The following is a 56918-nucleotide window of genomic DNA, read 5'->3' as shown; positions in this document are numbered from 1 at the left end:
ATGCAGCAGCACGAAGTCCTGCTCATGACTGGCGATGGCATGATGCACATCGGCACAGTCGGTTTCGACACTCAGGCGACGCAGAAAATGGGTAACGGCTTCCTGCGGCTCGGCAGCCGGAAATTCAGTAACATAGCTCATGATCCTTCCTCATCTTTGGCGTTTGTGTTAACACTACTCTATCCACAAATTCAGCCCATGAATGCGCTTGCTTATGCCAGAAAACAGCAAAAAGATGACAAACTTAAGACAGGTTTCCCGCCCTCAGGTGGTGGTGCTGGCGTATGACGGCCTCTGTACCTTTGAGTTTGGCGTGGCGGTTGAGATTTTTGGCCTGCCACGTCCTGAGCTGGGCGACGCCTGGTATCGCTTTGCTGTGGCAGGTGTGGATAGCGGAGAATTGCGGGCGACGGGCGGGATCCGCATGGTGACTGATGGTGATTTGAGCCTGCTTGAGTCTGCGGATCTGATCGTGGTTCCCGGCTGGCGGGGACTGGACGCGCCGGTTCCCAGGGCCCTGTGCGACGCATTGCGCCAGGCCAGCGCTCGTGGATGCCAGCTGCTGTCCATCTGCTCGGGTGTGTTTGTGCTGGCCGCAACGGGACTGTTGAACGGGCGCAAAGCCACAACCCACTGGCGCTACATTGAGGCGCTTAAAGCCCGCTACCCTGACATCGACGTGGTTGAAGACGTACTCTATCAGGACGAGGGGGATATTCTGACTTCTGCTGGTAGCGCGGCGGGCATCGATCTCTGTCTGCACGTCGTCCGCCGGGATTATGGCATGGAAACCGCCAACAGCGTGGCGCGTCGGCTGGTTATTCCTCCCCACCGGGATGGTTCGCAGCCGCAACAGCTGAGCCGCCCGGTGGCACAGCTACGGGAGAGCCAGCGTCTGGGACAGCTGTTTGATTTCCTGCACAACCATCTCGTTGAACCGCACAGCGTCGACTCGCTGGCGCGTCGGGTGGGCATGAGCCAGCGTACCTTCCTTCGTCGCTTCGAGGCGGCAACGGGAACGACACCGTCGCGCTGGCTGATCAATGAGCGTCTGTTGAGAGCAAAAGATTACCTGGAAAGCAGTCGGTTGAGCATCGACAGCATCGCTGAACAGACCGGTTTTGGACAGGCGGCGACGTTGCGCCACCACTTTCGTCAGCAATTTGCCCTTTCGCCGGCCCAGTACCGCAAGCAATTTTCGCGTCCAGGTCCTGCCCGCTGAGGGATCCCCACAACATAATACCGACACAGACGCCCCTCTCCCTGAGGGAGAGGGCTGGGATGAGGGGCACATACGCGAAATGGCAAAAAAAAACCGCCATTATCTGGCGGTAAATGCTTGCATGGATAGATTTGTATTTTGGTCTCTACGTCCCCGACGCTCCATGGTCGGGCTGCGGATCCCTTACAAACTAACACTGATTAACTTAACGAAAGCTAAACAGCTCTATTAACTCGCCTTCGTGTTGATTTGCAAATAACGCATCAGACCCTGTTCGGCGCTCTGTTTTGCTTCATCATTAATCGCTTCGAGATAAAACGAACGCGAAACACCATAGGGGGCTTTTTCAGAAGGATACACCGCAAACTGGAATACTTTTCCTCTTGCCTGATGCAGGCAATCTAATTCCCAGCGTTGATCGTCTACTTTTTTGCTATTGCAGGCTACACGCCCGTAATCGCTGGTTAAATATGAACCAACACGGGTTTCTGCGGACTGAATATATTCTGGTTCGTCATTCCCGATATAGCGAACCCCTGCCGTAGCACCCACGGCAGCCACGAGGAGCGCAAACGCGATTATTTTTTTCATTTATTAAGACTCATTCCTTAGCCAGAGAATCCCTATTATATAGGATTATCCCTAATTCAAACGCCTGTTTATGGTCCAGAAGTGGTAGTTGACAGTGCTTTAGGCGCATTTAGGATATTTCTTAAAAACAATTCTGAGCCAACACTATTTGACATTTTCTTTGCCGTACTTTGAATTATTGAATAATAACACTAAGAAATAATCGCCATGATTATCCCCGCAACGTCACTCAGCGGTGAAACCATGATTAAAAAAGGGTTATCTCTCGTCATGCTTATTTGTGCGCTGTTTTCAGGGCAGCTTATGGCCGGGCACAAAGGGCATGAATATGTATGGGTAAAGAATGTGGGGCATCAGCTGCGGCACGAGGCCGACAGCGATGAATTACGCAGCGCAGCGGAAGAGTCAGCGGAGGGTTTGCGCGAACACCACCTGTGGCAGAAATCGCGCAAACCGGAGACGCACGTAAGGTAGTTAGCTCCCCTTACGTTTTGGCAGGGTTTTCATCAGATCGTCAGGACTGACGGAAGCGACAATGCTGCCCGGCTGCGGCATTTTGAAAATATGGTTTTTCATCTTGCCAATAACATGCATTTCGCAGGGACGGCAGTCAAACTTCAGGGTAAGGACTTCATCACCGTTGACCAGCTGCATGGGCGTCGCTTTCCAGCTCTTAATATTGCCTTTTGCCTGTTTCGGGCACAGATTGAAGGCGAAGCGGAGACAGTGCTTGGTGATCATCACCGGCACGTCACCCTTCTCTTCATGCGCTTCATAGGCCGCGTCGATCAGCTGCACACCGTGGCGATGATAGAATTCACGCGCCTTATGGTTGTAGACGTTCGCCAGGAAAGATAAATGCGTGTCCGGGTATACCGGGGCCGGAACAACTTCCGCTTTACGGCTACCGCGTGGATACTGGGCCAGACGCGCTTCATCCAGCAGCTCTGCCGTTTCACGGCGGAACTGGTTAAGCAGGCTGTTCGGCACAAACAGCGCGTCCGGCAGGTTAACCTCGATAGCGCGCGCGTAGTAAATCGTCTGCCCCAGCTTCGCCACGCCATCCTTCAGGCTGTTAAGCGCTTTTTCCGCGTTGTTTGCCACCTCGAACAGGCCATCCAGCGTATGCGTCACGCTGATACCGTCTTCACAGGTCATGGTCAGAATCAGCTGTTCTTCCCAGCCGCCAAGCTCGATATCCACCGCGATACGACGCTCGCTGGAGGTTTTCAGCAGCGCCTGCTGCCAGTTATGATCGAGGTTACGGTTAAGTGGCGCGTTCGGACGCGCCTTGTAGAGATCGGCAGGCATTTCATTCGGCCATACGCGATAGCGATTTTCACCGGTTTTTTCCACCGTATTAGCCCTGAAGCCCACCACTTCACGCTTAATCATCACGTTCAGGCCATCGCCATTCGCCAACGGCTCCGTCACTTCAACATCAAGATGATCTTTCGCCACCTTCAGCACTTCACCGACCGGTAAACCGATGAACTTCGGTGAGTCGAACGCGCCGATATCGCCTTTACGGGCGTTCACGAAATAGTCCGTGCTGCCGCGGTGGAAGGTTTTGTCCGTCGACGGAATAAAGAAATGCTCGGTACGACCTGCCGACGCGCGCGCCAGATCGCCGCGGTCTTCGATGATGGCGTCCAGCATCTGACGGTAGTGCGCGGTGATATTCTTCACGTAGCTCATGTCTTTATAACGCCCTTCAATCTTGAAGGAACGGACGCCCGCATCAATCAGCGCGCCCAGGTTGGCGGTCTGATCGTTATCCTTCATGGAGAGGAGGTGTTTTTCGAACGCCACTACGCGGCCCTGATCGTCTTTCAGGGTATATGGCAGACGGCAGGCCTGCGAACAGTCGCCACGGTTGGCGCTACGGCCCGTCTGGGCGTGGGAAATGTTGCACTGACCGGAATAGGCCACGCACAGCGCGCCGTGGATAAAGAACTCGATCGTCGCGTCTGTCGCCTGGTGGATATCACGGATCTGATTCAGGTTCAGCTCACGGGCCAGAACGATCTGCGAAAAGCCGACGTCGGAGAGGAACTTCGCCTTCTCCACCGTGCGGATATCACACTGGGTACTGGCGTGCAGTTCAATGGGCGGAATATCCAGCTCCAGAACCCCCATATCCTGAACAATCAGGGCATCGACGCCGGTCTGATAGAGATCGGCGATCAGTCGTTGCGCAGGCTCCAGCTCATCATCATGAAGAATGGTGTTCAGGGTCACGAACACTTTCGCCCCGAAACGGTGGGCGAACGGCACCAGGTCGGCAATATCGCGCAGGCTGTTGCTGGCGTTATGGCGGGCACCAAAGCCAGGGCCGCCAATATAGACGGCGTCCGCGCCGTGAAGGATCGCTTCACGGGCAATGGCGGCGTCACGGGCCGGGCTTAAAAGTTCAAGATGATGGGATTGCAGGCGCATACTTCGTCGTTATCCGTTATGGTCAAAATGGCGGCTATTGTAGTCAGAAGTCTACGACAGCGAAACAGTTTTGCGTAGCCTCAGCGGGGATAATGGATCAGAGAGTGAAAATGCACCGGCCGGTCGCTGCTGTTGCGGTAGGCATGCGGTTTATCACCGGCAAAACGGACGCCCGAGTCGGCATAAACCGTCTGCCATTCGCCGTCGATTTTCATCTCCAGCTCTCCGCTAATGACCACCACATGTTCAATCACGCCCGCCTCATGGGGCGTGGATTCGCTCAGGGCACCCGCCGCCAGCGTAATAGAGAAATGATCGAACCTCAGGGTCTCATCCCACGGAAAGAGCGGTTTGACGACCATCGCCTGCTGCTGGGGATCAAACACAGCCTGCCTGTCTGCCTCTGGCGTGATGAACGCGGAAAACGGAACGTTCAGCCCGGTGGCGATTTTCCACAGGGTCGATACCGTCGGGCTGGATTCATTGCGCTCAATTTGGCCGAGCATCGCTTTCGACACGCCGGCCTCGTCCGCCAGCTTTGACAGGCTCCAGCCACGTGCCTGACGCAGTGTTTTCAGTGTTGCTGCAAGATGTTGTGTGATGTCCATGTTCCCTCCTGGTGCCGATGATCATACCACTTGTACGCTATAACGCACAGTGCTACCGTAATACGGACGTTATAACGCACAACGGAGTTGCCATGCGCCCTTCCTCTCATCTTATTCCAGTCACACTGGCTGGATTTGTCGCCGTCCTGGTGGGTTATGCCAGTTCGGCCGCCATTATCTGGCAAGCCGCCGCCGCGGCAGGTGCCAGCGCGCAGCAAATCGCGGGCTGGATGACCGCGCTGGGGATTGGGATGGGGGTCAGCACGCTGGCGCTCTCCTGGTGGTTTAAAGCGCCGGTACTGACGGCCTGGTCAACCCCCGGGGCCGCCCTGCTCGCCACCAGCCTGCAAGGGGTGACGCTGTCTGAAACTATCGGTGTATTTATCTTCGCTAACGCGCTTATTTTACTCTGCGGCATTACGGGGCTTTTCGCTCGTCTGATGACGCTGATCCCCCATTCGCTCGCGGCCGCCATGCTGGCAGGCGTGCTTCTGCAGTTTGGCCTGCACGCGTTTGCGCATCTTGACGGCCACTTTCTGCTGTGCGGCAGCATGATTGCCGCGTGGCTGCTGGCAAAAGCGCTGGCGCCGCGCTATGCCATCGTGGTTACGCTGCTGGCAGGTGGTCTCGTGGCATGGATAAGTGGTGACGTTGCCACCGATAAAGTCAGCCTCTCCGTTGTGATGCCTGAGTTTATTGCCCCCGACTTTACTTTTACCAGCCTGGTGAGTATCGGTTTGCCCTTCTTCCTGGTGACCATGGCCTCACAGAATGCGCCGGGCTTCGCCACGATGAAAGCCTCCGGCTACTCGCTGGCGGTCTCACCGCTCATCATCGTTACCGGTGGCCTGGCGCTGCTGCTTTCCCCCTTTGGCGTCTTCTCCATCTGCATCGCGGCCATTACCGCCGCCATCTGTCAAAGCGCTGATGCCCACCCGGATACGACTAAACGCTGGCTGGCGGCCATTGCAGCCGGTGGGTTTTATCTGCTGGCTGGAGTTTTCGGCGGGTCTATTACCGGGATCATGGCTGCACTGCCGCTGAGCTGGATCCAGACCCTGGCGGGGCTGGCGTTGCTTGGAACCCTCAGCGGGAGTTTATTTCAGGCCCTGAATCATGAAGCCGAACGTGACGCAGCCATCGTCACGTTTCTGATGACCGCGAGCGGCGTCACCCTTCTGGGCATCGGTTCGGCATTCTGGGGGCTGGTGCTGGGCGGGATATGCTATGCCCTGTTTTCACGCGCTCGCCGCGCGCAGCTGGGACGGCGTCATACCCATCACGCTGCGGAAACGGTTACTGAAGTGGCTGGCGGAGTTAAATCCGCAGGCCAGCGCGATGTCCGTTAGTGGCATTGCGCTATGCTGCACCAGGTTTTTTGCTTTTTCCATGCGTCGCTGCATCACGTACTGATGCGGTGCCAGTCCCGTCGACTGGCGGAACATGCGGGCAAAATGGTATTCGCTGAGGGCTGCCTGCGCCGCCAGCTCGGCCAGGGTTAACGGCTGGCCAAGATGCTCTTCTATGAAGGCCAGCACGTTGCGCAGAACGAAAGGCGATAACCCGCCGGTGACGATCGGCAGCTTCCACTGAACGTTGGAGTAGTTTTGCAGCAGATGGGTCATCAGCAACGTGGATGCTGTACTCAGGGTGAGCTGATTGGCCTGCTGCTGCCAGTCGCAGCCAAGTAAAAACTGGCGATACAGCGCGGTGATCTTCGGGTCACTGCCAAAAATGCGTTCGTCCAGCGTCAGCGACAGCGGCCGCTTATCCCAGATTTTTTCGCTCACGTCGCGCAGGTGTTCATCGGTGCAGTAGAGATGGACAAACGACAGGTCATCACGGATATCCCACGTCGATTCACTCTCTTTCGGCATCAGGCAGAAACGGTCCGGTCCCCCGCCGTTCTTCCAGCCGCCCGGCGTTTTTTGATAGCTCTCATAACCGTCGGCCACGTACAGGCTCAGGGTGTGATGATTGCTTTTAACCGTTATCGTATCGTGCTTGTTGTACCACGCCGCCAGTTGAATACCCGAGTTCAGCGAGACCGTCTCCCGCAGGACGGCATTCTGCTGACTAAGCGTTTCAAAGGTATCGTAAGCGTGAGACATAACCGTTAGCGCGTGAGTGATCGAACTGTCAGTCTAAGAATTGTTGTTCCCCGTTGCCAGTCCCCCGGAGAGAAAAAAGCGCAAGATTTTGCAAGTCTGCCGCAAGCCGGTGAAAGCCCACGGCGCTTTTCAGCGCCATACTGCGGGCTTTCGTGGTTTGAGAAGAGAAATGATATGAACGCATTATTATACGGACTGGTCGTGGTCATCTGGGGAACCACCTGGATTGCCATTTTCCTGCAGCAAGGTCCCGTGGCGGCCCCGGTGTCGATTTTCTGGCGTTTCGCCGTGGCCAGCGCCACGATGATGGTGGTGTTACTTGCCCTGCGTCGACTGCGTAAGCTGGCGCTACGGGATCACCTTTTTTGCATGCTTCAGGGATGCTGCGTTTTCTGCTTTAACTTCTGGTGCTTTTATACCGCGGCCGCGCACATCAATACCGGGCTGGAATCCGTCATCTTCTCCATGGCGGTGCTCTATAACGCCATTAATAGCTTTATTTTCTTTGGGCAGCGCCCGCCCGCGCGTTTCTGGACGGCGGCGGCATTGGGTCTGGTCGGGATTATTACCCTTTTCTGGGACGATCTACTTGCCAGCGGCTGGAGCGTATCGCTTCTGACGGGCATTGGCCTTTCTGCGCTCGGAACCTATGGTTTCTCGCTGGGCAACATGATCAGCATGCGCCATCAGCGCAGAGGCCTGGAAACCATGACCACCAACGCCTGGGCGATGCTTTACGGTACGCTGGTGATGGGCTGCATTGCCCTCTTCAGAGGGGACAGCTTTACCCCGGAATGGACGGTGAGCTACATCGGCGCACTGCTCTATCTGGCTCTGTTTGGTTCGGTGATTGCTTTCGGCGCTTACTTCACGCTGGTCGGGCGTATTGGCCCCGGGAAAGCGGCGTACAGCACGCTACTCTTCCCGCTGGTAGCGCTCTCCATCTCAACGGTGTATGAAGGCTACGTCTGGCATCTCAACGGGATCGTCGGTTTACTGCTGATTCTGGGTGGGAATATGGTGATGTTCACTAAACCCGAAACCTGGTTCAGGCGTTTACGGACGGCGTAAAAAAACGGCCTGCAATCTGCAGGCCGTGCATGATTTATTTTGCTGTTTTATGCACATCAAACATGGTGGCATCTGTCGCCATATCATCCACAACCTGCTTCAGCGTCGCAAAGGTCATTGGCGTACTTTCGTTGCTCAGCTCTTTACCTTCGCCCTTACGAACCACCTTCATCACCGGTTTGTTGGTGGCTGCGTCGATCAGCTCACCTTCAAAGAAGAGATGGGTATCCATGGTGCGATGGCCGGTTGCCATCTGCGTCCCCGCCACCACCAGCGCGACAGGCACCACTTCGTAGAACTGCAGGCCTTCTTTCTGCGAACTCACCCCTGTAATGGCACCCCGGAAAATCAGGCTATGTTTACCTGGTGTCGCCACTATAGGCTTACGAGTACCAATAGCCGTTTTCATTTTGGTATTGGTGTAGTTCAACAGCTCATCAAGGGTTTTCTGCCCAATCTGAGTGGTCGGTTTAGGCGTAGGGTAATAGGTAATCGGCGTCCAGATAATACTGTCGTAATTCGCTTCGTTATAATTAGGATCGACCCAGCGCAGCGTCGGTTTGCCCGTCGCAGATGTCGTCTGTTGCAAGCCGGAGTAATCTTTTAAAAAGCCTGAATATTGTTCGGGGGCGGCGACTTTTGAAGAACAGCCTGCCAGGGCCAATAAACCAGTAAGCACTGCAACTTTAAAAAAAGTTTGAGTACGCATGATAGTTTTCCATGTTATCTGCAAGTATGCATTTGAAGTTATAGCAAAAGTCAGGCGGGTTTGTTGTGACAAAAAATGATGTAAGTAGCACAAATTGCAAAAAGAAGGCCCGGCTTCATACCGGGCAGCGAAAAATTACGGATTGATATCCACCTGCCAGAAGATATGTTTGCCAAACGGATCGATTTCGTAGCCTTTCACCTCCTTGCGCACCGGCTCGAAAATCGTTGAGTGGGCAATCATGACCGCCGGCATCTGGTCATGCATCATCTGCTGGGCCTCTTGATACAGCGCCACACGTTTATCGTGATCGGTTATCGATTTTGCTTCGGCGATGAGGTTATCAAACGGTTTATAGCACCATTTCGCCGAATTGGAGCCGCCATTTGCCGACGTACAGGTAAACAGCGGACCAAAGAAGTTGTCAGGATCGCCCGTTGCGGTCGTCCAGCCCATCAGCGCAGCCTGATGCTCCCCGCCCTTCACCCGCTTGAGGTATTCTCCCCATTCGTAAGTGACAATGTGGGTTTGTACGCCGATTTTCGCCCAGTCAGCCTGAATCATCTCGGCCATACGTTTCGCATTCGGGTTATAGGGCCGCTGCACCGGCATCGCCCACAGGTCAATGCTCACGCCGTTAGCAAGACCCGCCTCTTTCAGCAACGCTTTTGCTTTTTCAGGATCGTACGCGTAATCCTTTAGCTCGCTGTTGGCGCTCCAGACGCCGGGCGGCAACAGATTTTTCGCGACGGTTCCGGTGCCGTGGAACACCGCGTCGATAATGGCGGGCTTATTGATGGCCATCGCCAGCGCCCGGCGGACGTTCACATTATCCAGCGGCGGTTTTTGCGTATTAAACGCCAGGAAACCGGTATTCAACCCGGCTTTGCTCATCAGGTTAATATTTTTATTGGCTTTCATGCGCGGCAGGTCCGCCGGGTTCGGGAACGGCATTACCTGACACTCGTTCTTTTCAATTTTGGCAGAACGTACGGAGGCATCCGGCGTGATGGTAAACACCAGCCGGTCCAGCTTTGATTTGCCCTGCCAGTAGTCGGCAAACGCCGTGAACAGGATGCGGGAATCTTTTTGATACTGCGCCAGCTTAAACGGCCCGGTGCCGATCGGCTCCATATCCACCTTCTCCGGCGTGCCTGCTTTCAGCATCGCATCGGCATACTCGGCAGAGAGAATCGAGGCAAAATACCAGGCCAGATCGGCGACAAACGGCGCTTCCGGGTGTGCCAGGGTAAAGCGCACGGTGTGGTCATCGACTTTATCAATGGCGGTTATCAGGCTGCCAAACTCCAGGCTTTCAAAGTTGGAGTAGCTGCCGTTAGAGACGTTGTGATAAGGATGATTGACGTCTTTCTGGCGCATAAACGAGAAGATCACGTCATCGGCGTTAAAGTCCCGGGTCGGCGTGAAGGATTTATTGCTCTGAAATTTCACGCCCTGGCGCAGATGGAAGGTGTAAACCTTACCGTCATCGCTCACCTCCCAGCGCTCTGCCAGGCTCGGCACCAGTTCTGTGGTGCCGGGTTTGAAATCGACCAGCCGGTTATAGACCGGTACGGCGCTGGCATCCACGCTGGTGCCTGAGGTATATAACTGAGGATTAAAGTTTTCCGGTGACCCTTCGGAGCAATACACCAGCGTTTTCGCGGCAACGGAGGAACTGACCGTAAGCGCAGCAAGTGCCAGCATTAATGTTGTGCGTTTGCTTGTCATCATTTATTCCTGTCTTTTTAATTCGACGGCTAATTAATTCTTTTGCCATTTCATAAATAACATTAAAGTGATGTGGCAAACACCCGAAAAATAAATAAGGAAGAAAACGCTATGGGCACGCCGCTTTCCAGACAATTAACACATCGCTTTTTCCGCTATCTCGCCATTACCAGTCAGAGCGATCCCAGCGTCAAAACCTTACCCTCAACACCGGGGCAGCACGAGATGGCACGAGAGCTGGCGCAGGAGCTGGCACAGCTGGGTTTAGACGACATTGTGATCGACGAGTTCGCCACGGTAACGGCGGTTAAAAAAGGTAATGTACCTGGTGCACCGCGCATTGGATTTATTACTCACATTGATACCGTGGACGTGGGATTATCGCCGGATATTCATCCACAAATATTAACGTTTACCGGTGAAGATCTCTGTCTGAATAAAGAGAAAGGGATCTGGCTACGGGTAAGTGAGCATCCGGAAATTCTGTCTTACCCGAATGAAGAGATTATTTTCAGCGACGGTACCAGCGTATTAGGCGCAGATAATAAAGCAGCGGTGACCGTGGTCATGACCGTGCTGGAAAACCTGACCGCTGAGCATAAACATGGCGACATTGTGGTCGCGTTTGTACCCGACGAAGAGACTGGCCTTAAGGGGGCAAAAGCGTTAGATCTGAAACGCTTCGACGTCGACTTTGCCTGGACCATTGACTGCTGCGAGCTGGGGGAGATTGTCTATGAGAATTTTAATGCGGCAGCCGCTGAGATCCGCTTTACCGGCGTAACGGCGCACCCGATGTCTGCTAAAGGGGTGCTGGTAAACCCGTTATTAATGGCGACCGACTTTATCAGCCAGTTTGACCGCCAGCAAACGCCAGAGTGCACGGAGGGCCGTGAAGGCTACATCTGGTTTAACGGCATTCAGGCCGGGCAGAACGAGGCCGTTCTGAAGGCCAATATTCGGGACTTTGACAAGGACAACTTTGCTTCCCGCAAGCAGCAGATTGCTGATGTCACCGCACGGATCGCCGCCCGGTATCCGACGGCAAAAGTGGACTATCGCATTGAAGATACTTACAGCAATATCAGCAATGCGATTGGCGAAGACAGGCGTGCCATCGATCTGATGTTTGCGGCGATGGAATCACTGGGTATCACCCCAAAACCGACGCCGATGCGCGGCGGTACAGACGGCGCAGCGCTCTCGGCAAAAGGGTTGCTCACCCCGAACTTCTTCACCGGCGCGCATAACTTCCATTCGAAGTTTGAATTCTTGCCGCTGTCGTCGTTCGAGGCGTCTTACCACACTGCCCTGCAACTCTGCCTGCTGGCCGCGCGTTAAGCAGGCTTGCGCGCCAGCATCGTAGCAAAGCGCAGCTTGATGCGGTTGCCGTGTTCATCGGTGCGGTGCAGTTCGCCAACCTCTTCGTTGTATTTGAGCAACTCCCAGCCTTCATAGTAGTTGCTCAGTTCACCGCTTTTAAACGCAAACGGGAAGCCGACGGTGCACGGATAATCCGCCGTGTCCATCGCGGCAACGATCAGGTTATAACCGCCAGGTTTGGTGCAACGCTGCATATTGGCGATAAGACCCGGGATGGTTTTTGCCTCAAGGAACATCAGCACCACGGTAGACAGAATAAAGTCATACTCGCCGTCAATGCTCAGGTTGTTGAGATCCTTGATGGCCGAGTGAAGATTCTCAATGCCTTCTGCCGCTTTGATGCGCTCGATATTATCGATGCTCATCGGATTTTTATCCCAGGCAGTGACCTCGTACCCGTTGGCCGCCAGATAAAGGCTGTTACGGCCATTGCCACAGCCCAGATCCAGGGTTTTACTCGGTTTCACGATCCCCGCGCTGTACACCACCTCTGAGTGTGTACGGGTTAAACCATATTTCTCTGTGAAGTAATTTTCATCGACGGACATTATTTTTCCTTAGATTGCATAAGCAGTGCTTTTTCAGTGCGCAGCAGAAGTTTGCCCTGAAGCAGCAGAATAAAAGTACGGACCAACAGGATCCCAATGATGACGTTGGTGAAGATAAAAAGCGGTACGGCAATCACGTGGAAAAAGCCCGACGGGCTGCTGTGCCCCAGATGCAGCCCGGTGGTTGCCAGTGCGGATATACCAAAGGAGAAACTCCAGAAAGAAGCATTAAACGGCTGGGATACGTACCAGGGCAACAGACGCAGCATAAACAGCAGTTGCAACAGGCCATAACCGAACAACATTTTGGCAAAGGTGTCGGCTTCACCACCGTTAACGCTAAACCAGGCGCTACAGGCCACCAGCGCGGGCGCAAGCTGAATCCCCAAAGAGGTGCGCTGCGCGGTCGGAAGTTCTCCGGCACTGCGAAGGCGCTGAAGAATAACCGGCTCCAGGCTGAGCCAGGAGAAGACACCCGCCCCCAGGAACACTAAACCGGCGTCGTTAAACCCCAGGGCGCCGCACGCCATGGCGCTAATAAAATTATTCGCCACGGTTGGCAGATATAAACCCGGCGTCGTGGCTTCTTGCGGATGGTTGCCGCGCCAGAGTCCCGCGCTTTGCCAGGCGGAATAAGACAGCTGTGTCACCACCCCCACGCCAAAAAGCACGACTGAAATCGGGCGGCACCAGGGCACAAAACCGATGGCGACCAGCATCGTCGTCGCCGGAAAAAGACTGACAAAGCTACTCATCACCGGATGCCTCATCTCTGCCAGCACGCTGCGCGGGAAACGGATCGCGCGGATGATAAAGGCCACCGTCAGCAAAAACCAGCACGTAACGGCAAGGGCCACCAGCGCATCACCCGGCCACCGTGTCACCGGCCAGAGCGTGCTGGCGTATCGCCAGGCGAAACCCATGCCAATGATGCCAAGCACCATGCCAAAATACCCAGCGGGCAAGTTAAGCACTTTCTGTGGGGGATTGAGTTTATCCATTAATTTTAATTTTTAAAATGTATTTTAAATGCCATTTTAAGGGGTTTCCGCAACGGATGCCAGCACAACGAAAAACCAAAAGTTTGCTACGTTTAGTGAAGACGCTTATCAGGGATCACACGATGAAAAAGTATCGGCTCAGCGATGAAACCCGCCTCTGGCAATGGAAAAGCGGCGAAACAACCCACACGACAACCTTACGGCAGATCATCGCCACGGCAGATTTTAACGATGTCACGGCCGGTACGAAAGGTGGCTGGATTGATGACGCGCGCGCCCTGTCACAGAATGGGGATTGCTGGATCTATGACGAGAACAGCGTGGTGTTCGCCGGTGCTACCGTGTCGGATCACGCGCGCCTGACCCTGCCCTGTACCGTCAGCCATGACGCCCGCATCAGCGGTCACTGCTGGCTGGACAGCGCCGAAGTCAGTCACGGCGCGCGGATAAGTGACAACGTCACAATTCAGCACTCCTGCGTGCGGGGCGAGTGCCACATCTTCGGCGACGCGCGCATCCTGCATAACAGCGTCATCATCGCCGCCAAAGGACTGACGCCGGACCACGACCAGATCCTGCAAATCTATGACAAAGCGACGGTAAGCCGGTCGCGCGTTGTGCATCAGGCACAGATCTACGGCGAAGCGATGGTGAACAATGCGTTTATTGAACACCGCGCTGAGGTATTCGACAGTGCGATCCTCGAAGGGAACGATCTCAATAACGTCTGGGTGTGCGACTGCGCAAAGGTATACGGTAACGCCCGTCTGATTGCCGGTTTCGACGACGACGCCATCCCCACCGTGCGCTACAGTTCGCAGGTGGCGGAAAATGCAGTCGTGGAAGGCAACTGCGTCATTAAGCACCACGTTCTGATCGGCGGTCAGGCATGGCTGCGCGGGGGGCCGATCATGCTTGACGATAAAGTGGTGATTCAGGGACGCGCCCGGATCAGCGGCGATGTGTTGATCGAGCATCGGGTTGAAATCACCGACGATGCAGTCATTGAAGCCTTTTCGGGTGAGAGCATTCACCTGCGTGGCGAAAAGGTGATTAACGGCGACCAGCGCATCACCCGCACACCGCTGCTGGGGGCGCTATAGGGTAAAAATCTTCCCGTAGATGTTCACATCTTCAAAGCGGCCATTCAGGTATTCCGCTTCCCGCAGGCACCCTTCCAGCGTAAAACCGTTGCGCCGGGCAACGTTGTTGCTGCTCTGATTCGCCACCCGGCACTTAATCACAAAACGGCGGATCTCGCCGCGCTCAGCGTAATAGCGCATAAACGCCTGCAATGACTGAGAGAGGATCCCCTTCCCCTGATGCGCCTCGTCCAGCCAGTAACCGATATAACCCGCTTTGTTGGCAGGCTCTATCGAATTAAACGACAGCACGCCGACCAGCGCATCATCCCGCCAGATCAAAAACATTTTGGCGTAGCCGCGCTGGTGCAGCATCTGGTTACTTAGCACATTGCGGCGGGTATCCTCTTCCGCGCCCACGTGCTGCGCCCAGTCAAAGGCGGTTTGCAGCCAGGTTTTGTTTTTGACGACGAGGAGATGGAGATCGGCGGTATAGCGCTCTTCGACGGCGCGAAGCTCGATATTCTGGGTAACTGGGATAATTTCTGCAGACATGGTGCCCCTCAATTGCCGGGTGGCGGCTGCGCCTTACCCGGCCTACTCTGGACGCATTTGTAAGCCGGGTAAGCGTTAGCGCCACCCGGCACAATCCCACAAGGATTAACGCATTATCCGGTCATCAACGTAGTGACGTTTATCCGGCGCTGGCGGGAAATACTGATACAGCCAGGTTTCACTGATGGCATCCCCCTGACAGCGCAGGAACAGGCGCATATCTACCGGCTCGGTCGAATCCGAGGTTGGGTACCAGTCAAACAGAATGCGATAACCGTCAAACGGTTCTACGTACAGGATCTCAACCTGCTTCGCCTCACCGCTGGAGAGAGTAATCACCGGCTCGATGCCTTTTGGCGCAGCGGCCTTCAGGTCGCCACCGACAAAGTCGATAGCAAAGCGGCGCGCCCACACTTTCGGGTAATTTTCACCTGGCGCCCAGCCTTCCGGGAAACCGCCCATGCCGGTGCTGGTGGCGAAAACATTAGCCAGCGGGGAACGCACCGGCGGCATTGCGCTCCAGTACAGGCGATATTTAAAGTCCAGCTCGTCGCCCGCTTTCACCGTTTTCTCCGGCTGCCAGAAGCAGACCACGTTATCCAGCGTTTCACCGGTGGTCGGGATCTCCATCAGACCAACCGAGCCTTTACCCCAGTCGTTGCGCGGTTCTACCCACAGGCTTGGACGCTTGTTATACCAGCCCATCACGTCCTGATAGTGCGAGAAATCACGATCCAGCTGCAGCAGACCAAACCCTTTTGGGTTTTTGTCCATATAGGCGTTGAACTGCAGCTTCTGCGGGTTGTTCAGCGGACGGCAGATCCACTCTCCGTTGCCGCGCCACATCGCCAGACGGTCTGAGTCATGGATTTGCGGGTGAATGGTGTCGCACATGCGTCGTTCGTTATTGCCGCAGCTGAACATACTGGTCATCGGCGCGATGCCGAGCTGTTTAATGTCTTTACGCGCATAGAGGTGGTTTTCCACCTCCATGATCACCTGGCTCTTCTCGCAGTGGATCACGAACTTATAGGCACCGGTAATGCTCGGGCTGTCCAGCAGCGTATAGACGGTAAACGTGGTGTCACCTGGCTTAACGGTTTCAAACCAGAAGGAGGTGAAGTCCGGGAACTCTTCCGGCGTGTCAGTAAAGGTGTCTACTGCCAGACCGCGCGCGGAAAGGCCGTACTGGTAGGTATCGTCAACCGCACGGAAATAGCTTGCGCCGAGGAAAGAGACGATATCGCGACGCGCCAGTTCCGGCGCCTTAAAGGCGCGGAAGCCTGCAAAGCCAAGATCGCTTTGCCCTTCCAGCTGTTTGGTATCCACACCGGTTTCACCGTAGCTGAACAACTCCGGTCGGAAGTGGATTTCACGCGCCATAGAGGTCGACTGGTCCAGCGAGAACATCCGCACGCGGCGGCGGAACCCCATTCCCATATGGAAGAACTGCACGTCCAGCTGACGCCCTTCAATGTTGTTCCACAGAGACTGCTTCTCATCGTAGCGGATGGCGTTGTACGCCTGCGGCGTCATGGTGGCCAGCGTGTCCGGCAGCGGACGTGGCGCACCACCCCACGGGGTTTTCGCCAGGTCATGCGCCATGGATTGCAGTACGGAGAAGTCAAAACGACGGCTCTGACCGTCAGCGATGTCAGAGTCAGCAGCGTATGCCGCTTTGGAAAACAGGGAAGCAAGGCCAGAGGTGCCGCTCAGGGCTGCCACTGCCAGCGAGCCTTTTAGAAAACGTCTGCGATTCATGCCTGGAAAAACGTCCTTATGGTCGTGTGAATGTGTTTCGCGCTCGGCGAAATGACGGCAAGAAAGAACGCACAGCCTAAACAAAAATGGTTAAGAATCCAATTGTTGGCCGGTGATTATATGAACAAAGTGAGAAATATTTTCTGTCGACCAGAACGGCCCGAAAGTGGTGTAAAGAAAGCCTGGAAAATGTGTAGAAAAATGCCCCGACGCGACATCGATCGCCGGGGCAAATGAGGCGGTTATTTTACGCTGACATCGATACCCGGAAAGTACTTATCAGCGAGTTTAGCGATCGTGCCGTCGGCACGCACTTTATCAATCGCGGCATCAAGCTGCTTTTTGGTGGCCTCGTCACCTTTACGCAACCCAAAACCGATCCCACTCCCGAGGATAGTGTCGTCAGACACCGGTTTGCCGATGAAGCCAAACCCTTTCCCCTGCGGCTTGCTGAGGAAACCTGCCTGCCCGGCCGCGGACATCACCAGCGAGGCGTCGATACGGCCATTAAGCAGGTCGCCCCAGGCCATATTCTGATCTTTATAAGACACCACGGTGACACCCTGCTTTTCCCAGTGCTCTTTCGCATAGGTTTCCTGAATTGAGCCCTGCAGCACGCCAATGGTTTTCCCCTTCAGCCCTTCTGGGGTCGCTTCTACCGCCGTACCAGCCTTGCCGACCAGCTGCGACGGAATGCGGTAAATCGGCTGGGTAAAATCAATGCTCTTGCGGCGCTGCTCGGTGATATTCATCGCCGAATTAATGGCGTCGAATTTCTTCGCCACCAGGCCCGGGATCAGCGCGTCAAACGAGGTTTCCACCCAGCTGCACTTCAGCGCTGCCGCTTTGCAAATGGCATTCCCCAGCTCAACGTCAAACCCTTCCAGTTCGCCTGAGGCATTACGGCTTTCAAACGGCGGATATTCCGCTTCCAGACCATAACGCAGCTCGGTCGCCGCGAAGGACGAAAAGGTACACAGCAATCCCATGCCGACGACTAACGCGCGTAATTTCATCTTATACTCCTCAGCGTGATTTAACCCGACACAGGGCCTGGGCACCTGCCCGTAACGTCGCCTCATCTTTCGCAAAAGAGAGACGAATCAATTTATTATCCGTACCGTCCGCATAAAACGCCGACAGCGGAATAGTGGCAACGCCGTACTCCACGATCAGCCGTTTCACCAGCTCGCTGTCGCGCTCATCGCTGAACGCGCTGTAATCCGCCAGCATGAAGAACGACCCGGCGCTCGGTAGCAGGGTAAACGGCGAATCGGCCAGCAGACCGTGCAGCAGATCGCGCTTACGCTGGTAAAACGCCGACAGCGAGAGCCAGGTTTGCGGATCGACCATATGCTCCGCAAAGGCGTGCTGCATTGGCGTATCGGCAGAGAACATTAAAAATTGATGGACTTTACAAATCTCATCCATCAGTACCGCCGGGGCGACACAATACCCTACGCGCCAGCCGGTGACGTGATAGGTTTTTCCGAAAGATGAAATAATCACGCTGCGCTCCGCCAGCTGCGGGTGCGTGGCCATTCCATGATGCGGTTCACCGTCAAAAACCACGTGTTCGTACACTTCGTCAGACAAAATAATGATGTCGGTCTGGCGCGTCAGCGCCGCCAGCTGTTGCAGGTCATTGGCACAGAAGACCTGACCGCTCGGGTTGTGCGGCGTGTTAATGATGATCATGCGCGTGCGCGGGGTGATCGCGGCACGCACCTCATCCCAGTTGACGGCAAAATCCGGCACCGTGAGTTTGATAGCAATCGGGGTTGCCCCCTGCAGACGGACAATCGGCGCGTAGCTGTCAAAGGACGGTTCAAAGTAGATCACCTCATCACCGGGGTGCACGAGACCGCTTATCGCTGAATAGAGCCCTTCGCTGGCGCTGGCGGTCACCAGCACCTCGCTGGCAGGGTCATACTGCGTGCCGTAGAGCGTGGCAATTTTATCGGCAATGCGTTCTTTCAGCGGCTGCAGGCCGGTCATCGCCGCGTACTGGTTATGCCCTGACGCCATCGCTCGGGTGACGCCTGCAATCAGTTTCGGGTCACAGGAAAAATTCGGTGCGCCCTGAGAAAGGTTAATGGCGTTATGCTGTGCCGAAAGCTGGCCGATAACGGTAAAAATGGTGGTCCCCACATCTGGCAGTTTGGAGCGCGTTTGTACCGGCGTTCGTAAAGTCATCCTCTTTCCCTTCTCATGGACATTGCATAACTATTCAAACAACAAGTGCGTTGCCGGGACAATCGAATTGTTGTCATAATAGCCATGAGAAAAATGCATAGCTGAGGTGTTTCAATGTCTCGCCGTTCGCTCCCCCTTAACGCCATTGACGCATTTTTAGTCACCGCGCGTCATCTGAATCTTACCCATGCCGCCGCAGAGCTGTGTCTGACCCAGGGGGCCGTGAGCCGTAAGATCGCCTCCCTTGAGGCGTGGTTTGGCTTTCCGCTGTTTGAGCGCCACGCCCGCGGGCTGCGCCTCTCACCGCAGGGCAGCGCCCTGCTTCCGGAGCTGCAATCCACTTTCGAACAGCTGCTGACCGTGGCCGACCAGGCCCGTAGCCAGCATACCGTGATCCGGCTTAAGGCCCCTACCTGCGCCATGCGCTGGCTGGTACCGCGCCTGCTGGAGGTGGAGCACGCGCATCCGGATCTGCAGATCGCGCTGACGACCACCACCGATCATAACGTCAATTTCAAAACCGAATCTTACGACGCGGCCATTGTGTTTGGCACGCATATGAGCGCAGGCGATCTGCTGTTCGAAGAGGCGCTCACGCCGGTCATCAGCCCGGTGCGGGCAGGTACAACGCTGGGTTCACTGACGTTCCTTCACCCGACGCGGGATAAGACCGACTGGTCACTGTGGCTGGCGAAGCAGGAAGGTCCCGGGTTTGTTATGCACAAAAATCAACACTTCGATACGATGGATCTCGCCATTACCGCCGCCATTCAGGGGCTGGGCGTCGCCATTGCCGACGAAACGCTGGTGGCAGAAGATGTGGGTGCCGGAAGGCTGATGCGGCCCTATGAGACAAGCGTAAAAACCGGCGCGAGCTACCGGCTGGTGCTGCGCGAAACGCCTGACGAAGAAAATGGTCTGGCGGCGTTTCGCGCCTGTTTACTTAATCGAGGCTGACGTGGTGCTTCATCACCCGTTTAAAGAGGCTCATGCGCGCGCGCATAAAGCGGTTTTCAAGCCTGAAACCTGCATGTTTATTCACACCGATACGTAGCAGCACGTCCCGTCCTTTGCGGCACGCGGGCCAGTGCGTCGGCCCAGACAGGCTATCATGCGTTCCGGCATCGCGCGCAAAGCTTACCCAGTAATCGGCTACCCTGGCAGCAAACTGTAAATCCCGTTCGTTGACATACTGACGTGAAGGCTCCACCTGGCCGAGGGTATCGAACACGTAGGGCACTTCATTGCCATGCCACGCGCCGTTGATATAGGTGGCATGCTCCGCTTCAGCGACATAGTCAAACCAGTAACGCCAGCAAAGCCCGCCGACACGCTGCTGCGCCTGCATCACGACATAGCCCATGGTGGTAAACGCCATATCGCGACACACCTGTCTGCCCAGCTCTTCGTCGCCTTTCACACCCGGATAAAGCAGCTTGATGAGCCCCAGCCCAAAACGGCGCTCCCGGCGAAGTTTCTGGATTTGCCCGGCGAGATCGATGCCAAACACCGCCATGACGCTGGCTTCATCGCTGTTAGAACCTATCATCACCGGCACAGGGTGCTGGCGGGCAGCGAAAAAAACATCCAGCATGGCCTCCGGCAGGACGCAATCCCCGACGATCGGCGCCGGGGCGATGTTGAGTGGCGCGGTCAGCGGCCAGAATGACTCAGGCGGGATCGCGCGCAGCTGCTCTGCCGTCGCGTTTTCCAGCCCAAAATGGGCGGCCAGTGCTTCCCCTTTTTGCAGCGCCTGCTGGCGCGGCGTGTCGGGCAAGGTATATCCACTCTGGACTATCGCCTTGTGGAACAGCCCTTCCGCCAGCGGCGAGGCCAGCAACGACAGTACGCTGCGGGCGCCAGCGGACTCACCAAACAGGGTCACGTTATGCGGATCGCCCCCAAACGCGGTGATATTCTCCCGCACCCATTCAAGCGCGGCAATCTGATCAAGCAGAGCAAAATTATGCACTACCCGCTCTTCTTCCCCCTCCAGCGCGGGATGGGCGAAAAAGCCGAGATGGCCGAGACGGTAGTTAATCGTGACCACAACCACGCCGCGCGCGGCCAGCGATTTGCCGTGATACGGTGGCAGGCCACCGGCACCAATCGTAAACCCGCCCCCGTGCAGCCAGACCATCACCGGAAGCGATCCCGGGCGGTCGACGGGGGACCAGACATTCAGATAGAGACAGTCTTCAGAGAACTGGCCGGGATCGCCCCCGCCCAGCTCCTGACAATATTCACTGCTTTGCCAGCTTGAGGCCGAAAAGGCAGTGGCATCGCGAACGCCATCCCAGCGTTCTGGTGGGCGCGGTGAGCGCCAGCGCCAGTCACCCACTGGCGGTGCAGCATAGGGAATACCGCACCAGCGGTGGACATTTTCATCGGTTAAACCAGTCAGTGCGCCCTGGCGCGTTTCAACCACAGGGGCGGAAGGATTTTGCATAACGACCTTATTTTTTCCATCACACCCCTGCAGAGTAACGGTTTCAGAGCAAACCGCAACGCTGTTTGCTGCGCGTTTCAGCCTCCTCATAGAGGGAGAATTCGTCATACACCGGGCAGCCGAGCGCGGCTTCAAACGCGTCGCGGCTGGCATTACCGTGACTGCGCGCCTGAGTTTCATTCCCGAGATTGGACTGGAAAATCCCGGCGGCGCTGACCGGAAGAAAATCTTCGTAGGTAATCGGCTGGGCAACGACCCACCCGCGCTCAATCAGCGGCTGCGGATCGTCGCCGGGACGGAACGCATGACGATGGGCTTCCCCGGCGGGCGTCAGACGGTAGCGGAAATAAGCCAGTTCCTGGCGGCGCATTAACAGCTCGCTGTCCGGGAAGGCGCTGAAAATCTCACGCAAATGAAGCTGGTGCGTCAGGTTATCTTTGCCGGTACCGGCCTTAGCCAGCAGGCTATCGTACAGTTCACGGCCTTTCGGCGTCAGCGCCACGCCGCGCTGTTCTATTTCACCGAAGCGGGCGGTGTGGGTGCCCTTATGTTCACCGGCAAACAGCACCGGCTCTTCGAGCGCCTTGAAGCTGGTTTGACGCAATAACACGGGCACGTCACGACGCGGCGGCCCTTCGATCAGAATTTTGGGCTCAATACCATACTTCGGCATCAGCTCCTGCACCCGGTCAATATCCAGCGTGCGCGGCGTGAGGTGGTTAATATGGCACCCCGGGAAGCAGACCACATCCGCAATCAGGCGATGTTCGTTATGCAGTGCCAGATAAGTTTCCTGATCGACCGTCGCATGGCGGTGCCAGCGGAAGGTTTCCAGCGCTTCCTGCACAAACTCACGCGCCTGGACGTCAGTAAACTGCCCTTCTGATTCCCAGAGATCGAGAAGTGCCAGACAGCGCGGGGTAAAAATGTTCCGCTGAGCAAGGATCTCCGCCGCGCGCTCGCGTAGCGGGACGTTTTCTATCAGCTCAAGGCGCAGCAGTGAGGTAAAGATACGAAACGGATTCCGGCACAGCGCCGCATCATCTACCGGACGAAACGCCGTTGAGTGAACCGGCACCCCCGCCTGCGAGAGATCGTAATAGCTGACCGGATACATGCCCATAATGGCAAACATACGACGCAGGGTGGAAAGCTCTTGCGCCGTGCCGACGCGGATCGCGCCGTGGCGCTCCACGTTCAGACGGGCAAGTTCATCGGCGTTCGCCAGTTGTTCATGTAATAGCGGGTTATTTTCCAGAACCGCCAGGTTTACGTCCGCGACCAGTTCGAGCAACGTGCCGTACTGCGGAACTTCCTGCTGGTACATCGCCGACATAGCCTGCGAAAAATGTTCCCGAATATCATCAGCCGTGATGGTGTTCGCCATGATGTCATGCCTCCAGTGAATATTACCTGGAGTGTAGAGAAACCCGTTCCTTCCGGGGGGAAGAATTTCTGATTTGTGATCTTAAGACGACAGTGGTCAAACCGTGTGCTACCGGAGCTTGAGCAGACCTTATCAGGACGGTTCTGCCGCCTCGTTATTTTTCTCTGGAATTTCCCTATAATTATTTTTGGTGCTGTTTTATAGCTATAAAGGAGTACGTTTTTCAGGTCTTACCGTCTGTAAAATAATCGGATTGAGCATACCGTGGTTTTTACCCTCAGCTTTCAAATTTTTAGTGCAAACTTAGGACTAATCCCACCCTTCGCTTACAAGTCCTTCCCACCTCTTCATATTTTCAAGGTAAGCGAAGCGTAAAGCCTTCATTATTTCAAAATAACGATACCGCAAATAGCAAAGCGCATTTGACGAATGGCGCTCAGCGACTAGAGTTATTACTCGAACGACGAGTGATACGAAATATATTCGTATCGTACTGACATAACCAATATATGAACATGAGGTTTAATATGGCAGAGCATCGTGGTGGTTCAGGTAATTTCGCGCAAGACCGTGAAAAAGCATCAGAAGCTGGTCGTAAAGGTGGCCAGCACAGCGGTGGTAATTTTAAAAACGATCCGCAACGCGCATCTGAAGCGGGTAAGAAAGGGGGACAGAACAGTCACGGCGGAGGCCGTAAATCTGATAACTCCTGATCTTATTTAGTACTCTTTTAATAAAACCAGAGAGCATGCTGCGGGCTGAAAAGCTCGCAGTACCCTTCTTTATTTTACCGGAGCGTAATAATTATGAATATGAAAAGTGTAGAGGATGTATTTATTCATCTTCTGTCGGATACCTACAGCGCAGAAAAGCAGCTTACCCGAGCGTTAAGCAAACTTGCCCGCGCCGCCTCCAGCGAGAAGCTGAGCGCCGCCTTTACCGCACACCTTGAAGAGACGCAAGGTCAGATCGAACGTATCGACCAGATCGTAGAACAGGAAGACGGCATCAAGCTCAAGCGCATGAAATGCGTCGCAATGGAAGGCTTAATTGAAGAAGCTAATGAAGTCATCGAAAGCACGGAAAAAAATGAAGTGCGTGATGCCGCGTTAATTGCCGCTGCGCAAAAAGTGGAGCATTACGAAATAGCCAGCTACGGTACCCTTGCCACCCTGGCAGAGCAGCTTGGCTATAAAAAAGCCGTTAAGCTTCTTGCAGAAACACTGGAAGAAGAAAAAGAGACCGACCTTAAACTCACCGATCTGGCCGTAGGAAATATTAACCAAAAAGCGCAAAAATGACGCTATAACACAGGTTAAATAAAATGAGCATCAGTCCCAGGACAATTAAACGGTGCCATTTAACGGCAGCTATAATATGGTTCATTCTCGCTATCCCTTCCGTAATATGGTGGAAGAGCAGCGTACTATGGGTCATTATCATCAGCATCTACGCTAATATTGTCGGCCATTTGTCTGGTTACAGTGCCGCGCGTGCCGATCAGGCTGCTGAAAGTGAGACCAAATAAGCGAACCCTAATGAGGATACAATGATGAATCACGTAGAACACTACCATGACTGGCTACGCGATGCCCATGCGATGGAAAAGCAAGCCGAATCTATGCTGGAATCCATGGCCAGCCGTATTGATAATTATCCTGATGTTCGCGCCAGAATTGAGCAGCATATTAATGAGACAAAACGGCAAATTACCTTGCTGGAAGAAATCCTCGACCGGAATGATATTTCTCGTTCAGTTTTAAAAGACTCGATGAGCAAAATGGCGGCGCTGGGGCAGTCCATCGGCGGCATGTTCCCGTCTGATGAGATCGTTAAGGGGTCGATCAGCGGCTATGTTTTCGAACAGTTTGAAATCGCCTGCTATACCTCCCTGCTCGCGGCGGCGAAAAAAGCGGGCGATACCGCCTCGATACCCGCTATTGAAACGATCCTCGCCGAAGAGCGCGAAATGGCCGACTGGTTGATTCGTCATATTCCGCAGACCACGGAACAGTTCCTGCTGCGTTCAGACGCATCGGGCGTCGAAGCAAAAAAATAATCAGGGAGAATCGCCATGTTCCGACACGTTAAACAGCTGCAATACACGGTTCGCGTTGCTGAACCGAACCCAGGCCTCGCCAATCTTTTACTGGAACAGTTCGGTGGGCCGCAGGGCGAACTGGCTGCCGCCTGCCGGTACTTTACGCAAGGATTGAGCGATGACGATCCGGGCCGTAAAGATATGCTGATGGATATCGCGACCGAGGAGTTAAGCCACCTCGAAATCATCGGTACCCTGGTGGGCATGCTGAATAAAGGCGCGAAAGGCGCGCTGGCGGAAGGGGTGGAAAACGAGGCCGAGCTGTATCGGTCCATGACCGAAAACGGCAATGACAGCCATATTACCTCCCTGCTCTACGGTGGTGGCACCCCGCTCACTAACTCTGCGGGCGTGCCCTGGACGGCGGCCTACGTGGACACCATCGGCGAGCCAACGGCGGACCTGCGCTCAAACGTGGCAGCAGAGGCAAGAGCGAAAATCATCTATGAACGTCTGATCAACGTGACCGACGATCCCGGCGTAAAGGATGCCCTGGCGTTTCTGATGACGCGCGAGGCGGCGCATCAGCTCTCCTTTGAGAAGGCGCTGCAGTCTATCCGTAATAATTTCCCGCCGGGAAAATTGCCGCCAATCGAGGAATTCACCAACAAGTACTACAATATGTCTGAAGGTGGAGAGGTTCGCGGAAGCTGGAACAGCGATAAACATTTCGATTACGTTGAGTCCCCCCAGCCTGCGGTTGACGGCGGCGATGGCAGCGCAAGCGTCACGCTCACAACCGAACAGGCAACCCTGGTCAAGGCGATGTCTGCCCGTACGAAGTCCGATCCACATTCCGACCCGCTGACCGGTGCCGAGCTGGGTGCCGGTAAGACTAAACCGTAATCGGTTTTGCCGGGCAGCCATAAACTGCCCGGCAATTCTCGTGCCCCATCGTTTCAGAGGTACGGACCATGTTCGAACTCGACGCGTTCCATCTGGCCAGAATTCAGTTCGCTTTTACCGTCTCGTTCCATATCCTTTTTCCCGCGATCACCATCGGACTCGCCAGCTATCTGGTCGTGCTGGAGGGGATGTGGCTGCGCACCAAAAACGACGTCTGGCGATCGCTGTATCACTTCTGGCTAAAGATATTTGCCGTTAACTTCGGTATGGGGGTCGTTTCCGGATTGGTCATGGCGTACCAGTTTGGCACCAACTGGAGCGGATTCTCACAGTTCGCGGGCAGTATCACCGGTCCACTCCTCACCTATGAAGTCTTAACCGCTTTCTTCCTGGAAGCCGGTTTCCTGGGTGTAATGATGTTCGGCTGGAATAAGGTTGGCCCGGGCCTGCACTTCTTTTCCACCTGCATGGTCGCGCTCGGCACCTTAATGTCGACCTTCTGGATCCTCGCCTCCAACAGCTGGATGCATACGCCGCAGGGGTTCACCATCGAGAACGGACAGGTCATTCCGCAAGACTGGCTGGCAATCGTCTTTAACCCCTCCTTCCCTTATCGCCTGATTCATATGGCTATTGCCGCGTTTCTGAGCAGCGCGCTGTTTGTCGGCGCGTCGGGTGCCTGGCACCTGCTGCGCGGTAACGATACGCCCGCCATCCGAACCATGTTCTCGATGGCCATGTGGATGGCACTGCTGGTCGCCCCCATCCAGGCGGTGGTGGGCGATATGCACGGCCTGAACACGCTTGAGCATCAGCCCGCCAAAATCGCCGCCATTGAGGGACACTGGGAAAATCCGCCCGGCGAGGCCACCCCACTGCTGCTGTTTGGCCTGCCGGATATGGAGGAGGAACGCACCAAATACGGCCTCGAGATCCCCGCGCTCGGCAGCCTGATCCTGACGCATAGCCTGGATAAACAGGTTCCGGCCCTGAAAGATTTCCCGAAAGAAGATCGCCCAAACTCGACCATCGTTTTCTGGTCGTTCCGCATCATGGTCGGGATGGGGCTGCTGATGATTACCCTCGGTCTGCTCAGCCTCTGGCTACGCTACCGTCACCGGCTTTTCCACTCGCGTCCGTTCCACTGGTTTGCGCTCTGCATGGGGCCAGCGGGTCTGCTGGCGTTGCTCGCCGGCTGGGTGACCACCGAAGTGGGCCGTCAACCGTGGGTGGTCTACGGTTATCTGCGCACGATTGATGCGGTCTCCCTGCACAGTACTCTGCAAATGAGCATCAGCTTGCTGGCCTTCTTCGTTGTCTACTCGTCGGTGTTCGGCGTGGGGTATGTTTACCTCATCAGGTTGATTAAGAAAGGTCCGCAGCCCGTCGATACGCTGACGTCAAACACGTCGGGCACTCCCGCCCGTCCGCTGTCTGCCGCGGAGTCCGTTTCAGAACAGGAGAGAATCTGATGGGCGTTGATATCGCTGTTATCTGGTTTGCCATCATCGTCTTTGCCACGCTGATGTACATCATTATGGATGGCTTTGATTTGGGCATCGGTCTGCTGTTCAACTTCGTGGGCGATGCCAGGGAACGCGATGTGATGGTTAATAGCGTGGCCCCGGTGTGGGACGGTAACGAAACCTGGCTGGTACTCGGCGGCGCGGGATTGTTCGGCGCGTTTCCGCTGGCCTACGCGGTGATTATTGATGCGTTGACCATCCCCCTCACCGCCATGCTCATCGGCCTCATCTTTCGCGGCGTCGCCTTTGAGTTCCGTTTTAAAGCGACGCCCTCACACCGCAAATTCTGGGACTACTCCTTCGCAGGCGGGTCCTTGCTCGCCACCTTCAGCCAGGGGATCGTCGTAGGGGCAGTGATCAATGGCTTTGACGTGGAAGGCCGGCGCTTTGTCGGCTCTGCGCTTGACTGGCTGACGCCCTTCAATCTTTTCTGTGGCATCGGGCTGGTCGTTGCCTATACGCTGCTGGGGACCACCTGGCTCATAATGAAAAGTGAAGGCGCACTGCAAAACCGCATGCGCGAGCTGACGCGCCACGTGCTGCTGGCACTGGTGGTGGTTATTGCGGTGGTCAGCGTCTGGACGCCGCTTGGCTGGCAGTACGTGGCCGACCGCTGGTTTACCTTGCCCAACTTCTTCTGGTTCCTGCCGGTTCCCCTGCTGGTAGGGCTGTTTACGGTGCTGATCTGGCGGCTGACCCGCAACCCGGCCAGCCACTCGCGTCCGTTCCTGCTCACGCTGGGGCTGATCTTCCTCGGTTTTAGCGGCCTGGGTATCAGCCTGTGGCCAAACATTATTCCGCCCCATATCACCCTGTGGGAAGCCGCGGCACCGCCCGCCAGCCAGCTATTTATGCTGGTCGGCACCCTGCTGATCATTCCGGTGATTCTGGTGTACACCGCCTGGAGCTACTACGTCTTCCGGGGCAAAGTGTCGGATACTGAAGGCTATCACTGAGGAACGCTATGACAGACTGGCATACACGGGCCATTATTTATCAAATTGATACCGCACTGTTTTATGATATGAACGGCGATGGTTGTGGAGACATCGCCGGAATTGCGGCCAAGCTGCGTTATATCCGCCGCATGGGCGCGACGGTTATCTGGATCACCCCATTTTACCTCACCCCCTTTCTGGACGAAGGCTACGACGTTAGCGACCATCTGCAGGTGGATCCGCGCTTCGGTAAACTGGCCGATATCATCGCCTTTATCGAACAGGCCCGGGAGCTGGGCATGCAGGTCATAATTGAGCTGCTGATCCAGCATACCTCAGACGCGCATCCGTGGTTCCAGCAGGCCCGCCGAAACCCGGCATCCCCCTATCGTGATTACTACCTCTGGTCGGACAACGACGATGACGACACGCCCCCAATGTTTCCCGGCGTGGAAAAGAGCGTCTGGAGCTGGGACGACGAGGCGGGACAGTACTACCGGCATATGTTTTACCGCCATGAGCCGGATCTGAACCTGACCTCGCCTGCGGTACTTAAAGAGATTGAGAACATCATTCTGTTCTGGCTTAAGCTGGGTGTGTCGGGCTTTCGCCTGGACGCCGCCACCCACCTCACCAGACAGGCAGGAAACGGTGACGAAAAAAAGGGGCTGTGGATCCTGGAGCATATGCGCCGTCTTATTGAGCAACGTAATCCAGACGCGATCCTGCTGGGTGAAGTCGACGTCGACGTCAAGACGTATAAAGACTACTTCGGCAATAACGAACGCCTGAATCTGGTGCTCAATTTCTGGCTCAATAAGTATTTTTACGTCAGCCTGGCGAGGAAAAGCGCCCGTCCGCTGCGTAATGCGGTGAAAAAGATGATCGTCCCGCCCGACTCATGCTGTTTTGCCAACTGGCTGCGCAATCATGACGAGCTGGATCTGGAGGGCATTAGTCAGAAAGATAAGCAGTTTGTCCTTGATACCTTCGCCCCTGACGAAGAGATGAACGTCTATCAGCGCGGGATCCGCCGCCGCCTGGCGCCGATGCTGAATGGCGATCACAAGCGGCTGGCGTTCTGTCACGCCGTGCTCTTTTCCCTGCCGGGTGTCCCGGTGATGCGCTACGGGGATGAGATCGGCATGGGCGACGACCTGGAACTGGAAGAGCGTTACGCCGTTCGTACGCCCATGCAGTGGGCCGGATCGACGGGGGGCGGTTTTTCCGCGGCCAATCCGGAAAAATTTATTGCCCCCATCATCGATCGCGGCCCGTATCGCTATCAGAAAATCAACGTCGCTGATTCGCTGCTTCACCGCAACTCGCTTCTGCACCGAATCATGGATATTGCCAATACCCGCTCAGAGTTCCCCGAAATTGCCGTTGCGCCCTTTCGTCTCATTACCCTCGATCACGACGCGGTGCTGGGGCTGTATTACGAGACCGATGAACGCAGCATCCTGACCTTCGTCAACTTCAGCGACCATCCGGTGAAGTTCGCCGCAAAAGGGATCCGCAATGCCACCTGGACCGCCTGTCTCGCGGACAAACGCTACGACGACGCGCTGGTGTGCGGCAAAACCGTCGAGCTCACTCTTGGCGGCTACGGTTACCGCTGGTTCTGGACCCACCGTAGCGCGCTGCGCTGATTATCTTCTCCCTCGAATTATCAGGCGGGTCAGCATAATCCCCGCCACCGCGAGGGCGCCCAGCGCCACCTTGCCAGGCATACCGGAGGTGACGGACGGGGCTCGGTTCTTCGCCTCGTCTGTAAAACGGCCATGAATTTTGTGCAGATCATTAACCGGCTGGTCAAGATAGTCCCGGCGATCCGGTGCGTTCAGATCGTCGGTCATCTGACCTTCCCAGGCTTTTTTAACCATTAGCCGGTCAAGTAAACCCGGGAAAAGAAATTGCCCGACGATCGACTGAATCGTGCTGCTTCCCACCCACAGTTCCCGTACCGGTTTTTGTGCAACCTTAAAGATGGCGCGGGCGGCGACTTCGGGCTCAAAAACCGGTGGCACCGGGCGCATCGCCCAGGCGAACTTATTCCTCGCCCATTCGAACTGCGGCGTGTTAAGCCCCGGCATCTGAACCATCGAAAGCTGAACCCGGCTGTTTTCATGCATCAGTTCGGTACGCACCGCATCGGTGAAGCCGCGGATCGCCGCTTTGGCGCCACAGTAAGCGGACTGTAAAGGAATGGAACGGTAGGCCAGCGCGGATCCCACCTGGATAATCACGCCTCTGTCGCGGGGCACCATCAGCTCCAGCGCGGCGCGAGTGCCGTTGACAAAGCCGAGGTAGGTCACGTCAGTCACACGACGAAACTCATCCGGCGTAAGGGTGCGAAACGGTGCCAGCACGGCGCCCATGGCATTGTTAACCCACACGTCAATCGCCCCAAGGCGATACTCAATCTCGTTAGCGGCATCCACCACCGCCTTACTGTCGGCGACGTCCGCCTGCACCGCGTGGGCATTGACCCCAAAGCGCTTTAATTCCTCCTGAGTGGAGTGCAGGCTGGCTTCATCGCGGGCGATAAGTCCCACATCGTAGCCCGCCTTTGCAAAGTGCAGTGCCGTGGCTTTTCCCACGCCCGCCGTCCCGCCAGTAATCACTATGACAGCCATACAACCTCCACGTGAATTTACCCGATATTGTCGTCCGACAAGGTTGTTACCAGTTCAGCCAGCGCAAAATGCACCGCTTTTTCCACCACGTCCTGACAGTCACCGGAGAAAAGAACGGTGCGGGTTTTCGTCTCGCCGCAAATATTCCAGCCAAAGCAGACCGTCCCTGCCGCCGTCCCATCGTCGCCCCCTTCAGGGCCTGCGTATCCGCTGATGGCAATGCTGATATCCGCCTGGGCCATATCGCGGATACTGGCGGCCATCTCGCCCACCGTCGGTTCGCTGACGGCGGTATAGCGCGCCAGCGTTTCAGAACGCACGCCGAGGATCCGCGCTTTTGCTTCATCGCTGAACACCACCAGCCCGACATCATAAAAATCGGCGGTGTTCTCTTCTGCGCACAACGCGACCGAGAGCTTTCCCCCCGTACAGGATTCCGCCGTGGTTAAGCGCAGCCCGGCATCGGTTAATTTACTCGCCAGCTTTTTCGTTAATTCACTTACGGTATAATGATCGTCGTGAAAAAGATTGCTCATTTTGCCGCCTCTTATTTCTCAAAAGGAATGATTGAAATATGCCCATTACGTTCGAATATGGCATATTTGATTTCACTCATTTTTGTAATGCCATTATTCTGACGCGCTGACACCAGAATATCATCACAGGATACGTCGACTTTTTTGAGTTTATCCGCTAACGGCACGCCATTCTCTACCAGAATGACGGGATTACCATCCAGAATATTTTCCACCGGGGAAAAATATTTCTTCATCAACCCAAAGAGAATATCCACTACCACCAGCGTGGTAATCGTTATCATCGCCCCGGTGACAGAAAAGTCCTGCCCCAGAAGCGCCTGCTGCGTGGCTTCACTAATAATTAACAGTAGAATAAGGTCAAAGCTGGTCATCTGTAGCAGCGCGCGTCGCCCCGCCACTTTAAATACCACCACGAGAAACAGATAAATCGCCAGCGCACGAAAGACCATATCCATATCAGCCTCCTACGGGTAAATAAATTGCCAGACGGTGATCTCCGGCTCGTTGTTTGCGCGGATGACAGTATTCCACTTACCGGCCCGGGTCGGGGTCGTGAAGTACAACACGGAGAACCTGTCTGACTTCTGGAGCGTGTCATAGACGAAATAAAGGGTTTTCCCACGGCTATACATTCTGTCCGGCTGCGGCCAGACGCTGCCGGGTTCGTAAACGTCGCTGCGCTCGCTGGTGATGCTGAGCGTGAAGTGACCCGCCGTTTTCACCGGAAACGTAAATTGCATCCTTGACTCGGTCTCCCGACGGCCAAAGCGTTCATAGTGAATGGTCAGAGATTTAGCAGAATTGGTCCTGGACGTGTCGCTCACCATGCCGCTGGAAAACAGACCGGCCATCGCTGCGATGATAATACCTAAAAGCAGCGCAAAACCCACCTGGCGAAATGCATATTCAAACCTGAGCAAGCGATAACTCTCATCTATCCCGGGTAACTTTTCATTTTCACGCTTCATGGTTGTCGTCACCGTTTCGCTTATTTTATGAGTGTTTTGATTTCAAAAGAGATTGTTTTTAAGACTTATCACATTTGCCACATAAAGGAATAGCAACAATACTTAATAAGTCAAGACACCCAAAAATGAAGGATATCAGATGAAATTATCACTTATTTCCGCTTTTTTGATATTTTTGGTTCCATCAGCATGGGCAGATAATAACGGCGGGTTACAAAAAGGTGACGCGCCGCCCCCGCCTCACGCGCTGGATAGCGGATATCGTGGAACCGATGATGCGCGTATTATGACCATCGATCAGGCAAAACAAATGCATGACGGTGCGACAATTTCATTACGCGGTAATCTTATTGACGGTAGCGGCGATAAGTTTGTATTCCAGGATAAAACCGGAAAAATCGACGTTATTATTCCCCAGGCAGTCTTCGACGGCAGAACGGTAAAACCCGACCAGATGATCAGTATCAACGGTTCGCTTGATAAAAAATCATCTCCTGCCGTCGTCCGTGTTGATCGTTTGCAGAAATAATTCAGCGAAGCGTTAACGCTGCAACTATCCATCAAATCTCACCCCTTGGCTTAAGGAGTCAGCTATGAGTGATACTACACAACGTACGAACGCTTACCCGCAACCCCCGTTCCCGGAACAGCCGCAAACGCCGCCGGGACTGGCATCAGAGATGCAACCTGTACCCGATCATGGGGAAAAAAGCTACAAAGGGCATGGCCGCCTTACCGGCAAAAAAGCGCTGATCACCGGGGGTGACTCCGGGATAGGTCGCGCGGTGGCTATCGCCTATGCCCGTGAAGGGGCTGACGTTGCCATCAACTATTTGCCTGAAGAGGAAAAAGACGCCGCAGAGGTGATCGCGCTGATCAAAGCGGAAGGACGCAAAGCCATCGCGCTGCCGGGGGATATCCGGGATGAAACCTTCTGTCAGAATCTGGTCGAGGAAGCCGTCTCGAAGCTGGGTGGCCTGGATATTCTGATCAATAACGCGGGCCGTCAGCAGTACCGGGAGTCTCTGGAAGAGCTCACCACCGAAGACTTTGACGCGACGTTTAAAACCAACGTTTATGCCCCCTTCTGGATCACCAAGGCGGCGCTGCGCCATCTGAAGGCGTCGTCCGTTATCATTAACACCTCCTCGGTTCAGGCAGTGAAGCCCAGCCCCGTGCTGCTGGACTACGCCCAGACGAAAGCCTGTCTGGCCGTATTTACTAAATCCTTAGCCAAACAGCTGGGCCCAAAAGGCATTCGCGTCAACGCGGTGGCGCCTGGACCGTACTGGACGGTACTGCAGTCAAGCGGCGGTCAGCCAATGGAAAAAGTGAAGGAGTTTGGCGGCGATACGCCACTGGGGCGTCCGGGTCAGCCGGTAGAAATTGCTCCGCTGTACGTCACGCTGGCCTCGGATGCGTGTTCCTATACGTCCGGTCAGGTGTGGTGTTCTGACGGCGGGGATGGCGTGATCTAATGGGTTACTGATGTAACCCCTCAGCAATGAGCAATAAATGAACAAGGACGTTCGCCTGCAGCCCCTCCTGAAAAACATGTTGTAACTCAAACAGATCAAATGTTAAAAATATTTTGCTATCAGGTTATCAAAATTAAACAACTTAACTTGTCACCCGCATCGCTCTGTTTTTAACATCGCCTATGGAAAAAAATGGTCTGTTCAGTCAGCGCATACGCTTGCGCCATTTGCATACATTTGTGGCCGTCGCTCAACAGGGAACGCTGGGGCGAGCGGCTGAAACCCTTAATCTGAGCCAGCCTGCGCTCTCAAAAACCCTTAACGAGCTGGAACAGCTCACCGGCGCCCGTCTTTTCGATCGCGGTCGGTTGGGCGCACAGCTTACCCTTGTGGGCGAACAATTCCTGACGCACGCCGTTAAGGTGCTGGATGCGCTCAACACCGCAGGCCAGTCCCTGCACAGAAAAGAAGAGCACACCAGTGACGTGGTACGTGTGGGTGCCTTGCCTACCGCGGCGCTGGGCATTTTGCCGCCCGTGATTGGTCAATTCCACAAGCAGCAACGGCATACCACGATTCAGGTTGCCACCATGAATAACACCATGCTGCTCGCGGGGCTCAAATCGGGGGAACTGGATCTGGGTATCGGTCGTATGTCTGACCCTGAACTGATGGGCGGTCTCAATTACGAACTGCTGTTTCTGGAATCCCTGAAGCTGGTGGTGCGTCCCGACCATCCTTTACTGCAGGATACCGTGACGTTAAGCCGCGTCATGGAATGGCCCGTGGTGGTCTGCCCGAAAGGCACCGTCCCGCGCCAGGCCGCCGAAAACTTGCTGCAAATGCAGGGATGTACACTACCCTCAGGGTGTATCGAAACGCTGTCGGCCTCGCTGTCACGCCAGCTCACCCTCGATTATGACTACGTCTGGTTCGTTCCCTCCGGTGCGGTAAAAGATGATTTGCGTCAGGGAACCCTGACCGCTCTGCCGGTGACCGCCCCGGGTGCCGGTGAACCTATCGGCATTTTAACCCGCGTAGACACGCCGCTCTCAACGGGTGCGCAGACGCTGCTGAGCGCCATCCGTAAATCCATGCCGGTGTGAATTCTTCCCTTCACCCTAACCCTCTCCCCAACGGGGCGAGGGATCTGTCCTGTGCGCTAATCAAATAATGCGGAATGATTCATTAACAATTGCGTAAAACAATTTAACAGTTTTATCATAGCCACGAATTCACCAAATGGTTCGTAAATCTTTTGATAAAGATGAATTCACCCGTGTTAATCATTATTCCCGCCGATTTTATTACCCAACTGGTACACCCGGCATAGCGGCGGGATCTAAGGAGACAGAAATGGCATTTGGCAGCGCGCCACGTGGGATACCGCGTATCCTGCAGTGGCTTCTTGCCGGACTGATGTTGCTCATCGGTCTGGCCGTCGGCGGGCTGGGGTTTAAGCTCGCCACCGTGGGCGGAAGTTGTTACTTCCTGATAATGGGCGTGGTAATGGTGATTGCCGCGATCCTGATTTTCCTCAATCGCACCAGCGGGATTGTCCTTTACAGCATCGCGTTTATTGCCTCGCTGGTCTGGGCGGTAAGCGATGCGGGCTGGGATTTCTGGCCGCTCTTCTCCCGCCTGTTTACCTTCGCCGTACTGGCTTTCCTTTGTGCCATCGTCTGGCCTTACCTGCGTGGAGCAAACCACAATTCCCCCAACAAGGCGCCTGCTTTTGGCGTTGCGGCGGTCCTGGCCGTGGCGATGCTGGTTAGCCTTGGCTGGATGTTTAAGCCCCAGACTCTCGTGGCGGCGAATGAACCCGTTCCGGTTAAACCCGTCGCACCCGGTGAGCAGCAAAAGAACTGGGCGCACTGGGGCAACACCACACACGGTGACCGCTTCGCCGCACTGGATCAAATTAACAAGCAAAACGTCAGCGAACTGAAAGTCGCCTGGGTTGCCCATACCGGCGATATTCCACAGAGCAACGGCTCTGGCGCGGAAGACCAAAACACGCCTTTACAGATTGGCGATACGCTGTACGTTTGTACCCCGTACAGTAAAGTGCTGGCGCTGGACGTGGACTCCGGGAAAGAAAAATGGCGCTACGATTCTAAAGCCACCGCGCCTAACTGGCAGCGCTGCCGCGGTCTGGGCTATTTTGAAGACCACCAGAACGTGACAACGTCACAGGAAACCGCGCAGCCTGCCGCATGCCCTCGCCGTCTGTTCCTGCCGACCACCGATGCCCGCCTGATTGCCATCAATGCGGATAATGGCAAGGTCTGCGAAGATTTTGGCGACCACGGCACCGTGGATCTGAGCATCGGTATGGGTGAGATCAAGCCGGGATATTATCAGCAGACCTCCACGCCGCTGGTCGCCGGGAACGTGGTCGTCGTCGGCGGTCGCGTCGCGGATAACTTCTCCACCGGCGAACCCCCGGGCGTGGTACGTGCGTATGACGTTCACACCGGTAAGCTGGCCTGGGCGTGGGATCCGGGTAATCCGAACCTGACCGGCCTGCCGCCGGAAGGACAGACCTACACCCGCGGTACGCCAAATGTCTGGTCGGCCATGTCTTACGACGCCAAACTGAACCTGATTTATCTGCCAACCGGCAACGCCACCCCGGATTTCTGGGCGGGTGAGCGTACCGCGCTGGACGATAAATACAGCTCTTCTATCGTCGCCGTTGATGCCACCACCGGCCAGGTGCGCTGGCATTTCCAGACCACCCACCACGATCTGTGGGACTTCGACCTGCCTTCCCAGCCGCTGCTGTATGACCTGCCTGACGGCAAAGGCGGCACCACGCCTGTACTGGTGCAGACCAGCAAGCAGGGCATGATCTTTATGCTCAACCGCGAAACCGGTAAGCCGGTCGCGAAGGTAGAAGAGCGTCCGGTACCGGCTGGTAACGTTGAAGGTGAACGCTACTCACCCACCCAGCCGTATTCCGTCGGCATGCCGATGATTGGCAACCAGACGCTGACTGAATCCGACATGTGGGGCGCGACGCCTGTCGACCTGCTGCTGTGCCGTATTCAGTTTAAAGAGATGCGTCATCAGGGTGTCTTCACCCCGCCGGGTCTTGACCGTTCCCTGCAGTTCCCTGGCTCGCTGGGCGGAATGAACTGGGGCAGCGTCTCGGTTGACCCGAACAACAGCCTGATGTTCGTCAACGATATGCGCCTCGGACTGGCAAACTACATGGTGCCGCGCGCTAACGTGGCGAAAGACGCCAGCGGCATTGAGATGGGCATCGTCCCGATGGACGGCACGCCGTTCGGCGCAATGCGTGAACGTTTCCTGTCACCGCTCGGCATTCCGTGCCAGAAACCGCCGTTCGGCACCATGTCCGCGGTCGATCTGAAATCCGGCAAACTGGTGTGGCAGGTGCCTGTCGGTACGGTGGAAGACACCGGCCCTCTGGGCATTCGCATGCACATGCCTATCCCAATCGGGATGCCAACGCTGGGCGCGTCGCTCTCAACCCAGTCCGGCCTGCTGTTCTTCGCCGGTACTCAGGATTTCTACCTGCGTGCGTTTGATACCGCCACCGGGAAAGAGATCTGGAAAGACCGACTGCCGGTTGGCAGCCAGTCCGGCCCGATGACTTACGTCTCACCGAAAACCGGTAAACAGTACATCATCATTAACGCCGGGGGCGCTCGCCAGTCACCAGATCGCGGTGATTACGTTATCGCATACGCGTTACCTGATAAGAAATAAGCTGTGAAAAAGGGACCGAAGGGTCCCTTTTTTTTGTAGGTCGATTTTGTAGGTCGGGTAAGCGAAGCGCCACCCGACATTGCTGGCGACTCAGAACGTCTCCCAGTTATCTCCGGAAACCGTCGCCGCCGGGCGCAACGGCGTGTTCTTCGCCACTGGCACAGACGTCACCGCGCGGCCAGGCTTCGCGCCGCTTAAACGAAATGCCCCCACAGCCTCGGTCAGACGAGCGCCCTGTTCTTCCAGGGATGCCGCGGCTGCAGATGCTTCTTCCACCAGCGAGGCGTTCTGCTGGGTCACTTTATCCATCTCCGAAATCGCCTGGCTGACCTGCACAATACCGCGGCTCTGCTCATCCGATGCGGCGGCAATTTCCAGCATGATGTCGGTCACGCGCTTAACCGCGTCGACGATTTCATTCATGGTGTTACCCGCAGCCACCACCTCACCCGACCCCTGATCGATAAGGGAAACCGACTCATTGATCAGGCTTTCGATCTCTTTTGCCGCGTTGGCGCTACGGCTTGCCAGCGTACGCACTTCACTGGCTACCACCGCAAATCCACGCCCCTGTTCACCCGCGCGCGCCGCTTCTACCGCCGCGTTCAGTGCCAGAATATTGGTCTGGAAAGCAATGCTGTTAATCACGGCGGTAATCTCAGAGATCTTCTTCGAACTGCTGGAGATGTTGCCCATCGTTTTGACCACGCCGGAGACCATCTGGCCGCCACGGCTGGCTTTTCCGGAGGCATCTTCCGCCAGCTTGCTGGCATGATGCGCGTTATCAGCGTTCTGTTTCACCGTGGCGGTTAACTGTTCCATGCTCGCGGCGGTCTGCTCAATGGCCGCGGCCTGCTGCTCGGTGCGCGAAGAGAGGTCAGTATTACCGGCAGAAATCTCGCTGGTTCCGCGATAGATCTCCTCCGCGCCCTGACGCACGGTGCCAACCGTTGTTTCGAGGGAGTGCTGCATGGTTTGCAGATCGCGCGTCAGACGGCCAATTTCGCTGCGTCCGGCCACATCGTCCGGCATCGTCAGGTCACCTTTTGCAATATTCTCGATACGTTTCGCGGCACGCTGTAGCGGATGAATGACCGTGCGGCGCAGCACAACGAAGGTCATCGCGGTCAATACCAGCGCCAGCACAAACGCGCCCACCATAAACATCAGCCCCAGCTGCGTGCGGCTGTGCGCCTGCGCCGTTAGCGCATTGGCACGGTCGGTGCGGATCTTAATCGCCTTCAGCAGCACGGCATTGTAAGCGTCATCCAGCGGGCGCGCGGTTTCATTTTCGTGGTTGATGATCGCTTCGAACATGCCGTTTTTGGCAAATTTGACCATCGGCTGCATGCCCGCGATATAGGCGTCGTAGCGCGCTTTCAGGTCAGCATCCAGCGCTTCGTCTTCAGCGGTACGCACGGAGCGATTCATATACGCGTTAAAGCTATCCTGGGACTGCTTGATACGCGTTTCCGCCTCGCTGATATTCTGCTTCATCGCATCCATCTCTGCGATACGGCTTGCCGCGCCGGCGTGGATCAGATTGATACGCGCGGTGCGCAGATGGTTTGAGCTGTTCGACAGCCCCATACGCACCTGAATCTCTGATGTGACATCCTGCAGATCGTTATCGGCCTGCAGCAGGAAATATCCCGCCAGACCCGAGCTCAAGGCAAACAGCAAAATAATGCCACCGAGAATGGAGGAAAACAGCGGAACCAGCCTGATGTGATGCAAGAAGCCCAGCTTACGCTGCGCCTGCATCGAAGTAGTGTTGTCCATGACCGTCGACTCTCTTATAGGTAAGATGCGTAAAAACACGCCTGTTAGATAGTCATCGGCACGGCAGAGATTTAGATTACGGCTAAAAACGCCGCACTGGTCACACTTTAGAGAAGATTATTAAAGAAATGCCAGCGGCTAAAAACCGCTGGCAGAAGAGTTACTTGTCGCCGAAATGAATAACGGTACGGATAGATTTTCCGTCGTGCATCAGATCAAACGCTTCGTTGATCTGCTCTAGCGGCAAACGGTGAGTAATGAACGGATCGAGCTGAATCTTACCGACCATAGCATCTTCAACCATCCCCGGAAGCTGGGTACGGCCCTTCACGCCGCCAAACGCGGAGCCGCGCCACACGCGTCCGGTGACCAGCTGGAATGGACGGGTTTTAATCTCCTGACCCGCGCCGGCCACACCAATAATGATGCTCTCGCCCCAGCCTTTGTGGCAGCATTCCAGCGCGGAACGCATGACGTTAACGTTGCCGATACACTCAAAGCTGAAGTCCACGCCGCCGTCGGTCATCTCAACAATGACATCCTGAATCGGTTTTTCGTGATCTTTCGGGTTAACGAAATCGGTCGCGCCCATTTCACCCGCCAGTTTGAATTTCTCCGGGTTAGTATCGACCGCAATAATACGCCCGGCCTTCGCCTGCACCGCGCCCTGAATCACCGCCAGACCAATGCCGCCGAGACCGAACACCGCCACGGTATCCCCCTCTTTGACTTTTGCCGTGTTATGGACCGCGCCAATGCCGGTCGTCACGCCGCAGCCCAGCAGGCAGACTTTATCCAGCGGCGCCTGCGGGTTCACCTTCGCCAGAGAGATCTCCGCGCAAACGGTATACTCGCTGAAGGTGCTGGTGCCCATGTAGTGGTAAATCGGCTCGCCGTTATAAGAGAAACGGGTCGTCCCGTCCGGCATCAGCCCTTTTCCCTGCGTGGCGCGGACGGCCTGGCAGAGGTTGGTCTTGCCGGATTTACAGAACTTACACTCGCCGCATTCCGCCGTGTACAGCGGGATAACGTGATCGCCAGGCTTCAGGCTGGTCACGCCCTCGCCCACCTCCACAACGATCCCGCCGCCTTCGTGTCCCAGTACCGCCGGGAAAACACCTTCCGGATCGTCGCCGGACAGCGTGAACGCATCGGTATGGCAAACGCCGGTATGGGTAATTTTGATCAGCACTTCGCCTTTTTTCGGTGGTGCGACGTCGATTTCAACGATTTTCAGCGGCTGGCCGGGGCCAAATGCAACAGCAGCGCGAGATTTCATAGGTCTTCCCTTTTTGTCAGGTGTGTGGGTTTATTTTAGATAAGAGCGCAGCAAATGGCCGACTTCTGCCATGCGCACGGCTCGCTGATCCGGCGTTGTCTCTCCCGTCACCAGCTCATCTTTGAGATGAATTTCTACCATTTCGCCCATCAGGCCATTGGCAGCACCGCGCACGGCCGCAATTTGCTGCAGGATAGCCAGACAGGGATCGCCCGACTCCAGTGCGCGTTCAAGGGCATCGACTTGGCCCCGAATGCGACGGACGCGAGTAAGAATACGTTTTTTATCTTCGGGTGAATGCGGCATACGCCCTCCTGATACTATAGGGGGGTATGGTATCAATGAAATCAACTTTTTGTAAACATGAAGTTTTATAGGGTTATTGCATGGGTTTATGCGATATGGGTAAAAGACCATATTATGACAAATGACGAATCAGGATGAGTGCTCCTCGGTATGCGAAATAACTACCACAACAAGGCGCTCTTAAAACTTATTTATGTCGATGTATTATCGGCAACATTCTCACCAGCGTGTTATCACGAACGAAGTAATGATGAAATAATGCGGCCAGAGCATGGAAACCGACAAGAAAATACCCGGCATTTGCAATAAACTCATGCACTTCTTTGAGGGTATGCTGTGCATCTGTATTAAGATAGGTGGCTATAGGCATTTTTATTCCAAAAAAGGACCATTCAATCTGCCCAAAGTAAAGCGATGCAATCCCCAGCAACGGTAACAGGAGAAACATTAAATACAACAATCCGTGTATTATTTTTGACGCCACAATTTGCCAGCGTGGTGGTGGTGGTATAATTTCAGGGTCGCGATGTGTCATTTTCAGGACAACCCGGATAACCATTAGCAACATAACGCTAAAGCCCGCAGTATAGTGCACTATCGCCATAGTTACACGGATCGGGCTACCCTTAACCGCCAGCCCTTTTAACTCCATAGCTGCATAGGCGATAATAATGGCTACAAATACAAGCCAGTGCAATGCGATCTGACTGCTGGCGTAATTTCTGTTCATTGCTCAATCCTTTTTTTCGAGTATACGCCAGTATGTGTTGTTTATTCTTAAGAATACCTTAATTTCATTCACGACTTACAACATAAGAAAAAAACTTTCTTAAGGTTGTCATAATATTAATCGCTCATATTGAAGAGACTCATATGAGAGGTCTCATGATGCGAATAATGCCCCCCTACACTCTTAAATGGCTTCACGGTGAACACGAACAGAATGATATTTCAGCGTTAATCCGTGAAAACTATCAGCAGGTTTATCAGGCTTCGATTTCCCGTTGCATGCCATGGCTTATTGGCCTTTACGATGCAAATGGTGAACTTAAGGCTGCCAGTGGCGTACATATCGCCTCTCAGGGATCTCTTTATCTGGAAAAATATCTCGATAGCCCCATTGAGGTAACGCTTTCGTCACGGCTGTCGCAATCTGTTTCTCGCGCCGCAATTGTCGAAATTGGAAATTTTGCAGCGAGGGATGGTGCAAGTGCACGAATCATGTTTGCAGCGCTCTGCCAGGTCCTTACTGAGTATCAATTTTCATGGATCGTGTTTACCGGTACGAAAAAAATTCGCAATACCTTTCATCGACTTAATTTGAATCCCATCCTCATCATGCCGGCCAATCCCGCTCGCCTTGGGAATGATGCACATGAATGGGGAAAATACTATCAATATGACCCACAAATTATGGCCGGTGAACTGGCTGGCGGTCATTCTGCGCTAACTCAGGGCAGTCTATTGATGAAGTTAATAAACACTTTACCCGAGGCTCCATGGACTAATCTGTCGGGAGAACATCATGTTTCTTAACGCACTGAAACAGCAAGCTCTTCAATACCCTGATCAAACTGCTCTTAGGGGTGAAACAACGTTATGGAGCTGGAAGCAATATTTAGAGGCAGTCGTAAACGCCGCATCGTTGCTCCACGCCCTGGGGATTAGAAGGCTGGCGCTTGAGCTTGATAATAGTCCGGAGTGGGCCATTATCGATCTTGCCTGTATATCTGTCGGGATCGTCATTGTACCCATTCCTCCCTTTTTCTCGGAAACGCAAAAAGAATGGGTGCGTGCTTCAGCGTCGATTGATGCGCAAATTGGTGGTGAGAGTATGTCTGGATGGCACAGACATGATTTCCCATTCGGTAAGCTGCAGGTTAGACAGTCAACTGCCCCAACGTCGTTGCCTGTGGGGACATCCAAGATTACCTTTACCTCGGGAACCACCGGTGAACCTAAAGGCGTGTGCCTGAGTCAGAAGGGAATGTTATGGACCGCGCAAACACTCGCTACCGCTCTGCGTCCAATCGCACCGGAGAAACATCTTGTCAGCCTGCCGCTCAGCATTCTGCTCGAGAATTTGTGCGGAATCTATATCCCATTATTAATGGGTGCAGAAACAGTGATATTACCCACGGCTCAGACAGGCTTTGAGGGTTCAAGTCAATTTAACCCCAAACGTTTTTTACAGGCCTTAATGACATGGCAACCTGAAAGCCTGGTTCTTGTACCTGAAATATTACGGGTGTTAGTCCATCTGCATCAGGTGGCGCCTGAAAGTACACGTTCTCTGCGCTTCGTGGCCGTGGGTGGCGGGAAAATTCCGACGCCGTTAATGGAACTGGCAGCAAATGCAGGCTTACCCGTTTTTGAAGGCTATGGGTTATCAGAGTGCGGTTCTGTTGTCGCTCTTAATTTGCCTGGTTCTTCCAAAAAGAGCAGCGTTGGCAAACCTCTGCCAGGTATAAACGTTACCGTTGATCCCTTACAGCAACTACACGTAACGAGTCCAGCCAATGCCCTGGGGTATCTCGGGGAGGAATCACAAAATACAACGGTTCCTACTGGCGACCTTGCAAGCGTTGATGATGATGGATTTATTCATATTATTGGCCGTTTAAAAAACGTTCAGATAAACGCATACGGTCGCAATTTTTCTCCAGAATGGCCTGAAGCAGAAGCGATGGCATGCCCTGCTGTGCGCCGTGTAGTCATTTTTGGTGATGGTTTAACACGTAACGTTGCGCTTGTTGATGCTTTTGAAGGACAAAAGGAGCTGGCGCGTCAACAGTTAATGCGTATCTCCGCGCATCTTCCAGACTACGCGCAATTTCACCGATTGCTGTTTACGTCCGAAATATCTTCTCCCGAAATGATTACCGCAAATGGTCGCCCTAAACGAAGCGCCATCTGGCAGTCCCTGAAACATATTATTCTCACCTGCAGCCAGGAGGAAGACGCATGAGCTTTTATCAGGAATTACAGAATCAGACCGCTGTAGAACGTCAACGTTTACTTGATTCACCTGTTATTGCGCGTTGCCAGACAGGCGATATCTCGGCGGAGATGTATATCGCGTTTTTGACACAGGCTTATTATCACGTCAGTCATACCGTTCCGCTACTAATGTGTGCTGGCAGCTGCCTTCCTGCCTCTCACGAAGCCGTACGTGGCGCAATCGCTGAATATATTGATGAGGAATATGGGCATCAGGAGTGGATCCTCAATGATATTCGTGCATGTGGGGGGAATCCTGAGGCAGTAAGAAATGGTATGCCGGGCCTGCCCATCGAAATGATGATCGCTTACCTCTACTACCGAATTGAGCGGGTAAACCCGATGAGCATATTTGGCATGGTGCTCGTGCTGGAAGGCACTAGTGTGTCAATTGCAACAGCTGTTGCGGCTCAGCTGGAAAATACTCTGGCGCTGCCTGAGCAGGCAACCACCTACCTGCGTTCTCACGGAGAACTCGATCAGGGCCATCTGCAATTCTTTGCGTCCCTCATGGATTCAATCACTGACAAGTGCGATCAGGAGGCCATTATCCACACGGCTCGTCGTATTTATCATCTCTACGGACAGATGCTTGACCAACTGGGAGATAACGTCCATGAATCTGCTTAATAAAACCGTTCTGCTAACCGGTGCCAGCGGAGGAATCGGTCAGGCGCTGGCGCGAGAGCTGGCGCATAAAGGCGCGAGACTCTATCTCGTAGGGCGTAATGAAAAGGCAATGTCGCTTTTAAAGAATGCCATTCCTCACCCGGAGCGACACAATATCGCCCTAATGCGCAGCTATTCCGACGAAGAGATATTAGGGCTGGCGAACAGTCTGTCTCAGAATGGTGGGTTGGACATTCTCATCAATAACGCAGGAAGCAGTCGCTTTGCATTGCTTGAACAGCAATCATTCGACGATATTCGTGAACAGATCCGAACCAATATCGAGATTCCTGCCCTTCTGACCCGGGCCTTGCTGGATAAAATGAACAGACCTGGCATCGTGCTTAATATTGGTTCAATTTTTGGGGAAATAGGGCATCCGGCGTGGAGTGTATACAGCGCAACCAAGGCTGCGACACACCGTTTTTCCGAAGCACTTGGTCGGGAATTGCAGGGAAGCGGTATTACCGTTTTGTATGCCGCTCCACGCGCAACAAAAACCACGCTCAACAGCGAACAGGTTTACGCCCTTAACCAGAAACTCGGTAATAACAACGATTCGCCGATTTATGTCGCATCCCAGCTTGCACGGCTTCTTGAAACGGAGCAGAAACGGTATCGCTTTGGAATTATGGAGCGTCTGTTCGTCAAAATTAATGCCTGGTTTCCTCACGTCGTCGACGGAGCATTAGCAAAAAAATTACCTGTCATTCAGGAATTCGCCAGAAAATCGTTAAAAGGAGAACACAAATGAGAAAACTGTATGCTCTATTTCTTGTTGCAGCAGTTCCGACTGTAGCACTGGCGGACACCCCCCTCGAGGAATTACAACACGATTGGTCTGTGTGCCAGTATCAAACTCTGGAAGCCAAAAAAGAGAACTGCTTTAGTTCACTTAGTCAGAAAGCGCATCAGGCAAGTCAGATGAAAAACAACTCAAGCGCACCACTGTTAATTTGGTCTGCAATCATTGATAGCAGCTGGGCTGGCGCAAAAGGTGGTCTGGGAGCATTGAGCCTTGTTAAACAAGCCCGCACTAACCTGGAGAAAGCGATTGAAATTGAACCTAACGCGCTTCAGGGATCGGCCTGGACAAGCCTGGGGGCTCTTTATTATCAGGTTCCCGGCTGGCCAATCGGTTTTGGTGATAAAGACAAAGCTGATGAAATGTTGAAAAAAGCGCTGGCCATCAACCCTGACGGTATAGACCCTAACTATTTCTACGGCGATTACCTTCTAAAAGAGAAAAGAACGGATGAAGCCAGGCGTTTTCTAACCAAAGCACTGAAAGCACCGGCTCGCCCAGGGCGCGAAATCGCTGACAACGGACGCCGTCGTGATATTGAAAGGGATTTGCAAAGCATTCCATAAAACACTTTCGCAGAAAATTACTGGATGCCGTTCGATAATTGACGTCAGAACGGCATACCAGCGACTAACATTCTTTCCGAAACAGGGTCATGTCAATATCAAGAACGCCTCTCTCATTCCTAATCAAATCCTGCGAAACCCTGTTACAAATAAAAATCGCAAGATCGGTCAGGATCCTGCCCGACCGCGCAGGCAAGGACGATACGCTGTCGAGCGTCACACTGGCTCGCTGGATACGATCTCCAACATCAATTTTGTCCACGAGGTGCCGGAACACGCGCTGCAAACGGATATCTATCTGCCGTTAAATTAAGACGGATGACTTCCCCCGCCATCAGCTGAACGTCTTACCGCCTGCGCCAGTTTATGCAGCTCCTCCTTAAGCCAGCGGGTCGCCCCCCGCTGGCCGCTGCGTTTATGCGAGTAAATTTTCGCTTCAAACGCGCGGATTGAAAACGGTAAAGCAAATATCCTGAGATCCGCAGCCGCGACCAGCTTCTCAGCCGCAAACCGCGGGATCGCCATCAGCAGATCGCTTTGTGCAACGATAAACGGGGCGCTGAGCATCGACGGCGTTTTGATCGCTATGTGCCGGGTATAGCCCAACTGCTCAAGCCGCAAATCCAGAACCCCTTGTTTCTCATTCCAGGGCGTGACCACCAGATGTCGGGCCGCGAGATAATCCTCCAGCGTCAGCCGTGTCCGGCTGGCGTTACTGATGACCACATACTCATCTTCGAACCAGCCTATCTCCTCCAGTTCCGGATGACGAATATCCTCCGAGGTACTGAACCCGAGCGCCAGATCCACTTCCCCGGCTAATAGCTCCGTCAGCGCCGGGCTGTGGGGCAAATAACGCAATTCAAAACGCAAACCAGGGGCAGCATGCTGCAAGGTGTGCATCAGGGTCGGAAAAACGCAAAGCGCGGTAAAATCCGTAATCGCAATGTGTAAGCTCTCGGTACTGCTGGGGGCGTCAAACTCCGGCTGCGGGGTCAGCTCATGATTCAGGAATGACAGTGCGGAAGCGATGGAAGGTGCGAGCTGAGAAGCATACACGCTGGGGGACATACGATGCCCTTCCCGAAAAAAGAGCGGATCGTTCAGCGTCGCGCGCAGACGCGAAAGCGCATGGCTCAGTGCCGATGTGCTCATCGCCAGCTCATCGGCTGCCAGACGAACAGAACGATGGCGGTAAATCGCGTCGAAAACGGGCAACAGGTTTAAATCAAGACGTCGTAAAGCCGGATGCATAATATTCATCATTTGTTGATTTCATTGCACTTAATTCTTCGGACAATACTCCGTATGCTTAACGCCATCAATCGCGAAACAGACAAAAAGCAGGAATAACAATGAGCATTATCCTTCGTCAGGCTCGTCCCGAAGATGCCGCGACCATTTACGCCATGATCTACGAGCTGGCAGTCTATGAAAAAGCGCCGGAAGAAGTGGTTACCACGCCAGAGGAGATCCGTGAAACGCTCTTTGGCGCGGGAAGTCACACCGAAGCGTTGATCGCTGAGTATGAAGGCAACATCATCGGCTATGCCGTGTTCTTTACCAGCTATTCAACCTGGCTCGGACGCAACGGGATCTATATGGAAGACCTGTACGTTTCCCCGGAGTATCGCGGTAAAGGCGCGGGAAGAGCGTTACTGAAACATATCGCGCAACTCGCGGTAAAGCGGCAGTGTGGTCGCCTGGAATGGAGCGTTCTGGACTGGAACCAGCCCGCCATTGATTTTTACCTGAGCATTGGCGCGCTGCCGCAGTCTGAATGGGTGCGCTATCGCCTTGATGGCGACGCGCTGCTGAGTTTTGCCGAATAACAACGTCTCTCTGTGCGAGTCCTTTCGCACAGAGATATATCCGAAAACAGCCCTGCCAGGTGCCGAAATTAACCTTTCGTCTCTCATATCTGCAAAGAGCGGCTATCCTTTAATTATCAACACAAGGAGGCAAAGATGTCTGATTTCGGTACTGATAAAAACACCCAGTTTGCTGAAGATAAAGCAAAAAATAAGCTCGATGAAATTGCAGGTTCTGCACAGCAGCAGTTTGGTGAATTCGTCGATTCACCAAAGCACCAGGTAAAAGGCGCGGCTAAAAAATATGCCGCGCAGGCCAGCGATGCGGTTTCTGATGTAACAGAAGCGGTCAGAAATAACCCGCTAACCGGCCTTATCGCCGCCGGTGCCGTCGGTATTGTTCTCGGCCTGCTACTGGGTCGTAAATAATCAAGGCCCTTCGGGGCTTTATTTTTTAGCTAAACTGTCTTACCATGCGATCTAATTCCTCCTCCTTCACAGCCCGTGAGAGATAATATCCCTGAAAGTTTTTCACGCCCAGTTCGACTAATTTTTCAAATTTCTCTTCACTGTCCACCCCTTCAGCAATGCAGTCCGTTCCGGTCATGTCGCTGTATATCTGAATCGCTTTAATCAGATTATAATCGTTGTCGTTCGCCACAAAATGCTCAACGATGTCGCGGTCCAGTTTCAACCCGTCAAAATGCACCTGCCTGACAGGAAACATGGTGTGATGGTTAGAGAAGCAGTCATCCAGAAACAGTCTGCACCCGGTATTACGCAGATGCCGCATGGTTTCAGGGATCTTCTTGTCTTTGGTCACATCGATATCTTCTGCAAATTCAAAGACAAGCTTTTCCGCCCACTGGGGTTTGAGCAACATGCCGATGGCTTTCCGGGCCATCTCCGGCAACGCTTTTCCGGAAGCGAGACGAGGCGGAATATTGACTGAAAAATAGAATTTCCCATTATATTTATTAATCCCGGACACGGCAGCGTGGATCACCAGGGCCGTTATTTTTAACCATATCTCGTGATTTGAAATGTCATTAAGAAAACAGGCAGGCTTGACTATTTTGCCGTTTTTATTCCAGCGGATCAGTATCTCAAAGCCCACCCCTTTTTTGTCGCGATCGGTAATGATCTGGTAGGCCGGGAAGATTTCCCTTTTCACCAGAGCATTAAATATATCTGCTTCTTTATCCGTGAATTCCGCTTTAAGACGATGGTTTTTGTGACTTCTTTCCGCTTTGAAGTTATGCGGATCGTTTAACCATCGTTTAATATAATGTAACTTCTGCACACCTTCCTTACGATGGGTATAAACCGTTTTATTAGAAAGTCCTAGCTTTTCGCACAGATCTTTTACGGACATACCGCGGTAGAAATTCAATAAAACGTCAATTTCTCTTCTTGTTAGCCATTTCAGGTTTTCCTGCGGAGAATACCCCAGACAGTGATCGCGTAATAATCGCGAGTGGTCTTTAAACCCCTTATTATGGGTGTGGAAGCAGTTGATGACATCAGAAACGCTGGCGATCCGAATCAGTGATAATTGATGGCTGTTATGTAAAAGGCTACCCAGAGTGCGATATAACCAGCTGTCAGGTATATCACTATAAAGGGTCACGCATCGGATAACAGGCAATGCATTCAGTACGGATGCCAGCCGCGTCAGACTTTCCAGCAGAGTGACAATCCCTTTACCCGGAAACACAACAATATGAGCATGTTGATTATTAAGGATATTTTCCCTATCCCGTTGGCAGACATCATCTCCCTCAAAGTGGATATGCGAAGCGTCTATGCCGTACTTTTTCAGGAGCAAAGCATACCCCTGGAAGGTAAAACCGCAGGTTGAGATGACAAACCGCCGATCGTCGCGAGCAACATTTCTGTGAGAAATTTTGTGGGTCATAACCTGCTCCTGGGCACAAAATCGCCATTCTTATTATGAATACGGAATATGTAATACAGCTGGTGTATAGAATAATTTTACAGTACGCCATCAGGTTAAGATACTGTTATCAACGTTCCGCACCGGAACATCTTTGCGTTAATCACACTCTCTTCTGTCGACAAATGTAAATATATCTTTCTTTTCAAATAACGACGGCAAAACACGGTTTCTCAGGTATAATGAAAATTCCGAAAAAGAAGACTGGATACTTCATCTATCGGTTCATCAAACACGAGAAAAATGCTATGGATAATCACATCTCATCCAGGGCCTTGCTACATCGACGGGATGTTATAAAGAGCAACCCACGATTTGGTGAGGCAATATTAGAGCACTACACAATTAATGACACCATCTATAAAAAACAACCTTTGTTCTACAAGACAATGCTTCAGGAAGCGCGGTTCAACATTATTCTCGCCATGTGCTGTTTTATATTTGGCAATCAGGCCGAGTCAGTATCTGAGATTAAAGAGCTATGCTCCCGCTATAAAATAGCCAGCCCTAATAGTGTGATTGCGATCATTACTCTTCTCAGAACCACGGGGCGCATCAGGACCTGGCGCTGTACGGATGACCGTCGAAAAACACGAATAGCCCCGACCGAAAAAGGATTGAGTGAACTTAAACGCTATATGTCCGGTGCATTTTTGCCCGTCAGCATTCTTTATCCGACGTTTAATATTGATGTAAACCTGCTGGATAATGACACATTGAGAAATAATTTTTTCCGCCGCGCAGCGGAATATCTCTTCCGGGGATTAACCTTCAGGAAAGTGTTACCCGAGGTAGGATTATTTATCGATAAAGATGGCGGACGCATGATTATGCTTTATCTTTATCTGCAGGCCATAAAAAACAAATCTGCTCATGGTGCAGTTATTGATTATTCAGCCAGCACGCTCGCGAAAGAATTCTTTGTTTCGCGGATCCACGTCAACCGGATTATCAAAACAGCGCAAGAGGCAGGATATCTGAAAGATCGCGGTAACGGTCGCCTGTCGGTGTATCCGGCTTTTCTCGAACTAGTCGAAAACTATGCCGGACTCTATTTCGCGTATGTCACCCATTACATTAACGTGGTACCGAAAGAACGACGCCACCCCAACAACGTCACATTAACGGTATAATAAAAATGGCGTTCGGTTCCCCGAACGCCCTGCCCTTATCTCTCCCGCAGCGCTTCTTTCGCTTTGTTGAGCGGCTTCAACAGATAATCAAGAATGGTTTTACTCCCGGTTTTGATATCCACCGTCGCAATCATCCCCGGAAAGACCGGAAATTCCTTACCTTGCTTATTGGTCAGATGGTTACTGTCGGTGCGGATATAAACGCGGTAGTAGTAGACATCCCTTTTCACCTCATCCTGCAAAGTATCCGGTGAAATCATGGTCACTTCCCCTTCCAGCCCACCGTAAATGGAGTAGTCATAGGCCGTCACTTTTACCAGCGCTTTCTGGCCGGGATGGATAAATGCCACGTCGCGCGGGGAGATTTTTGCCTCAACCACCATCTGATCGTCCAGCGGCACCAGGCTCATCAGCTTGCCATTCGGCGGGATAACGCCTCCCACGGTCGTCACGTCAATATCCTTCACGATGCCACGCACCGGCGCATTGAAGGTCAGCCGGGTCAGGGAATCCTCACGTCCTTTCATCACCGAACGCTGAGCTTCAATTTCCGCGTTGGCTTTTGCCAGTTCTTCACGGGCGCGAACGTAATACTGGTTTTTCATCTCGGTGATTTTATTCTCAAGCTCATTTTTTTGACGCTCAAGACGTAACACCTCCACCTTGCTGGCCGCCCCCTGGGTCACCAGCGGACGGGTTAACGACAGTTCACGCTGCACCAGTTCAGCCCCCTGACGCAGGCCGGCCAGCCCTTTTTCCAGGCTTTCGCGACGGGACTGATAGAGCGCCGTCTCTTGTTTGACCAGTTCAACGTCGTCATCCAGTTCTTCGGGAAAAATCAGCGCCGTGTCGTTGACCTCGGCCTTCAGGCGCGCCGCCGTTGCCAGCGCGGCATTCAGACGGGACTCACTCTCCAGCACGCTGGACTCGGTTTTTGTCCGGTCTAACTGCGCAAGCTGCTGACCGCGTTCGACAATGTCGCCTTCGCGCACCATCAGGCTGTGAATAATGCCCCCTTCCAGGGACTGAATCACCTGCTCATGCGAAGACGGAATCACCTTGCCGCTGCCGGTGGTGACTTCATCAAGCTCGAACAGGCTCGCCCAGGCGATAAATACCGCCAGCAGGGCGAACAGCGCCCATGCCACCAGCGACGACCTTGGCAGGCGTGGCTCTTTCAGACGGCTATTAAAACGGGTTAAATCATTCATGCCACACCCTCCTCAGCAACCGCCGCCGCTTTCATGGTCACGGTGCGCTGCGCGGCTTTTGGCGTCGCCATACCGTGCTGATGCAGGATCGCGTCGCGCGGGCCGTCCATCACCACCTTGCCGTTTTCCAGCACAATGATGCGGTCAACCAGGTCCAGAATTGGCAGGCGGTGGGTGGCCACCACCAGCGTCCGGCGCTTGCCCAGCCACTGGTGAAGATGCTGAATAAACTGCTTCTCGCTCACTTCATCCAGCCAGGCGGTAGGCTCATCCAGCAGCAAAATCGTCGGAGAAGTGATCAGCGCGCGCGCCAGCAGCAGCGCCTGACGCTGCCCGCCGGACAGCCCCGTGCCGCCTTCATTGATAAGGGTGTTCAGCCCCATTTTCTGCTTGCGCACAAACTCCAGCGCGCCGCTGTTCACCAGCGCCTGATGAATTTCTTCGTCAGTCGCCAGTGGGTTACCCATCAGGATATTGTCCCGCACGGAGCCAAAGAACAGCCGCGCCTGCTGGCTGAGCAACTGCATGTCGCGACGCAGATCGGCCGGGTCCAGATGGTTAAGCGCGATATCGTCCAGCAGGATGCTGCCCTGCTGCGGCTCCTGCATGCCCGCCAGAAGTTGCAGCAGCGTGCTTTTGCCGGAGCCATTTCGGCCAAGCACCGCCACGCGCTCCCCGGCACGGATCTGTAGCTTGCTGATGTTAAGCACGCTGAGTTTCTCTTCTTCATCGTAGTAAAACCCGACGTCCTCCAGCACGTAGTCGCCGCGCAGATGGGCTTTATGCACCTTCTTCCCGTGCTGCGGATCGTCAATCGGTCGCTGCATCAGGTCGTCCAGCCCCTTACGGGCCACTTTTGCCGACTGCCAGCGGGAGAGCACGCCTGAGATCTGCGACAGCGGCGCGATGGTGCGCGACGCCAGAATCGAGGTTCCTACCAGCGCACCGGTGGTCATATCCCCGCTGATCACCAGATAACAGCCCACCAGCAGGACTACCGCATAGACGATAGACTGCACTTCCTGGGTCCAGGTCAGCAGCAGGCCCGTCAGCCAGCGCTGCTTCATGCCGACGCTGGCGGCGACATCGTTGGTGTTATTCCACTGGTTCTGGAAACGCTGTTCGGCGCGCATCAGCTTGATGTCCTCAATGCCCTGCACCGCCTCCACCAGCGTGGCGTTACGGATAGCAGATTCGCGCATCCCCTCGCTGGAGAGTTTGCCCAGCGGACGCTGCACCAGCAGGCCCGGAATCAGCAACAGCGGCACGGCGAGCAGCACCACCAGCACCAGCGGGCCGCCGATCATCCACAGAATAAAGACGAACAGCAGGAAGAACGGCAGATCGGAGATCGCCGCAATGGTGGTGGAGGTGATGAGTTCACGCACCGACTCCAGCTCGCGGATCTGCGCAATAAACGAACCGGTTGATTTGGAGCGTGCGCCATTTTTAATCCGCAGCGCGTGGGCAAACACACGCTCTGAAATGCGCAGGTCGGCGCGTTTCCCCACCACGTCAGATATATGCACGCGCAGCATGCGCATGACGAATTCGAAGACAATGGCAATCATGACGCCGCCAAACAGCACCCACAGCGTGGCTTCTGATTGCGACGGTACTACCCTGTCGTACACCTGCATGGAAAAGACCATGCCAGAGAGAGCCAGTACGTTAGCCACCAGCGCCACCAGCATAATGTCGCTATAGCGTCGCCAGTCTTTCAGCGCCAGCTGCCAGAACCAGTTTTTCTCATACGGTTTAATGTAATCGTCCACGCGGGCATCCGGTGTGGACTCCAGCGGGCGCAGCACCAGCAGGGTTTTTAACCGTGTCCCGAGCGCTTCCAGCGTCAGCGTCGTCTCCAGGCCACCGTCTCCGCTAAACTGCAGGCTGACGTTGCCTTCGTTGTCCATGCGGGTAATCACTGCGATTTGTCCGCCGGTGAATTCCGCCAGCAGCGGTAAACGCCACGGATCGAGAGAGACCGCTTCCGCCGCCACTACACGCATCCCCAGCCCTAGCTGGCGCGCCATCTCCTCCAGCACCAGCTGGCGCGGAGACTGACTTTCATGGTTAATCGTGACCCGAACATGTTCCGCGGAAAAGTCCAGCCGATAGTGCTTCGCGATGATCAGCATGCCCTGCAGCCAGGGTTCGTACTGTGGATGTGTCTTCATAATCTCCGGGTTAACGCTATTCGTGTATAGAAATGCCAAAAGGCCGCGGGGATCGCTCCCCGCGGCAGGGTTTTACGCAATTAACAGCTGATGATTTGCCAGCAGCGTCGCCAGATCAGTCTGCACGCCGTTCAGCGTCACCAGAGTGGTTGGCGAGAACTGGCCGCCGGTACCGTCCAGGTCAACCTGGATCTCGGTATTGCTACCGTTTTGCACCACGCGGATGTAATCGGTGATATTGCCCGCGCTACTGTCCAGCGTCGCCACGCCGTTCACATAGCTCGCTGAGCCCGTGCCGGTGTAGCCGCTGTCTGAGAGCAGATCGCGCAGGTCAATACGGTCCGTGTCCGCCGTCCCTTCCCAGGTGCCGACGGTAAAGCCGTTCACCACATCGTGACCGTTACCGCCCGTGGCATCCGACGCGTTGATCAGCTTGTAGAGCAACGTATCGTGACCGCCGCTGCCGATGTTGAAGGTGTCATTCCCGCCGCGGCCTTCGAACCGGTTATCAGCGCTGTTGCCGGTGATAACATCGTCGAAGTCCGAACCGTTAATGCCTTCAATATTCAACAGCCGTGTGGTACCGAAGCCAGTGTCCTGTGCGGTTGAAAGGCGCAGGTCAACGGTCACGCCGGAGGTCGCATTGCGGTAATCCACCACGTCCATCCCACCGGTGTTGCTCCAGGTGTCGTAGTCGGAATGGGTATTCCAGCCGCCGGAGCCGTTATAGGTATAGGTGCCATCTTCTGCAATGAAGGTGTCGTTATACCCGGTCCCGGTGATTGTCCCGCTGTGGCCGCCGGTCGCCGCTTCGGCCGTCAGGACGTAGCCCTCTTTGCCGTTGCCCGCGTCCAGACCGCTCCAGGTGACGTTATCCGACACACCGTTGGTGATCTTCACAATCTCTGCCGAGTAGGTTTCATTCGGATCCAGACCGTAGAAGCTCACCAGCGCAGAGGTATCGTTCGACCCGATACCGGACTGGGCGTTGATGATCTGCGAGGCCACCAGCACGCCTGCGGCGTTATACAGGTTGACCGTGTTGCCGTAGTAAGCGTTGATACCCTCGCTATCGACAATGTGCAGATGCATCGCGGTGCCGTCCGCAATGGTTTTGCTGTTCTGAACCAGCACCACCTTGCCGTTCTGCTGAGACACCAGCAGATCCTTCGCGCCGTCCCAGTTGTAGTCCACCGCGGCCACGCCGGTAGCGTAGGCGATACCGGATGCCAGCTGGCTGGAGTTCCAGGTGGAACCGTACCCGTTGTTGGTGAACAGGGTCGCCGTTTGTGACGCGCCGTAGGTGCTGAGCTTGATGATGTCCATCTGCCCGTCACCGTTCCAGTCCACCGCCACCGACAGATACCCCGCCGACGCGTTAGAGGCTTCCACCGCGCTCTTGGTGGTAGAGAGCTTCCCGGTGCCGTCGTTGTAGTAGATCACCCCGCCGTTGTTGTTGTAGCTGCTGCCCAGGTACAGATCCATGTAGCCATCGCCGTTGAAGTCTGCCCACGTCATGGACGCCGCCGTGGTGGTGTTCGCGGCGTTGACCACAAACACGTTGGTCAGGTTCTGGCCGATAGAGAGCGTGCCGTTGCCGTTGTTGTTGATTACGGTTAACGAGTACGCGCCGCTGCGGTTGGTGTGCTGAACAATATCCACCGTGCCGTCGTTGTTCAGGTCAACGCCGGAGATTTCACGCATGGTGGTGAATTGTCCCCAGAAACCTGCGCCGCCGTTGGTGCCGTCCGGCGACAGAACCCCGTTGTTGTTGATCAGGTACGTAATGGAGTCTGCACCCGCATCGCCGTAGGCCAGATCCAGATAACCATCACCGGTTTTGTCGTACGCAATCACGCCGCCGTACCAGATGGTAGTGCCCATTCCCAGCTGGCTGGCGTTATAGGTGCTACCATCGTAGGTCCACATCACCTGCGTGGATCCCGCGTAGGTGTTCTCCGTGGCGAAAATGTCCTGCGTGCCGTTACGGTCAAAGTCAGCGGCGGTCTGGCTCACCACGTAGTAATTACGGGTGTTGGTCAGCGTATTTCCGGCATAGGTCGAGCTATCGCTGCTGGAGTAAGACTGGCCGTTCGCAATGATATTCCACAGACCGCTGCTGTTCATGCCAAGGGTCATGGTGGAGTTGTTGCTGTTCCCCGCCGTGGTTGCCCAGTCGGTATTCACCGTGGTGGTGTCAATCACCAGACTGCCGGTGGTCGTCCCGGTGGTATTGCCGTTACCCGCGCTGCTCTTCACCTGCGCCGTCACGCTGTAGCTCGCGACGTTCAGCGCATCGCTGTCCGGGATCTGCAGATACCAGGTGTTGTGATCCGGATCGACCACCACCGCACCGCCCGTCTGGGAGGTGTAGGTTTTCCCGTTCACCGTCACCACCAGATACTCACCGTTCACCAGATCGGCGGAGACGGTCCCGCTGACGATCGGCGTGGTATCCGACGTGGTCTGCGCGGTAATCGCCGCCGTGGTGGTCGGTATGCTGGTATCCACGCTCAGCACAAAGCCGTCCGATTCCGTATAGTTACCGGCCTTGTCGGTGACACGCACAATGTAGGTGTGATTGCCATCGCTCAGGCCGTTATCC

General features: G+C 54.5%; 54 protein-coding genes and 1 pseudogene (2 of these 55 only partly in view). 27 read left to right on the top strand and 28 right to left on the bottom strand.

Annotation, left to right across the window (positions count from 1 at the left end; genetic code table 11):
- Positions 1-141, bottom strand: the 5' end (the start) of a protein-coding gene (locus L3068_RS11655) for a rhodanese-like domain-containing protein (RefSeq protein WP_014883814.1). It extends 273 nt beyond the left edge of the window; the window shows 141 of its 414 coding nt (coding positions 1-141); its start codon is at positions 139-141; its stop codon lies beyond the left edge, outside the window.
- 73 nt (positions 142-214) lie between these two features.
- Between L3068_RS11655 and ftrA the strand changes: the two genes are divergently transcribed.
- Positions 215-1222: a transcriptional regulator FtrA gene (gene ftrA, locus L3068_RS11650; protein ID WP_117581671.1), complete on the top strand. Its 1008-nt coding sequence runs from the start codon at positions 215-217 to the stop codon at positions 1220-1222.
- 228 nt (positions 1223-1450) lie between these two features.
- Here the strand turns inward: ftrA and L3068_RS11645 are convergent, their stop codons facing one another.
- Positions 1451-1813 carry a hypothetical protein gene (locus L3068_RS11645; protein ID WP_014883812.1) on the bottom strand — a complete coding sequence of 121 codons (363 nt, stop codon included), beginning with the start codon at positions 1811-1813 and terminating at the stop codon, positions 1451-1453.
- A gap of 243 nt (positions 1814-2056) precedes the next feature.
- Here L3068_RS11645 and L3068_RS11640 point away from each other — a divergent pair, with 243 nt between their 5' ends.
- Entirely contained in the window at positions 2057-2287 is a 231-nt protein-coding gene (locus tag L3068_RS11640; RefSeq protein WP_014883811.1) for a DUF2554 family protein, read from the top strand.
- On the opposite strand, the gene L3068_RS11635 is transcribed toward L3068_RS11640, so the two are convergent.
- On the bottom strand, positions 2288-4252 hold the full coding sequence (locus tag L3068_RS11635) for a peptidase U32 family protein (RefSeq protein ID WP_023330399.1): 1965 nt from the start codon (positions 4250-4252) through the stop codon (positions 2288-2290). It abuts the gene before it with no gap.
- Between the two features lie 80 nt (positions 4253-4332).
- Positions 4333-4860 (bottom strand): helix-turn-helix domain-containing protein, encoded by a 528-nt coding sequence (locus L3068_RS11630; protein WP_014883809.1) that lies wholly within the window; start codon positions 4858-4860, stop codon positions 4333-4335.
- 92 nt (positions 4861-4952) lie between these two features.
- On the opposite strand from L3068_RS11630, the gene L3068_RS11625 reads away from it, so the two are divergent.
- On the top strand, positions 4953-6209 hold the full coding sequence (locus tag L3068_RS11625; protein WP_023330397.1) for a benzoate/H(+) symporter BenE family transporter: 1257 nt from the start codon (positions 4953-4955) through the stop codon (positions 6207-6209).
- Here the strand turns inward: L3068_RS11625 and L3068_RS11620 are convergent.
- Complete coding sequence (locus L3068_RS11620; protein ID WP_117581669.1) at positions 6099-6971, bottom strand: helix-turn-helix transcriptional regulator; 873 nt, start codon at positions 6969-6971, stop codon at positions 6099-6101. The two genes, L3068_RS11625 and L3068_RS11620, sit on opposite strands and share 111 nt — an antisense overlap.
- Positions 6972-7145: 174 nt before the next feature.
- Here L3068_RS11620 and L3068_RS11615 point away from each other — a divergent pair, with 174 nt between their 5' ends.
- Positions 7146-8042 (top strand): DMT family transporter, encoded by an 897-nt coding sequence (locus L3068_RS11615; RefSeq protein ID WP_023330396.1) that lies wholly within the window; start codon positions 7146-7148, stop codon positions 8040-8042.
- Positions 8043-8076: 34 nt separating this feature from the next.
- Here L3068_RS11615 and L3068_RS11610 read toward each other — a convergent pair whose 3' ends face one another.
- Both L3068_RS11610 and L3068_RS11605 read right to left on the bottom strand, forming a co-directional pair.
- Positions 8077-8751, bottom strand: coding sequence for a DUF3313 domain-containing protein (locus tag L3068_RS11610; RefSeq protein WP_023330395.1), 675 nt, complete (start codon positions 8749-8751; stop codon positions 8077-8079).
- Positions 8752-8886: 135 nt separating this feature from the next.
- Complete coding sequence (locus L3068_RS11605; RefSeq protein WP_023338317.1) at positions 8887-10482, bottom strand: ABC transporter substrate-binding protein; 1596 nt, start codon at positions 10480-10482, stop codon at positions 8887-8889.
- 111 nt (positions 10483-10593) lie between these two features.
- On the opposite strand from L3068_RS11605, the gene pepT reads away from it, so the two are divergent.
- Positions 10594-11823 (top strand): peptidase T, encoded by a 1230-nt coding sequence (gene pepT, locus L3068_RS11600; protein WP_117581667.1) that lies wholly within the window; start codon positions 10594-10596, stop codon positions 11821-11823.
- Here the strand turns inward: pepT and tehB are convergent.
- Together tehB and tehA are read right to left on the bottom strand one after the other, a co-directional pair.
- Positions 11820-12413 (bottom strand): tellurite resistance methyltransferase TehB, encoded by a 594-nt coding sequence (gene tehB / locus L3068_RS11595; protein ID WP_117581665.1) that lies wholly within the window; start codon positions 12411-12413, stop codon positions 11820-11822. The genes pepT and tehB overlap by 4 nt on opposite strands.
- A complete protein-coding gene (gene tehA, locus L3068_RS11590) occupies positions 12413-13414 on the bottom strand; it encodes a dicarboxylate transporter/tellurite-resistance protein TehA (protein WP_059372947.1) in 1002 nt (333 codons plus the stop codon). The genes tehB and tehA overlap by 1 nt, the downstream gene beginning before the upstream one ends.
- Positions 13415-13536: 122 nt before the next feature.
- Here tehA and ydcK point away from each other — a divergent pair, with 122 nt between their 5' ends.
- Positions 13537-14517 (top strand): YdcK family protein, encoded by a 981-nt coding sequence (gene ydcK, locus L3068_RS11585; protein ID WP_047027945.1) that lies wholly within the window; start codon positions 13537-13539, stop codon positions 14515-14517.
- Here ydcK and rimL read toward each other — a convergent pair.
- From rimL to L3068_RS11565, 4 genes are all read right to left on the bottom strand, one after another.
- Entirely contained in the window at positions 14512-15051 is a 540-nt protein-coding gene (gene rimL / locus L3068_RS11580; RefSeq protein WP_117581663.1) for a 50S ribosomal protein L7/L12-serine acetyltransferase, read from the bottom strand. The genes ydcK and rimL overlap by 6 nt on opposite strands.
- Positions 15052-15156: 105 nt before the next feature.
- Entirely contained in the window at positions 15157-16812 is a 1656-nt protein-coding gene (locus L3068_RS11575) for a glucan biosynthesis protein D (protein ID WP_117581661.1), read from the bottom strand.
- A 242-nt stretch (positions 16813-17054) separates the two neighbouring features.
- The gene (locus tag L3068_RS11570; protein ID WP_023330389.1) at positions 17055-17828 is read right to left on the bottom strand and encodes a transporter substrate-binding domain-containing protein; all 774 of its coding nucleotides are present in this window, start codon (positions 17826-17828) and stop codon (positions 17055-17057) included.
- A gap of 10 nt (positions 17829-17838) precedes the next feature.
- Positions 17839-19008, bottom strand: a complete 1170-nt coding sequence (locus L3068_RS11565; protein ID WP_014883796.1) for a pyridoxal phosphate-dependent aminotransferase — start codon at positions 19006-19008, stop codon at positions 17839-17841.
- A 114-nt stretch (positions 19009-19122) separates the two neighbouring features.
- Between L3068_RS11565 and L3068_RS11560 the strand changes: the two genes are divergently transcribed.
- Complete coding sequence (locus L3068_RS11560) at positions 19123-19965, top strand: LysR family transcriptional regulator (RefSeq protein ID WP_014883795.1); 843 nt, start codon at positions 19123-19125, stop codon at positions 19963-19965.
- Here the strand turns inward: L3068_RS11560 and L3068_RS11555 are convergent.
- Together L3068_RS11555 and hglS are read right to left on the bottom strand one after the other, a co-directional pair.
- Positions 19952-21457 carry a carboxylesterase/lipase family protein gene (locus tag L3068_RS11555; RefSeq protein WP_047344220.1) on the bottom strand — a complete coding sequence of 502 codons (1506 nt, stop codon included), beginning with the start codon at positions 21455-21457 and terminating at the stop codon, positions 19952-19954. The two genes, L3068_RS11560 and L3068_RS11555, sit on opposite strands and share 14 nt — an antisense overlap.
- Before the next feature lie 43 nt (positions 21458-21500).
- Positions 21501-22844 (bottom strand): 2-oxoadipate dioxygenase/decarboxylase HglS, encoded by a 1344-nt coding sequence (gene hglS, locus L3068_RS11550; RefSeq protein ID WP_014883793.1) that lies wholly within the window; start codon positions 22842-22844, stop codon positions 21501-21503.
- A gap of 527 nt (positions 22845-23371) precedes the next feature.
- Here hglS and L3068_RS11545 point away from each other — a divergent pair.
- The 8 genes from L3068_RS11545 to L3068_RS11510 all read left to right on the top strand — a co-directional run bounded on the left by L3068_RS11545 (position 23372) and on the right by L3068_RS11510 (position 29907).
- Positions 23372-23557 (top strand): con-10 family general stress protein, encoded by a 186-nt coding sequence (locus tag L3068_RS11545; protein ID WP_014883792.1) that lies wholly within the window; start codon positions 23372-23374, stop codon positions 23555-23557.
- 93 nt (positions 23558-23650) lie between these two features.
- Positions 23651-24145: a YciE/YciF ferroxidase family protein gene (locus L3068_RS11540; RefSeq protein ID WP_008502272.1), complete on the top strand. Its 495-nt coding sequence runs from the start codon at positions 23651-23653 to the stop codon at positions 24143-24145.
- Positions 24146-24168: 23 nt separating this feature from the next.
- Positions 24169-24372 (top strand): hypothetical protein, encoded by a 204-nt coding sequence (locus L3068_RS11535; protein ID WP_023335667.1) that lies wholly within the window; start codon positions 24169-24171, stop codon positions 24370-24372.
- Positions 24373-24396: 24 nt separating this feature from the next.
- The gene (locus tag L3068_RS11530; RefSeq protein WP_014883791.1) at positions 24397-24903 is read left to right on the top strand and encodes a ferritin-like domain-containing protein; all 507 of its coding nucleotides are present in this window, start codon (positions 24397-24399) and stop codon (positions 24901-24903) included.
- Between the two features lie 15 nt (positions 24904-24918).
- Positions 24919-25791 (top strand): manganese catalase family protein, encoded by an 873-nt coding sequence (locus tag L3068_RS11525; protein WP_008502274.1) that lies wholly within the window; start codon positions 24919-24921, stop codon positions 25789-25791.
- A gap of 68 nt (positions 25792-25859) precedes the next feature.
- Complete coding sequence (locus L3068_RS11520; RefSeq protein ID WP_014883789.1) at positions 25860-27263, top strand: cytochrome ubiquinol oxidase subunit I; 1404 nt, start codon at positions 25860-25862, stop codon at positions 27261-27263.
- Positions 27263-28273, top strand: coding sequence for a cytochrome d ubiquinol oxidase subunit II (gene cydB / locus L3068_RS11515; protein ID WP_014883788.1), 1011 nt, complete (start codon positions 27263-27265; stop codon positions 28271-28273). Before L3068_RS11520 ends, cydB begins: the two co-directional genes overlap by 1 nt.
- A gap of 8 nt (positions 28274-28281) precedes the next feature.
- Positions 28282-29907, top strand: coding sequence for an alpha-amylase family protein (locus L3068_RS11510; RefSeq protein ID WP_117581659.1), 1626 nt, complete (start codon positions 28282-28284; stop codon positions 29905-29907).
- Here L3068_RS11510 and L3068_RS11505 read toward each other — a convergent pair whose 3' ends face one another.
- The 4 genes from L3068_RS11505 to L3068_RS11490 are packed head-to-tail and all read right to left on the bottom strand — an operon-like array spanning position 29908 to position 32401.
- Entirely contained in the window at positions 29908-30894 is a 987-nt protein-coding gene (locus tag L3068_RS11505) for an SDR family oxidoreductase (RefSeq protein ID WP_059372957.1), read from the bottom strand.
- Between the two features lie 17 nt (positions 30895-30911).
- A complete protein-coding gene (locus tag L3068_RS11500; RefSeq protein WP_014883786.1) occupies positions 30912-31430 on the bottom strand; it encodes a 2-oxo-tetronate isomerase in 519 nt (172 codons plus the stop codon).
- Between the two features lie 11 nt (positions 31431-31441).
- Positions 31442-31888 (bottom strand): DUF421 domain-containing protein, encoded by a 447-nt coding sequence (locus L3068_RS11495; RefSeq protein ID WP_014883785.1) that lies wholly within the window; start codon positions 31886-31888, stop codon positions 31442-31444.
- 9 nt (positions 31889-31897) lie between these two features.
- The gene (locus L3068_RS11490) at positions 31898-32401 is read right to left on the bottom strand and encodes a hypothetical protein (RefSeq protein ID WP_117581657.1); all 504 of its coding nucleotides are present in this window, start codon (positions 32399-32401) and stop codon (positions 31898-31900) included.
- A 139-nt stretch (positions 32402-32540) separates the two neighbouring features.
- On the opposite strand from L3068_RS11490, the gene L3068_RS11485 reads away from it, so the two are divergent.
- From L3068_RS11485 to L3068_RS11470, 4 genes are all read left to right on the top strand, one after another.
- Complete coding sequence (locus L3068_RS11485; protein WP_014883783.1) at positions 32541-32930, top strand: YdeI family stress tolerance OB fold protein; 390 nt, start codon at positions 32541-32543, stop codon at positions 32928-32930.
- Positions 32931-32994: 64 nt separating this feature from the next.
- Positions 32995-33879: an SDR family oxidoreductase gene (locus tag L3068_RS11480; RefSeq protein WP_014883782.1), complete on the top strand. Its 885-nt coding sequence runs from the start codon at positions 32995-32997 to the stop codon at positions 33877-33879.
- Between the two features lie 182 nt (positions 33880-34061).
- Positions 34062-34985 (top strand): LysR substrate-binding domain-containing protein, encoded by a 924-nt coding sequence (locus L3068_RS11475; RefSeq protein WP_014883781.1) that lies wholly within the window; start codon positions 34062-34064, stop codon positions 34983-34985.
- Between the two features lie 250 nt (positions 34986-35235).
- The gene (locus L3068_RS11470; RefSeq protein ID WP_014883780.1) at positions 35236-37617 is read left to right on the top strand and encodes a glucose/quinate/shikimate family membrane-bound PQQ-dependent dehydrogenase; all 2382 of its coding nucleotides are present in this window, start codon (positions 35236-35238) and stop codon (positions 37615-37617) included.
- 90 nt (positions 37618-37707) lie between these two features.
- Here the strand turns inward: L3068_RS11470 and L3068_RS11465 are convergent, their stop codons facing one another.
- The 4 genes from L3068_RS11465 to L3068_RS11450 all read right to left on the bottom strand — a co-directional run bounded on the left by L3068_RS11465 (position 37708) and on the right by L3068_RS11450 (position 41714).
- On the bottom strand, positions 37708-39399 hold the full coding sequence (locus L3068_RS11465) for a methyl-accepting chemotaxis protein (protein ID WP_014883779.1): 1692 nt from the start codon (positions 39397-39399) through the stop codon (positions 37708-37710).
- Positions 39400-39559: 160 nt separating this feature from the next.
- Positions 39560-40678 (bottom strand): S-(hydroxymethyl)glutathione dehydrogenase/class III alcohol dehydrogenase, encoded by a 1119-nt coding sequence (locus tag L3068_RS11460; protein ID WP_014883778.1) that lies wholly within the window; start codon positions 40676-40678, stop codon positions 39560-39562.
- A 30-nt stretch (positions 40679-40708) separates the two neighbouring features.
- Positions 40709-40984, bottom strand: coding sequence for a metal/formaldehyde-sensitive transcriptional repressor (locus L3068_RS11455; RefSeq protein ID WP_003857256.1), 276 nt, complete (start codon positions 40982-40984; stop codon positions 40709-40711).
- A gap of 187 nt (positions 40985-41171) precedes the next feature.
- A complete protein-coding gene (locus L3068_RS11450) occupies positions 41172-41714 on the bottom strand; it encodes a cytochrome b (protein ID WP_047027363.1) in 543 nt (180 codons plus the stop codon).
- Between the two features lie 167 nt (positions 41715-41881).
- Here L3068_RS11450 and L3068_RS11445 point away from each other — a divergent pair, with 167 nt between their 5' ends.
- From L3068_RS11445 to L3068_RS11425, 5 genes are read left to right on the top strand one after another with little or no spacing between them, the layout of a single operon-like run.
- Complete coding sequence (locus tag L3068_RS11445) at positions 41882-42520, top strand: thermostable hemolysin (RefSeq protein WP_230688497.1); 639 nt, start codon at positions 41882-41884, stop codon at positions 42518-42520.
- Positions 42510-43952, top strand: coding sequence for an AMP-binding protein (locus L3068_RS11440; protein ID WP_117581654.1), 1443 nt, complete (start codon positions 42510-42512; stop codon positions 43950-43952). The genes L3068_RS11445 and L3068_RS11440 overlap by 11 nt, the downstream gene beginning before the upstream one ends.
- Positions 43949-44614 (top strand): iron-containing redox enzyme family protein, encoded by a 666-nt coding sequence (locus tag L3068_RS11435; RefSeq protein WP_069602074.1) that lies wholly within the window; start codon positions 43949-43951, stop codon positions 44612-44614. Before L3068_RS11440 ends, L3068_RS11435 begins: the two co-directional genes overlap by 4 nt.
- A complete protein-coding gene (locus tag L3068_RS11430) occupies positions 44601-45407 on the top strand; it encodes an SDR family oxidoreductase (RefSeq protein WP_032636602.1) in 807 nt (268 codons plus the stop codon). Before L3068_RS11435 ends, L3068_RS11430 begins: the two co-directional genes overlap by 14 nt.
- On the top strand, positions 45404-46024 hold the full coding sequence (locus L3068_RS11425) for a tetratricopeptide repeat protein (protein WP_117581652.1): 621 nt from the start codon (positions 45404-45406) through the stop codon (positions 46022-46024). The genes L3068_RS11430 and L3068_RS11425 overlap by 4 nt, the downstream gene beginning before the upstream one ends.
- A 309-nt stretch (positions 46025-46333) precedes the next feature.
- Here the strand turns inward: L3068_RS11425 and L3068_RS11415 are convergent, their stop codons facing one another.
- A complete protein-coding gene (locus L3068_RS11415) occupies positions 46334-47290 on the bottom strand; it encodes a LysR family transcriptional regulator (protein ID WP_236904873.1) in 957 nt (318 codons plus the stop codon).
- Between the two features lie 89 nt (positions 47291-47379).
- Between L3068_RS11415 and L3068_RS11410 the strand changes: the two genes are divergently transcribed.
- Together L3068_RS11410 and L3068_RS11405 are read left to right on the top strand one after the other, a co-directional pair.
- Entirely contained in the window at positions 47380-47856 is a 477-nt protein-coding gene (locus L3068_RS11410; protein ID WP_117581650.1) for a GNAT family N-acetyltransferase, read from the top strand.
- Positions 47857-47991: 135 nt separating this feature from the next.
- Positions 47992-48264, top strand: a complete 273-nt coding sequence (locus L3068_RS11405) for an ElaB/YgaM/YqjD family protein (RefSeq protein ID WP_014883773.1) — start codon at positions 47992-47994, stop codon at positions 48262-48264.
- Positions 48265-48289: 25 nt separating this feature from the next.
- Here the strand turns inward: L3068_RS11405 and L3068_RS11400 are convergent, their stop codons facing one another.
- Positions 48290-49753, bottom strand: a complete 1464-nt coding sequence (locus tag L3068_RS11400) for an EAL domain-containing protein (protein WP_045268119.1) — start codon at positions 49751-49753, stop codon at positions 48290-48292.
- A 287-nt stretch (positions 49754-50040) separates the two neighbouring features.
- On the opposite strand from L3068_RS11400, the gene L3068_RS11395 reads away from it, so the two are divergent.
- A complete protein-coding gene (locus L3068_RS11395) occupies positions 50041-50925 on the top strand; it encodes a MarR family transcriptional regulator (RefSeq protein WP_117581756.1) in 885 nt (294 codons plus the stop codon).
- Positions 50926-50960: 35 nt separating this feature from the next.
- Here the strand turns inward: L3068_RS11395 and L3068_RS11390 are convergent, their stop codons facing one another.
- The 3 genes and pseudogenes from L3068_RS11390 to L3068_RS11380 form a co-directional block, all read right to left on the bottom strand.
- Entirely contained in the window at positions 50961-52136 is a 1176-nt protein-coding gene (locus L3068_RS11390) for an HlyD family type I secretion periplasmic adaptor subunit (RefSeq protein ID WP_023330375.1), read from the bottom strand.
- Positions 52133-54313, bottom strand: coding sequence for a type I secretion system permease/ATPase (locus L3068_RS11385; protein WP_014883769.1), 2181 nt, complete (start codon positions 54311-54313; stop codon positions 52133-52135). Before L3068_RS11385 ends, L3068_RS11390 begins: the two co-directional genes overlap by 4 nt.
- Positions 54314-54385: 72 nt before the next feature.
- Positions 54386-56918: pseudogene (locus tag L3068_RS11380) on the bottom strand (Ig-like domain-containing protein) (its annotated part continues 14936 nt past the right edge of the window); the annotation flags it as partial.

The organism is Enterobacter cloacae complex sp. ECL414, from assembly GCF_021869685.1.
Taxonomy (GTDB): Bacteria; Pseudomonadota; Gammaproteobacteria; order Enterobacterales; family Enterobacteriaceae; genus Enterobacter; species Enterobacter kobei.
This window is presented reverse-complemented; position numbering and strand designations above follow the sequence as displayed.

Excerpts from the sequence above, each read along its gene's own strand:
- ftrA (WP_117581671.1), top strand. The coding sequence starts at position 215 with ATGCCAGAAAACAGCAAAAAGATGACAAACTTAAGACAGGTTTCCCGC.
- L3068_RS11645 (WP_014883812.1), bottom strand. The coding sequence starts at position 1,813 with ATGAAAAAAATAATCGCGTTTGCGCTCCTCGTGGCTGCCGTGGGTGCT.
- L3068_RS11640 (WP_014883811.1), top strand. The coding sequence starts at position 2,057 with ATGATTAAAAAAGGGTTATCTCTCGTCATGCTTATTTGTGCGCTGTTT.
- L3068_RS11635 (WP_023330399.1), bottom strand. The coding sequence starts at position 4,252 with ATGCGCCTGCAATCCCATCATCTTGAACTTTTAAGCCCGGCCCGTGAC.
- L3068_RS11630 (WP_014883809.1), bottom strand. The coding sequence starts at position 4,860 with ATGGACATCACACAACATCTTGCAGCAACACTGAAAACACTGCGTCAG.
- L3068_RS11625 (WP_023330397.1), top strand. The coding sequence starts at position 4,953 with ATGCGCCCTTCCTCTCATCTTATTCCAGTCACACTGGCTGGATTTGTC.
- L3068_RS11620 (WP_117581669.1), bottom strand. The coding sequence starts at position 6,971 with ATGTCTCACGCTTACGATACCTTTGAAACGCTTAGTCAGCAGAATGCC.
- L3068_RS11615 (WP_023330396.1), top strand. The coding sequence starts at position 7,146 with ATGAACGCATTATTATACGGACTGGTCGTGGTCATCTGGGGAACCACC.
- L3068_RS11610 (WP_023330395.1), bottom strand. The coding sequence starts at position 8,751 with ATGCGTACTCAAACTTTTTTTAAAGTTGCAGTGCTTACTGGTTTATTG.
- L3068_RS11605 (WP_023338317.1), bottom strand. The coding sequence starts at position 10,482 with ATGACAAGCAAACGCACAACATTAATGCTGGCACTTGCTGCGCTTACG.
- pepT (WP_117581667.1), top strand. The coding sequence starts at position 10,594 with ATGGGCACGCCGCTTTCCAGACAATTAACACATCGCTTTTTCCGCTAT.
- tehB (WP_117581665.1), bottom strand. The coding sequence starts at position 12,413 with ATGTCCGTCGATGAAAATTACTTCACAGAGAAATATGGTTTAACCCGT.
- tehA (WP_059372947.1), bottom strand. The coding sequence starts at position 13,414 with ATGGATAAACTCAATCCCCCACAGAAAGTGCTTAACTTGCCCGCTGGG.
- ydcK (WP_047027945.1), top strand. The coding sequence starts at position 13,537 with ATGAAAAAGTATCGGCTCAGCGATGAAACCCGCCTCTGGCAATGGAAA.
- rimL (WP_117581663.1), bottom strand. The coding sequence starts at position 15,051 with ATGTCTGCAGAAATTATCCCAGTTACCCAGAATATCGAGCTTCGCGCC.
- L3068_RS11575 (WP_117581661.1), bottom strand. The coding sequence starts at position 16,812 with ATGAATCGCAGACGTTTTCTAAAAGGCTCGCTGGCAGTGGCAGCCCTG.
- L3068_RS11570 (WP_023330389.1), bottom strand. The coding sequence starts at position 17,828 with ATGAAATTACGCGCGTTAGTCGTCGGCATGGGATTGCTGTGTACCTTT.
- L3068_RS11565 (WP_014883796.1), bottom strand. The coding sequence starts at position 19,008 with ATGACTTTACGAACGCCGGTACAAACGCGCTCCAAACTGCCAGATGTG.
- L3068_RS11560 (WP_014883795.1), top strand. The coding sequence starts at position 19,123 with ATGTCTCGCCGTTCGCTCCCCCTTAACGCCATTGACGCATTTTTAGTC.
- L3068_RS11555 (WP_047344220.1), bottom strand. The coding sequence starts at position 21,457 with ATGCAAAATCCTTCCGCCCCTGTGGTTGAAACGCGCCAGGGCGCACTG.
- hglS (WP_014883793.1), bottom strand. The coding sequence starts at position 22,844 with ATGGCGAACACCATCACGGCTGATGATATTCGGGAACATTTTTCGCAG.
- L3068_RS11545 (WP_014883792.1), top strand. The coding sequence starts at position 23,372 with ATGGCAGAGCATCGTGGTGGTTCAGGTAATTTCGCGCAAGACCGTGAA.
- L3068_RS11540 (WP_008502272.1), top strand. The coding sequence starts at position 23,651 with ATGAATATGAAAAGTGTAGAGGATGTATTTATTCATCTTCTGTCGGAT.
- L3068_RS11535 (WP_023335667.1), top strand. The coding sequence starts at position 24,169 with ATGAGCATCAGTCCCAGGACAATTAAACGGTGCCATTTAACGGCAGCT.
- L3068_RS11530 (WP_014883791.1), top strand. The coding sequence starts at position 24,397 with ATGAATCACGTAGAACACTACCATGACTGGCTACGCGATGCCCATGCG.
- L3068_RS11525 (WP_008502274.1), top strand. The coding sequence starts at position 24,919 with ATGTTCCGACACGTTAAACAGCTGCAATACACGGTTCGCGTTGCTGAA.
- L3068_RS11520 (WP_014883789.1), top strand. The coding sequence starts at position 25,860 with ATGTTCGAACTCGACGCGTTCCATCTGGCCAGAATTCAGTTCGCTTTT.
- cydB (WP_014883788.1), top strand. The coding sequence starts at position 27,263 with ATGGGCGTTGATATCGCTGTTATCTGGTTTGCCATCATCGTCTTTGCC.
- L3068_RS11510 (WP_117581659.1), top strand. The coding sequence starts at position 28,282 with ATGACAGACTGGCATACACGGGCCATTATTTATCAAATTGATACCGCA.
- L3068_RS11505 (WP_059372957.1), bottom strand. The coding sequence starts at position 30,894 with ATGGCTGTCATAGTGATTACTGGCGGGACGGCGGGCGTGGGAAAAGCC.
- L3068_RS11500 (WP_014883786.1), bottom strand. The coding sequence starts at position 31,430 with ATGAGCAATCTTTTTCACGACGATCATTATACCGTAAGTGAATTAACG.
- L3068_RS11495 (WP_014883785.1), bottom strand. The coding sequence starts at position 31,888 with ATGGATATGGTCTTTCGTGCGCTGGCGATTTATCTGTTTCTCGTGGTG.
- L3068_RS11490 (WP_117581657.1), bottom strand. The coding sequence starts at position 32,401 with ATGAAGCGTGAAAATGAAAAGTTACCCGGGATAGATGAGAGTTATCGC.
- L3068_RS11485 (WP_014883783.1), top strand. The coding sequence starts at position 32,541 with ATGAAATTATCACTTATTTCCGCTTTTTTGATATTTTTGGTTCCATCA.
- L3068_RS11480 (WP_014883782.1), top strand. The coding sequence starts at position 32,995 with ATGAGTGATACTACACAACGTACGAACGCTTACCCGCAACCCCCGTTC.
- L3068_RS11475 (WP_014883781.1), top strand. The coding sequence starts at position 34,062 with ATGGAAAAAAATGGTCTGTTCAGTCAGCGCATACGCTTGCGCCATTTG.
- L3068_RS11470 (WP_014883780.1), top strand. The coding sequence starts at position 35,236 with ATGGCATTTGGCAGCGCGCCACGTGGGATACCGCGTATCCTGCAGTGG.
- L3068_RS11465 (WP_014883779.1), bottom strand. The coding sequence starts at position 39,399 with ATGGACAACACTACTTCGATGCAGGCGCAGCGTAAGCTGGGCTTCTTG.
- L3068_RS11460 (WP_014883778.1), bottom strand. The coding sequence starts at position 40,678 with ATGAAATCTCGCGCTGCTGTTGCATTTGGCCCCGGCCAGCCGCTGAAA.
- L3068_RS11455 (WP_003857256.1), bottom strand. The coding sequence starts at position 40,984 with ATGCCGCATTCACCCGAAGATAAAAAACGTATTCTTACTCGCGTCCGT.
- L3068_RS11450 (WP_047027363.1), bottom strand. The coding sequence starts at position 41,714 with ATGAACAGAAATTACGCCAGCAGTCAGATCGCATTGCACTGGCTTGTA.
- L3068_RS11445 (WP_230688497.1), top strand. The coding sequence starts at position 41,882 with ATGCCCCCCTACACTCTTAAATGGCTTCACGGTGAACACGAACAGAAT.
- L3068_RS11440 (WP_117581654.1), top strand. The coding sequence starts at position 42,510 with ATGTTTCTTAACGCACTGAAACAGCAAGCTCTTCAATACCCTGATCAA.
- L3068_RS11435 (WP_069602074.1), top strand. The coding sequence starts at position 43,949 with ATGAGCTTTTATCAGGAATTACAGAATCAGACCGCTGTAGAACGTCAA.
- L3068_RS11430 (WP_032636602.1), top strand. The coding sequence starts at position 44,601 with ATGAATCTGCTTAATAAAACCGTTCTGCTAACCGGTGCCAGCGGAGGA.
- L3068_RS11425 (WP_117581652.1), top strand. The coding sequence starts at position 45,404 with ATGAGAAAACTGTATGCTCTATTTCTTGTTGCAGCAGTTCCGACTGTA.
- L3068_RS11415 (WP_236904873.1), bottom strand. The coding sequence starts at position 47,290 with ATGATGAATATTATGCATCCGGCTTTACGACGTCTTGATTTAAACCTG.
- L3068_RS11410 (WP_117581650.1), top strand. The coding sequence starts at position 47,380 with ATGAGCATTATCCTTCGTCAGGCTCGTCCCGAAGATGCCGCGACCATT.
- L3068_RS11405 (WP_014883773.1), top strand. The coding sequence starts at position 47,992 with ATGTCTGATTTCGGTACTGATAAAAACACCCAGTTTGCTGAAGATAAA.
- L3068_RS11400 (WP_045268119.1), bottom strand. The coding sequence starts at position 49,753 with ATGACCCACAAAATTTCTCACAGAAATGTTGCTCGCGACGATCGGCGG.
- L3068_RS11395 (WP_117581756.1), top strand. The coding sequence starts at position 50,041 with ATGGATAATCACATCTCATCCAGGGCCTTGCTACATCGACGGGATGTT.
- L3068_RS11390 (WP_023330375.1), bottom strand. The coding sequence starts at position 52,136 with ATGAATGATTTAACCCGTTTTAATAGCCGTCTGAAAGAGCCACGCCTG.
- L3068_RS11385 (WP_014883769.1), bottom strand. The coding sequence starts at position 54,313 with ATGAAGACACATCCACAGTACGAACCCTGGCTGCAGGGCATGCTGATC.